Raw genomic sequence first — 57,671 nt, 5'->3', positions numbered from 1 at the left:
GGTCATGACCGACCTCGCGAAGGAAGGAAGGACGATGCTGATCGTCACGCACGAGATCGCCTTTGCACGTGACGTCTCAAGCAAGATGATTTTTCTGCGAAAAGGACTCGTCGAGGAAGAAGGCCCGCCTCGGGATCTCATCGCATCCCCGAAGTCCGAGGAACTTCAGCGGTTCCTGGCGCGCATGCGGCACTAAAGTCTAAAACCACAACAAAACGGAAGGAACAGCTCATGAAAATGCAAAAGCTATTGGCGGTGATTGGATTGGCCGGGGCCCTTGCGATGGCAACACAGGTTGCTGAAGCAAAGGATACGCTCAAAGTCGGTATGGACCCGCTTTACGAACCCTTTTCATTCCAAACCCCGGATGGAACGCTGACCGGGTTTGACTTCGAGATTTCCACCGCGCTTTGCGAGGCTATCGATGTGACATGCGATATCCAACCAATCCCTTACGATGGGTCAATCTCTGCCTTGCAGTCAGGTCAGATCGACGCGCTGATCAATACCTATGCCATGACCAAGGAGCGCTTGGAGAAGTTCACGATGGTCGGTCCGTACATCAGGCCGACTTTCCGGTTTATTGTCCCGGCAAATTCAGAGATTGATGGGACTGAAGCGACGCTCAAGGGTAAGACCATCGGGATCGAGAAAGGTTCTGGGGGCACTGTAAAGTATACGAATGACACTTTCTCGAAGTACGCAACCATCCAGCCGTATGAGCAAGTCAATGATGCCATTCTCGATCTGAGCACTGGCAGGGTCGATGCAGTATTTGGCGATGAAAATCAGCTGTACTACGCCTACGCAAGGAAGCAGCCTGATGCTCTCAAGATGGTCGGCGAAAGTGTTCGCAATCCCGACTATTTTGGCGAAGGACAGGGTTTCATGCTTCGCAAGGGCGACGACAAATGGGCCGAGAAGCTGAAGATCGCACTGGATACGATCGTGAAGAATGGAAAGTACGACCAGATCTCCCAAAAGTACTTCGGTAGAAACATCCTCGGCAATTGATCTGTCGCTCTAGCTGGAATCGAGGTCGAAATGAGTGCGCAGTTCTCGGAGAAGCGTTTCGAAAGCGTCGTTTGCATAGGCGCTGGAAATATCGGAGCCGGATGGGCTGCGCACTTTATGCGCGCCGGGCTGGACGTCGTGGTTTACGATCCGGTACTCGAGCGGAAAGAATGGCTTGACGGCTATCTGGAGCGAGCGATGCCGGCGCTGGAGGAGCTTGGGCTGTCACCAAACGCGAGCCTGGAGCGGGTAAAATTCACGACGAGCTTGCAAGATGCGCTTCGCGGAGCGAAGTTCGTTCAGGAAAGCTCCCCGGAAGTCTTGAGCCAGAAGATAGCTCTCTTCCAGGAAATCACCGCCTTTGCACCCGAAGACGCTATCATTGCATCGAGTTCAGCGGGCTTCCTGGCAAAAGACTTGCGATCGATGGCCAAGGCGCCTGAGCGAATTATCATCGGTCACCCGTTCAATCCGCCCTACCTGATCCCTTTGGTTGAGATCGCGGGAGGCGAAAACGCGACTGCCGCCGCAAAGGCTGCAGCAGGGTTTTATACATCAACCGGATGTGAAGTCGTAGAACTCAAGCGCGAGATCGAAGGTTACATCGGAAATCGCATACAGGCAGCCGTTCTGAAGGAAATATTTTATATCTATTCCCAAGGGGTGGCGGATTTGGAAACGATCGACCGCGCGATCGCGGCTGGCCCGGCGCTTCGTTGGGCCGTGATGGGGCCGTCCAGTGTCTTCTACCTGGGTACCCAAAACCCGTCTATGTATGAGGGTTTCGTCAAGGGGTTGGTAGACGAGATCAAAGGCGGTTTCGTCGCGAATGCAGAGTTCGATCCTGAGCCGTTGATCGCAGCCTATGCACAAGAAGTGCAAGAAGAAATTGGATCAGGGGGACAGAGCCCGCTTCTTGACCTCAGGAACTCGGGCGTGATCGCCCTTCGAAAAGCCTTGGAAACGCTAGTGAAAAGGCATGCTTCGGCATGAACTAGACCGCCAGGAAACATCAGCCAAAGGCAGCTCCTCGTGTTTACTACGACAGACTATCTACCTTATCTGGCCCAAGGGATTATCGCATCCGTTGCGTTGGGCGGCTCGTCGTTTGTTGCGGCAGCTGCGCTCGGCTTGGTGCTGGCACTTATCCGCGATCACTCATCGGGGTTCGTTAAGCTCCTTATTGCGATCTACATCAGCGTATTCCGCGCTCTTCCGGAATTGCTGACTATCCTCTTAACCTACTACGGCTCGATCGCGTTTACCCGCTCCGTCGGAATTCCAGACCTGAGCCCATTTGCCGCGGCGCTACTCGCCTTTGGCGTACAGATTGGTTCCTACGCCTGCCAAATTTTCTCGGACGCTTATCGAGCGGTTCCTCGCGGCTTGCTTGAAGCGGCACATGCTGTTGGTATGCCGGGATATCTCATCAATGTTCGCATCGCGATTCCGTTGATGCTTCGTCTCGCTGCTCCCAGCTTGGGAAGTTTGCTGTTGGTCGTCATCAAGTTGACGGCAATCGCCTCCGCCATCGGCGTCACGGAACTAACCCGCCGAGCGCAGATCGTTTCGGGCGCCACCCATGATCCACTTGCGGCGTTTGGATATGCAGCGGCAATCTACCTCGCCGTATCTGCGATTTTGACCATCTTCCAGCGCCGGCTCGAAACTGCAAAGCAACTGTGATGTTTGATCTTCTTTTCCATTCTGAACTCTGGCTCGCAGTTGCACGTGGGATCCCGATCACAATCGCACTCACCACGCTTGCAATGGTCTTCGGGCTGGCCCTAGGCACCGGCGTGGCGGTGCTCTCGAACAGCGACAACCCTGTCTTGAGCTGGTCCGGCGTAGCATTCACATTCTCGTTTCGGGCTATTCCACTTCTAACGCTGCTTTACTTCTTGTACTACGCCTTGCCGACAGTCGGCGTCATCCGACACGGGCCGCTGTGGGACGTATTTTTTCGGTACTCATTTGCGATTGCGGTGCTCGGGTTCAGCTTGAATAACGCGGCATATCTGGCAGAGGTTCTCCGAGGTGGGATCAAATCAGTGACACCGGGGCAAGTCGAGGCTTGCATGGCCGTCGGTATGAGCGAAGGGATGGCCCTTCGGCGCGTAGTTTTACCGATCGCATTTCGCAACTCGGTCATGACAATTGGGAACGAGTTGGTGTTCACGCTCAAAGCAACGTCGCTTGCAAGTGCGATCGCCGTTTCCGATGTGTTGAGCAACGCTCGATCCTATGGCAAGATTTTTTCTGACAACATCTCTCCTTACATCGCCGCTGCCGTCTTCTACTTGCTCATGGTCGGCCTTATCGATCTGGCGCTCGCTGCGATCAGAAAACGAACAGCTATGTAAGTCCGCAATTCGGCAAGTTGGTTCCAGCGAACTCGCGTCAAATCATCACGGCGTGTTCCGGAGCCGTTTGGTGGACGGATTACCTTTGTCACCCATCGGGCGATTTCGATGAGCGTGCCTGATTAGAAACTAGATTGGAGTGATGACGTGCAAAAGGTATTCAGCAGCCCTGCTTCAGCACTTGACGGGCTCTTGTCTGACGGAATGTTCATCGCTGCAGGCGGCTTCGGCCTTTGCGGCATACCGGAACTGTTAATCAGCGCGATTCGTGAGGCGGGCACCAAAGAGCTGACGATCGCCTCGAACAACTGCGGTGTCGATGACTTCGGCCTCGGCGTGCTGCTGAAGACCAAGCAGATCAGGAAGATGATCTCGTCTTACGTCGGCGAGAACGCCGAGTTCATGCGCCAGTATCTCAGCGGCGAACTGGAGCTCGAGTTCAATCCGCAAGGAACGCTGGCCGAGCGCATGCGCGCCGGTGGCGCCGGCATAGCCGGCTTCTATACCAAGACCGGTGTTGGCACCGTCGTTGCCGAGGGCAAGGAGACAAAGACCTTCAACGACGAGACCTACGTTCTCGAGACCGCCATCGTCGCTGACCTGTCGATCGTCAAGGCCTGGAAGGCCGACACGTCGGGCAATCTGGTCTTCCGCAAGACGGCTCGCAACTTCAATCCGCCGGCCGCCACCTGCGGCAGGATCTGCGTCGCCGAAGTCGAGGAGATCGTGCCGGTCGGCAGCCTCGATCCCGACCATATCCATGTGCCGGGGATCTATGTGCACCGCCTGATCCAGGGCCAGCACGAGAAACGCATCGAACAGCGCACGACGCGCGCGGCGGCTTGAAGGGCAGGGAGAAGAGACATGGCCTGGGACAGACACCAGATGGCGGCGCGTGCTGCCAGCGAACTTCAAGACGGAACCTACGTCAATCTCGGCATCGGCATTCCGACGCTAGTCGCGAACTACATCCCTGAAGGCGTCCATGTGACGCTGCAATCGGAGAACGGCTTGCTCGGCATCGGTCCCTTTCCGACCGAGGACCAGATCGATGCCGATCTCATCAATGCCGGCAAGCAGACGGTGACGGCACTGCCGGATTCGGCCTTCTTCGATTCAGCGCAGAGCTTCGCGATGATCCGCGGCGGCAAGATCGCCATGGCGATCCTCGGCGCCATGGAAGTGGCTGAGAACGGCGACCTCGCCAACTGGATGATCCCCGGCAAGCTCGTCAAGGGCATGGGTGGCGCAATGGATCTCGTTGCCGGCGTCAAGCGAGTGGTCGTCGTCATGGACCACACGAACAAGGCCGGCGAATCCAAGGTGCTGAAGGCCTGCACCCTGCCGCTCACCGGACAAAGCGTCGTCGATCGGATCATCACCAATCTCGGTGTGCTCGACGTCGTCGAGGGCGGACTGAAGCTGGTCGAGCTTGCCGAGGGCGTGAGCGACGGCGAGATCCGCAGCGCCACCGAAGCGACCATCGTCAACTAAGCCTGGCGGTTCTTTGCCGAGAAGTTATCGTTCGATCCACCCTCGCCCGACTGGCGAGCGGGCGATGCGTCGTCTAGACGCGTCAGGGCGGCGCCGGCGTCCGAAATCGGCCGCAGCCGACTTGAGATGGGTAATTTTAACAGATCCAAAGTTGAAACCATCGTAAATGATTTGTGAAATCAACGTTATCTTGCAGTTATAGTTTATTATACCAGGTCTCTTCGAGACCGTTTTCTCACCATCGATATTCTATAAGTAACAATCGTGACGTTTTCACAGCCTATATTTAATTTTACGTGCTGTGTCCGTCTTCGATGGCGCCTAGTGATCAAGGTCACTCTCTGTTCCTTCGAATGAATCTGATGTCAGTTCCTTTCGACTGAGCAGCCCGGCATCTTCCAGCCGCTCGATGTCGGGCAGGTCGCGCAGCGTTTCGAGACCGAACACCGACAGAAACTGTTTGGTCGTTACATAGGTGTAAGGCGCGCCGGGTGTCGGACTGCGCGGGCCAGAACTGATGAAGGCGGCGTCACGAAGGCCGGCGATCGTGTCGCGGCTGACCTCCTTGCCGAACATGGTGGAGAGCTCGCCGCGGGTGACCGGCTGCAGGTAGGCGATCGCCGCCAGCACCGCCGCCTCCTGCTCCGATAACGCAGTTGCGACCGAGGATGACCGCGTTGGCGCCTGCGAGGCGCGGATCGCGGACGCATAAGCCGAGCGGCTTCGATGCTGCCAGCCGCCGGCGACGGCAGCGATATCATACGGACGCGACCGCAATTCCTCGCGCAGATCGTCGATCAGAAGATCGATGCTGCAATCCCGGCCGACCACGCGCGCCAGCGTTTCGCGGCTGACCGGCTCGGCGGCAGCAAAGATCACCGCTTCCACCCTGAGCATCCACTCCCGCCAACGCAGTTCCGGCGGCAGGTCCTCGAGTTCGCGATCGAGGAGGACATTGTCCTCCGACTTCGTCGTGTTCCTCCTCCCTCCCCTCGTTGCGTTCGCTCCGGCCATCGTCAGAGCCCAAAAATCCGAAACGATGATCGGCCGGAGAGTTCACGCACAGCGCCAAAACCTTCCAGCCGTTCGAACAGCCGCGTTGCCGCCCAGCGCGAGAGATGGCTGCCAGGGGCCGAGGCTGGCACAGCGTCTTCGTCAAGCAGTTTTTTGATGACGACACCGGCGCCCTTGGTCCGCAGCTTCGGCGCCACCGTCAGCAATCTCTCGGCCCGCCGGCCGATGTCATTGGCCTGCCGCAGGGCTTCCGTCGTTCCTGATACGAGCGCCAGGCACACCGCCCGGGCAAAACCGGGTTCGCCAGGCCGCACCCTCCCCCGGCCGCCGGTCGTCCTGAACGCCGCGCCGTAGCGTTCACCCATGAGCAGCGGCACGCCACACGGCCAGCCGAGCTTTTCCGCCAGCAGCCGATCGGCCAGCCACCAGGCCAGGATTTCGGCATCGGGGCGGGCGGCACAGATTTTGGCGACCAGATCGGCGACGGCAAAGGGGATGGCGCGGCCCGACTGCAGCGCGGTATCGAACAGGTCGGTGAGCGCGTCCAGGCCGTCGCGGCGCAACCCCATCAAGTCCGCCAGCTCCTGCAAGACTTTGCTGCCGATCGTCCGCTTCTTCGCCGCCAGCTTTTGGAAGGCCAAAAGCATGACTCCCGCCGGGCCGGGATCGTCTCCATCAGCGGTGAGCAGCACCGCATCGCGCAAGGCCGCTTCGCCCTCGTTGCGGCCGAGCAGTTGCACGGCGGATTGCGCGCATCTCAACGCCAGCCGCTGACGCCAGCAGCCGGCCCAGGCGGGTTCGGCGCGCACCAGATCGTCCAAGGATTTCAGGGCGATGCCGGCGGCGAAGGCGGCGTCCGCCTCGCTCATATCGTGGGCGCGCGCGCTCGCCCAGGCCGGCAGGGTCAGCACGGCTGCAGGCGCGATCGGGGTCATGAGCGGTGGGCGGAGGCGCGAATCCATGACACGGAGCTTAATCAAGACGCGCAGTTTACGCCACCAGTTTCGCTATAAACCGCACCGCTTGTCGCTCTTGGTTTATGTCCGGTAAGATTGCATTATCGGACATAAAGTGATAGCGTCCCAAATCATGCAAAATCCCCCGACAAACACGCCCAAAATCGACGAAACCGACGGCGATCTCCCTGGTATGGTCGATATCGGTAGCGAAATGGGCGACTCAGTCCCCGCCACGCAGCCGATACCGCGTGTCCCGGCGCGGCTGGAAGCGCTGGTCGAGACGGCGACGGCCTATGCCAACGCCGCCAGTTCCGAAAACACCCGCGACGCCTATGCCAAGGACTGGCGGCATTTTACCGCCTGGTGCCGCCGCGAAGGTTTTGAGCCCACGCCGCCGTCAAGCCAGGTCATCGGCCTCTACATCGGCGCTTGTGCCTCAGGTAGTGTCATCGACACCACTGCTGGCGGTCCGAAACGCAGTACCCCTGCCCTCTCGGTCGCAACGATCGAGCGACGTCTCTCCGGCCTCGCCTGGAACTTTACCCAGCGCGGCGTGCCGATGGATCGCTCCGACCGGCATATTGCCACGGTGCTCGCCGGCATACGCCGCAAGCACGCAAAGCCGCCGCGGCAGAAGGAGGCCGTGCTTGGCGACGACATCAAGGCGATGGTCAACACGCTTGGCCATGATCTGAGGGGCCTGCGCGACCGGGCCATCCTGCTCCTGGGTTTTTCGGGCGGCCTGCGCCGCTCCGAGATCGTCGGTCTCGATATCGTCCGCGACGACAAGAGCGACGGCCATGGCTGGATCGAGATTTTTCCCGACCAAGGCGTCCTGGTGACGCTGCGCGGCAAAACCGGATGGCGCGAGGTCGAGGTCGGCCGCGGCGCCTCCAGCGAGACCTGCCCGGTTGCTGCCCTCGAGAGCTGGATCCGCTTCGGCCGGATTGCGCGCGGCCCCCTCTTTCGCCGCATCTTCAAGGACAACAAGACGGTCGACGTCGAGCGGCTTTCGGACAAGCATGTCGCCCGTCTGGTCAAGCAGACCGCACTCGCCGCCGGCGTTCGTTCCGATCTTCCGGAAGGCGAACGTGCGTTGCTGTTCTCAGGTCACTCGCTGCGCGCCGGCCTTGCATCCTCGGCCGATATTGAGGAGCGGTATGTTCAGAAACAGCTGGGGCACGCCTCGGCCGAGATGACGCGCAAGTATCAGCGGCGGCGCGACCGCTTCCGCACCAATCTGACAAAGGCATCGGGGCTTTAAGAGGCCCCTCCCCTCGCCCGATCAGTTGGACACAATTGCCCCAGTGCTGCCGATCGATCGGCGCGATCAGTTCCCCGAGCTGTTGACCGACCAGGACGTCGAAACCCTAAAACACCTCGTCAACGGCGGCATGGGGAAAAACACGCTCCGCGCGTTTGCCTCCGACCTCGCCTACATCGAGGCATGGGCGCTTTCGGCGACGGGCGCTACCCTGCCCTGGCCGGCGCCCGAGGCGTTGCTCCTGAAATTCGTCGCCCATCACCTTTGGGATCCGGCCAAGCGCGAGGTCGACAGTGATCACGGCATGCCGGCCGACGTCGATCAGACTTTGCGCGCCGCCGGCTTGCTCAAGGCGACTGGGCCGCACGCGTCGGGTGCACGGTGCGCCGGCGGCTGCCCAATTGGTCGACGCTGACAAAGTGGCGGGGGCTCGACGGCGACTTCGCCTCCCCTGCCCTCAAGTCGGCGATCCGCCCGGCCGTCCACGACGAGAAAAAGCGCCAAGGCCGTGACTGGCGCCGTCCTCGCCAGACTGCTCGCCACCTGTAGGACCGCCTTCGCGATCGGCGCGACCGGGCGCTGCTGATGGTTGCCCTTGCCTCCGGTGGCCGCCGCCGCAGCGAAGTCGCCGGCCTACACAAGGAGCAGTTGAAGGCCAAGATCCGGTTGTCGACGAGTGCGGCACGCCCCTTCCGTCTTGATCCATTCACCTCGGCCGCACCAAAACCAGCGGCGCCGATCACGAGGAAATCGTCTACCTCACCGGCCGGCCGGTCGGGGCGCTGAACGCCTGGCTCTAGGCGGCGAACATCGATAGCGGCAGTATGTGCCTGGCCATTCATCGCTGGGGGAATGTATCGCGGCGGGCGCTCGATCCGCAGGCGGTGAATGCCATCCTGAAGCAACGGGCGACGGAGGCCGGGCTGGAGGCGCGGGAGTTTTCGGCGCACGGCCTTCGCTCCGGCTATCTGACCGAGGCCGCCAATCGCGGCATTCCCCTACCCGAAGCGATGGAGCGGTCGCGGCATCGATCCGTGCAGCACGCGTCAAGCTACTATAACAGTGCGGCACGGCGAAGTGGCAAGGCCGCCCGGATGCTCTGAAGACCGCGCTAGACGATATTGAAGAGGATTACGGACAGGGTATTCATCGGAGGGCTTGATTCCGAGCCGCCGCTGAGTAGCGTAGCTGTCCTCTACGCTCGAAATATGCCAACCAGGACTTCAAATGGCCCCCTCAAACTTGCAACGGCTTGGACTGGTGGACCATGGGCCCGTCGCCGAGAAGTTGGCCATCCTTGTGGGACCCAACGGTTCTGGAAAGAGCCGCTTCCTCCGCGAACTCGCGGTCCAGATCCGCGGTGATCGGGATCTAGCGATCATTTCGAACACCGCGCATGATCGCTTTTCGGGCTTGCGTGGGTTGAAGCGTATCTCGGCCGGGAGAGGCAGCAGGTCTCCAAAGAGCATCGTTAAGCGCGCGATTGGAAGGACTATCAACCAACATGACTCGCGATTTTATCAGATTGGAGCGATCCTTGAATACTGCGGTTACCGGCCACGTTTCGGGTTCCTCGTCGATTCAGACCCGTACACGGCATATTTAGACCCAGCAGATTTCCTGTTCGATCCAAACGACTACGACGCTGTCGTCGCATTCTTGCGTCGGCATAACCCGGAGGAAATTCTTTGGATTGACCAAGGGGAATCAGCATTGTCGTTTTCATTGGGACGAGAATTCGGAGCTATCCTCCGCAGCGAGGATAGCCTTCGACGGCTTGGACGCATCCGCGGAATTCAGGTCTTCCTGGAGCGGCACGACGGCGAAGTCATTGAGCTTCTCAACGCCAGTTCGGGGGAACTGGCACTGATTTCCTCCCTCGTATTCTTGATCAGTTCCATCGGCCAGGACCCGGTCATTCTTATTGACGAGCCAGAGAACAGCCTTCATCCCCGATGGCAGCGGGAGTACCTCGAGAAGATCGTCGCTGCAGTCTCTTACCGTAACGCGACTATTGTCGTCGCGACCCACGCTCCATTGATCGTCGTTGGTGCTCTTGGAGCGTTGCCCGATATTGTCTCTGTGTTTCAAATTCAGAATGGCGAGCCGTCCGCAGTTGACCTGAAGGAGGCCAAGGCCTCCGCAGCCAACGTGGAAGGAGTTCTTTGGCGGGCTTTTGATGTGATCACGCCAGCAAGCCATTTCGTAAGTGAGGAGATGGTAGGTGTCGTTACGCGGGTGGAACGCGGTGAAATTACCCGCGATAGCGCTATTGCGCTTGTCAACGATATGGCGATCAAGAGCTTCGATGAAAAACAACGGAAGTTTTTCAAAGCGGTTGAAGACCTGATCGGGCAGGTCGATCAACAGCGGCGCGGAGTCGACAAGAGCGATGGTTGACCGCTATTTGCCGGCCCTTGACGATTTTCAGCTGAGTACGGAAGAAGCTGCAGCGGTCGAGAAGGCCTTGCAAACAGAAAAGCCCTGGGACTGGAAGTCCGAGGACGAGAACGAACTGCAGGCGCTCAAAAACGCGAAGGACAAGATCCTCGCCTATCACCTCGCGCGCCATGGCGGAAATTGCTGTTATTGCCGCCTGAACCTCAATGGGGCAGGCCCGTATATGACCGATCGCGAGCACATCCTTCCCAAGGGAAAGCCGGTCTACAAGCCATTCAGCTATGCGATGTGGAATCTCGCAGGTGCATGCAAGCGCTGCAACATGCAGTTCAAGCGCAGTGGGGACGGCTTTGTCGTCGATGCGGATGATTCAACCAAATTTCAAGATAGCGAGAACTATCGGTTTGTGCACCCGAACTTCGATGCCTACGGTGAGCACCTGATACGGCTCGAGGCACAGGTTGACACCAAGAACATCGTTGTATTCGTCAAAAAGGTTGGGAGTGAAAAGGCGATCTACACCGATGATTTCTTCGCCTTGCATGAACTGCAGGTCGACAGTTTCGACAAAGCGCAGGGCCTTGAAGGGGAAAGCCTTGAAACGGAACTGGCGGCCAAGGTCCGTACGCTTGCCAAGCAATTCGATCAGTAGCTGGGATTTGAATTGCCCTGAGACAGCTTCACGGGGCTGGCATCCCGCTGAAGTGAGTTCCCGTCTACCCGGAGATAAGAACTCGCTCAACAGAATACCGTACAGAAACCCCATATTTTTCAGTTGTTTAGGACGGTGGTCAGCTGACCACCAGAAAAGCGCGCCTTCGGTGCCCCTGCACTGACGGGTATGACTGTGAGGTTGACTCGTTCAGCAAGGATCATCAGCCTCCCCCAGGTCCCTATCATGGCTGAAGGCGGAGAGGGTGGGCCCCGGCGCTTGACGGCGGGCAGTCGGATCGGTAACACCCTTCAATTGCATCTCCGTACTGGAGCGGCCCACCATCCCTAAGCCCGTCCAAGAGGTCATGGACAGCCTCATGCGTTCCGCCGCCGATCTCCGCCAGTTCGCACCGGCCGGTGCTGCTGGTGCCAGCGCAGGCGCTTGCCGATCGGGCGCGGCGAAACCCGTGTTCTCAATCACACCACACGCGGCTCACCAGCCTGCGACCAGAAGAGCTAGAACGACTTGGCCCGCATAATCCGTGGGTTTTCAGGTTCTTAGAACTGTGGTCAGCTGACCACCATGAAAATTGCCTTCGCCGCTTCCACGCGCCGCTCCACCCGAATCGGATCTCGAGGCCAAGCTCGGAGCCTATCCAGCCTGCAAACTCCCCTGCCCGTTTGCTCTCAACAACGCCATTATCATGGGGCCTAGGGAAAACTCTCCTCGTTCCGTGCGCCTCGTAAGATCCCGCAGATAGCCGCCAGCCGAGTTGATGAAGTTCGCACGCTCCAAGATGCAAGCGACCGCCGCGGCCGCATTTTCCGGCCCCATAGCGTCGGAGGCCTCCTGATAGGCGGAGGGGCTTACCTTCAGCATCGATCGAACGACCACCGCGGCCGACATCAAATCGCGCCAGTTCCCGATTGCGCCGCCCGGTCCATAGTCCGATATCGTCGGGCATGCCTTCAACACCACACCCAGCGGGAACGCCTTTATCGGCTCACTCTTCGACCGGCGCATTTCGCTCGGCCTCGCTCCCAGCTCTTTTCCGGAGCTCGGTTCAAGTTCATAGATGGATTCGGGATTTGAATTCTGTATGTGCTGCTCACTATGAGCGTCATTGGTGCTACTATTTTTGGATTCTTCCTGAATTTCCAATCGAGTGACTATCTCCTCGCGAAGCATCCCCATTTCCTCAAGGATCGTCGCAACGTCGGCAAGCGTCGGAACGCGCGGAATTCGGCTCACAAGCCCCACATAGATGTCCTCGATCGCTTGCCAATCGCCTTCGGCGCCCTCCTCCATAGCGGCCGTGATCAGCTTCCGGACGTCGCGACGGCAGATCGTCAGGCTTTCTTTCGCCTTCCTAAACGCCGCTCTGTTGGCCATTACTTGCTGCGCCATCATCGCCAGTTCCTCGGACCGTGCCAGGAGCGGCGACAAGTCGAAGCCGAAGGCGCTCTCGATCAGGCCGTCGCCGTCCTTACGGGCGTAGCGCTTTCCATTGGCGCTATCCTTCCGGACGATTAGGCCGGCTTCCACCAGGATGGCGATGTGTCTACGCAAAGTCGCGCCCGCCATCGCATGGGCTCGAAGTGCAAGCTGAGCATTCGAGGGGAAGACGATCAGTTGTGCGTCCTGCCGCAACTCATTCTCGGGATAGAAACTCAAGAGCGCATCAAGAACCGCGAGGCTGTTGGACTGAATCCCGAGCAGTTCCATGGCCGCGGAAGCATCCCTGAATACCTTCCACTTGTCCGCAGTCTTGCCTTGTTTGATATCGGCCAAGGCCGCCTGGCGCCGCACGAGCGCAAGCGTCATCGGCCGCCGCCCGAATGGCGTCGTCACACTTCCCGTCTGCATCGTCTTTCACCTTTCAGCAGGCAAAAGAAATCCGCTCACCAAAACGGCGCCAAAGACTCTTGACGAAGATTCGAGGAAATGCGATTCTGTTCGTGCTAAAGAGACAGAAGGGCTTCCGCGACGGCAACGTTGAGGGGGCTCTTTTCTTTTGCGGGTTAGTCTCCTTGATTGCGTTGAATCTTGGCGCGGTACTCTTGGTAAAGCCCCGGCAGATGTTCGAGTACGAAGGCCGCAAAGTCGGGCGTCGCCTTCCTGTCGATAGTGATCTCCAGCTTGCTCTTGCTCTGTGTCACCTGCGCAAGTCTGTCGCCATCCGGGGTCGACATAACGTCCGGAAGCCCACGCGCGATCCGACGCGGCTTCAGGTGGCCGATCACCGCCTTGAATCGGTCTGCCGATGGCAGCGTCTGTACCTCTGCCGAGGTCGCAAATTTGATCGCATCCGATGCGGAAGCTGCCTTCTCGACGAGTTCTGCCAGTTGTTGCCAGCTTGGGCGTCCAACTCCTGGAGCGGCGCCAATAGCATCGATCAGTTCGGCGGGGAGGGCGTCGACAAGCAGGAGCATCTTCGACAGATTGCTCTTGTCGATCGACATGGCAGCGATGACGATCTCTCGTGAAAACTGCTTGTTCAGTCGATGCGCGAACCGCGCCTTTTCGATGAAAGTAAGATCTTCCCGCTCATTGTTTTCCTGACCCTGGGCTACGACAAGTTGCTCGTCCGTCAGTTCGCGAACGACTGCCTTTACAGGAAGGCCAAGATCCGAAACGGCGCGCAGCCGACGGTGGCCAAAGGCAACCTGATATCGGCCGGGCTGGTCGGGATGAGGCCTTACGAGGATCGGGACCTGCTGCCCTTGCTCGCGAATCGAAACAGCGAGGCCGTCGATGTCCCCTTGCATGCGATCCTGCACGAAGGATGGCTCGATGGACGAGGCGTCCAGTTCCACCACAGCCTGGCCTTCGGCAAGACGCCGCTCAATCTCCTCCGCACGGCCAAGACGGTCGTTCTGCTCGCGCAGTGCGTTGCCGATATTCGCGGTCAGCTTCGTTGATGGGTCGCGCTCTTTCCTTACTACGCCGAGAAGCGGCATGGAGCGGTTCTTTGCCGTCCGGTTCTCTGCTGATGACGTATCGGGTGCGTCTGTAGAGACTCCGAGGATGTGCTTGCGGCTCATGTCGGTCTACCCCATGCTTTTTTGATCAGGCTTTCGATCTCGTCGTTGACGGCATTCATGGCCTCCAATGCTCGATCGTAGGTCGACCGCGTAAACTGGCTGCGTTCGACTTCGAAAAGGGTCTGGTTGGTCAGGCCGGCGTCCGAAACCGCTGTTGTTTTGAGCATCGGGAAATTCAGGACATTCTCACCAAAGATCGACCGCAGATAGCCGACCATCTGGTTTTGCGGTCCATCGCTTGGTTCGAAACGGGTTATCAGGTAGCGCATCCAATTGAACTTGAACTGCGCGCCGGCGTTTTCGATTTCCCGCAGGAGGTTCGATGTCATGGCCAGGAACTGGTTCATCGACATCACGTCTAGCATTTGCGGATGCACGGTGACCAGGATGGACGTTGCCGCCGTCAGAGCCGACAGCGTGAGGTAGCCTAGCTGGGGAGGGCAATCGATGACGACGACGTCATAGTTATCAGCGATGTCTTCGATGACTTGACTGATCCGACCGTAAAAGAGCGTGTCGCCTTCCTTCCGCTTCATCAGCGCACGCGGCGTGTCGTGCTCGAATTCCATCAATTCGAGGTTACCGGGGATCAGGTGGAGATCGGGAATGTAGGTCCCTCTGACGACTTGCTCGATCGGTACCTGCTCCTCGTCATACCTGATGGCACCGTAAAGCGTTTCGTTCGGGCCCACGTCCGTTTCCGGTTGACTGCCGAAGAGGGCGGAAAGGCTTGCCTGAGGATCGAGATCGATTGCCAGGATTCGGTAGCCGCGCATTGCCAGGTACTGTGCGAGATGCGCGGCGGTGGTCGTCTTTCCCGACCCACCCTTGAAATTCATCACCGAGATAACCTGCAGCTGCTCACCGTCTCGCCGATGCGGCAAGTAGCGTCGGCTGCCACGGCCAACCTGGTCCATGTGCTTGCGGATTGCGTGAATGTCTTCAATCGAGAAAGTCCGCCGCCCCCCCGGGCTGATGCTGACATTCAGCTCCGGCATTTCCGAAGCGGTCTGCCTTAGATAAGACTCACCGACGCCCAGCAGCTTGGACGCCTCCGATGGCGCAAATGTTCGAATGCCTTTCTCGGAGGTCGGAGGGAAGACCTTGAGATGATGTGCTTGAAGTTGACTGGAGAGGGCGTCGGCATGACGCTCCATCAATGCGGTCAACCCTTCAAATACGGGTGCTGCTTTCGCGGCGGTCTTCGCCATCTCAAAACCCATTTCTTGCCAGTGGCGATATTTTTCGCGAAACCGAGAAAGTTCCGCCAGTGACAATAAGCTTCGATTCTGGTCGGTGAGCAAGATCTTTTTGGTTAACAAGAAGTTAACGCGATCGCTGCAAATTCTCCGCGAATTCAGATTCATTCATACACTTCCGCAACTTAGATCGACCTTCTGTTCTCCCGGCCTCGATCCGGAAAATCAGATCTGCATTCCTCATCCACACCTTTGATGACCGTTTTGGCGGCACTAAACCCCGATTCGGTGGAATCGCCGAGGTGCAAAATTGCACGTAGCCACGGCCGAGTCGTGATGATTGATAGATGCGCAATTCGATTCACAACGGAGTGGAACATGCGCATTCTCGTCGTTTCGCCAGACCTTTATGAGCGCCATTACGGGCTGCTGACGCAGATGCACCGCCTGCGGGCCCAGGTCTTCGGCTCCCGCCTGGGTTGGGACGTTGAGATCGCGGCCGACGAGGAACGCGACGAATATGACGGCCTCGGGCCAACCTACATCCTGGCGCTCGATGCGACTGATCGGGTCGCGGGCTGCGCCCGTCTTCTGCCCGCGTCCGGTCCGACCATGGTCGAACAGACCTTCCCGAAGCTGCTGGCAGATGGCTCGCTCTTCGGACATGCGGATATGGTGGAGAGCTCGCGCTTTTGCGTCGACACCGCGCTCGAAGCGGGCAGGGGAGAGGGCCAACTGCATCTCGCAACGCTCACCATGTTTGCCGGCATCATCGAGTGGTCGATGGCGAGCGGCTACCGCGAAATCGTCACGGCGACCGATCTTCGTTTCGAGCGTATCCTGAAACGTGCCGGATGGCCGATGAAGCGCCTTGGCGAACCTGCCGCGATCGGCAACACAATGGCTGTCGCCGGCTGCCTGCCAGCCGACCGCTTGAGCTTCGAGCGCGTCCGCCCGGCGGGATATCGTTCCACTTTCGCACGGAACAACGGTGTCAGGAGCGCAGCGTGACCCAGCTGCGTTCCCATTCCCGTCTGGTCCGCAAGCTTCAGGACGCGCTCGGTGACGAGCTTTGCGTCGCGCTCGACGACGCGACCGTTGTCGAGATCATGCTGAACCCGGATGGAAGGTTGTTCATCGAGCGGCTTGGCCATGGCATCGCGCCGGCCGGCGAAATGACGTCGGCCGCCGCAGAGGTCGTGATCGGCAGCGTCGCCCATGCACTTCAATCCGAGGCGGACCACGAGCAGCCGATCATCTCCGGCGAGCTGCCGATCAGCGGTCACCGTTTCGAAGGCTTGCTCCCCCCAGTAGTGTCGGCGCCCACCTTCACGATCCGGCGCCGCGCCTCGCGGCTGATCCCACTCGATGACTACGTGAAGGCGAAGGTTATGACCGAAGCGCAGGCCTCGGTGCTCAGGACTGCGATCTCATCGCGCATGAACATCGTCATCTCGGGCGGCACGGGCTCCGGCAAGACGACGCTTGCGAATGCGGTCATCGCGGAGATCGTCGAGACGGCGCCCGAGGATCGGATGGTGATCCTCGAGGACACGGCCGAGATCCAGTGCAAAGCCGAGAACGCGGTCGCACTCCATACCAGTGACAGCGTCGACATGGCGCGGCTCCTCAAAAGCACGATGCGTCTGCGTCCCGACAGGATCATCGTCGGCGAAGTCCGCGACGGCGCCGCTCTCACGCTGCTCAAGGCCTGGAACACCGGTCATCCGGGCGGCGTCACCACCGTTCACTCCAATACGGCGATGTCCGCGCTTCGCCGCCTCGAGCAGCTCACGGCCGAAGCCAGCCCGCAGCCCATGCGCGAGGTGATCGGCGAAGCCGTCGACCTAGTCGTCTCGATCGAGCGGACCGGGCGCGGCCGGCGTGTCCGCGACGTCATCCACGTCGAGGGCTTCACGGGCTCGACCTATCAAACCGAACACTATGCCCAGATCGATGAGGACAGTCATGCAGCGTAAACGTCATCACCTACTGCTCGGCAGCGCGGTTGCTCTCGCGGCGGCGATTGTACTGACCTCACCGGCACTGGCGTCAACCGGCGGCGGCGGCCTGCCGTGGGAGTCACCGCTACAGCAGATCCAGCAATCGATCACCGGTCCAGTGGCTGGCTTCATTGCGCTGGCCGCGGTGGCGATCGCCGGCGGGATGCTGATCTTTGGCGGCGAGCTCAACGACTTTGCCAGACGGCTTTGCTACATCGCCCTGGTCGGGGGTGTCCTGCTCGGCGCAACCCAGATCGTCGGTCTGTTCGGCGCCACCGGCGCCACGGTCGGCAGCATCGCGCCACAGACCAGGCATCACACCATCGAGCTGGCGCAATTCTCGCCGCGGAAAGGGGAGGGGGCTCATGGCTGAGTCCGGCTCCAACCTTGTGCGCTCACGGATCCACCGTGCACTATCGCGGCCCAATCTTTTGATGGGCGCCGATCGCGAGCTGGTGCTCTTGAGCGGACTTGCGGCGATCATCCTGATCTTCGTCGTGCTCACCTGGTATGCGGCAATCTTCGGGCTGGCGCTCTGGCTCGTGGCAATCGCAGCCCTTCGCATGATGGCGAAATCCGACCCGCTCATGCGCCGGGTCTATCTCCGGCACGTCTCCTACAGATCCGCATACAGGGCAACCTCGACGCCCTGGCGACGCTACTGAGGGTCGCGCCATGGTTGCTCTCAAACGCTTCCGGCAGTCCGGCCCCTCGTTTGCCGATCTCGTTCCCTATGCCGGTCTGGTCGACAATGGCATCATGCTGCTCAAGGACGGCAGCCTGATGGCCGGCTGGTATTTCGCGGGGCCGGATAGCGAGAGTTCCACCCACACCGAGCGCAACGAAGTCAGCCGGCAAATCAACGCGATCCTGTCGCGCCTCGGTTCGGGCTGGATGATCCAGGTCGAAGCAGCGCGGGTGCCGACAACAGACTACCCGGATGAAGCCGACTGCCATTTCCCCGATCCAGCCACGCGCGCCATCGACGCGGAGCGGCGGGCGCATTTCGGGCGGGAGCGGGGACATTTCGAGAGCCGGCACGCACTGATCCTGACCTGGCGGCCGCCGGAACCGCGACGCTCGGGTTTGACGCGCTACGTCTATGCCGATGCCGGCTCCCGCTCGGCGACCTATGCCGATAGCGCGCTCGATTCCTTCCGCAGCTCAATCCGTGAAGTCGAGCAATATCTCGCCAACGTCGTGACGATCCGCCGGATGCGGACTGAGGAGGCGCAAGAGCGCGGCGGTTTTCGGGTGGCGCGCTACGACGAACTCTTCCAGTTCATCCGCTTCTGCGTCACCGGCGAGAACCACCCGGTGCGCCTGCCCGAAATCCCCATGTATCTCGACTGGCTGGTGACGGCAGAGCTTCAGCACGGCCTGACGCCGACGGTCGAGAACCGTTTTCTCGGCGTCGTGGCGATCGACGGCCTGCCGGCCGAGAGCTGGCCGGGCATTCTCAACGCCCTTGATCTCATGCCGCTCACCTATCGTTGGTCGAGCCGCTTCGTCTTCCTCGACGAACAGGAAGCGCGGGCGCGGCTCGAGCGCACACGCAAGAAATGGCAGCAGAAGGTCAGGCCGTTCTTCGACCAGCTGTTCCAGACGCAAAGCCGCTCGCTCGATCAGGACGCCATGATGATGGTGGCGGAATCCGAGGACGCGATCGCGGAAGCGGCCTCGCAACTTGTGTCCTATGGCTACTATACGCCCGTCATCGTCCTCTTTGACGATGAGCAGCCGCGCCTTCAGGAAAAGTGCGAGGCGATCCGCCGGCTGATCCAGGCTGAAGGCTTTGGCGCCCGGATCGAGACGCTCAATGCAACAGATGCCTTCCTCGGCAGCCTGCCCGGTGTTTCCTACGCCAATATCCGCGAGCCGCTGATCAACACCCGCAATCTCGCCGACCTCGTACCGCTGAACTCGGTCTGGTCCGGCAGCCCGGTGGCGCCATGCCCGTTCTATCCATCCGGTTCGCCGCCACTGATGCAGGTCGCCAGCGGCTCGACACCGTTCCGATTGAACCTGCATGTCGACGACGTCGGACATACGCTGATCTTCGGCCCCACGGGCTCGGGCAAGTCGACGCTGCTGGCGCTGATCGCTGCGCAGTTTCGACGTTACCGAGACGCGCAGCTTTTTGCCTTTGACAAGGGGCGATCCATGCTGCCGCTGACATCAGCCGTCGGCGGCGACCACTACGAGATCGGCGGCGATGCGAGCGGGGAAGGGGAGGGGAGGCGGCTCGCCTTCTGCCCGCTCGCGGGACTGGCGACCGATGGCGATCGCGCCTGGGCGACAGAATGGCTGGAGACGCTGGTCGCGCTGCAGGGGGTCACGGTGACGCCCGACCACCGCAATGCGATCTCGAAGCAGATCGCTTTGATGGCGCAGTCACGCGGCCGGTCGCTGTCGGATTTCGTCAGCGGCGTGCAGATGCGCGAGATCAAGGATGCGCTCCATCATTACACTGTCGACGGGCCGATGGGCCAGCTTCTCGATGCCGAGGAAGACGGCCTGACGCTTGGCGCATTCCAGTGCTTCGAGGTCGAAGAGCTCATGAACATGGGCGAGCGCAATCTGGTGCCGGTTCTGACCTACCTGTTTCGCCGGGTTGAGAAGCGCCTCACCGGCGCGCCCAGCCTGATCATCCTCGACGAAGCCTGGCTGATGCTCGGTCATCCCTTGTTCCGCGACAAGATCCGCGAATGGCTGAAGGTGCTGCGCAAGGCCAATTGCGCGGTGGTGCTCGCCACGCAGTCGATCTCTGATGCGGAGCGTTCCGGCATTATCGACGTGCTAAAGGAAAGCTGCCCGACGAAGATCTGCCTGCCGAACGGGGCGGCACGCGAGCCCGGCACGCGGGAGTTCTACGAACGGATCGGTTTCAACGAGCGGCAGATCGAGATCGTCGCGACCGCACTGCCGAAGCGCGAATATTACGTCGCCTCACCCGATGGACGCCGGCTCTTCGACATGGCGCTCGGGCCCGTGGCGCTCTCTTTCGTCGGAGCCTCCGGCAAGGAAGACCTGAAGCGCATCCGGGCGCTCCACGCCGAACACGGCGACAACTGGCCGCTTTTCTGGCTGCAACAAAGAGGGATTGCTCATGCGGAAACATATCTCGGAAAGGTCTGACCGGCGGCGCACTGTCACGGTACTTGCCATCGTGGCATCGATGGCGGTGCCTGCATCGGGCTCGGCCGGCGGCGTCACCGGCGAGGCGACGGAGTTCACCCAGCTCGCCAACAATGCCGAGCTCATCTCGCTGGTCGGCAAGTCTGCCGAGCAGGTGAACAATCAGATCACCCAGATCAACCAGCTGGCGGAGCAGATCCAGAACCAGCTGAAGATCTACGACAACATGTTGCAGAACACCGCGCAGCTGCCGGACCACATCTGGGGCCAGGTCGAAAGCGATCTTAACCGCCTGCAGAGCATCGTCGGGCAGGGGCAGGGCATCGCGTTCTCGATGGGCAATATCGACGACCAGCTCAAGCAGCGGTTCCAAAGCTACGCCGAGATGCAAAACAACCTGCCGACCCAGGCAAGCTTTTCCACCACCTACCAGTCCTGGTCCGACACTAACAGGGACACGATCGCGGGTACCCTGAAGGCAGCGAACCTGACGGCCGAGCAGTTTTCGAGCGAGGAATCGACCATGTCTTCGTTGCGTACGATGTCGGAAAGCGCTGACGGCCAGATGAAGGCTTTGCAGGTTGGCCATGAGATCGCCACCCAGGAAGTGGCGCAGATTCAGAAGCTGCGTGGTCTCGTCTCGCAGCAAATGACCATGATGGGCACCTGGTATCAGTCGGAACAGGCACAAAAGGATCTCGCCCAGGCACGGCGCGAGAAGTTCTTCAACGCGCCCCAGCACGATATCCGTGGCGGCCAGACGATGGAGCCACGCTGGTGAGCGCGCGTCTGATCATTGCCCTCGCACTGGCGGCGATCGTCGGCTTCGGCGCTGGCGTCGGCTGGACCCACTGGCAGATGTCCCCGGCTCAAGCGACTGGAGGCAATACCGTGCAGCCATCATCGGCCGATGCACGGCGCGAGCGCCGGGAAAAGTTCTTCGGCGGCGATACGGAGCGCAACATCCGCGGCGGGCAGGAGCTGAAACCGAGATGGTGATTGTCCGTCCGTCCCGCAAACTGGAGCTTGCCTTTGTCACTATCGGCATTCTGTTGCTGGCAAGCGCGCCGGCACTTGCCCAGCAGGGTCAGGTGCTGACCACGCTGGAAAACTCTGTCTCCACGGCCGTGAAAGGCTGGGAAACGACGATCACCAATGCGGCGCGATCGTTGTTCTGGATCCTGGCCGGGATAGAAGTCGGCATTGCGGCCGTATGGCTGGCGATCAATGCCGCCTCGCTTGATGCCTGGTTCGCCGAACTCGTGCGCCGCATCATGTTCATCGGCTTCTTCGCCTTCATCCTCGATCAGGGCCCGACAGTCGGCAAGGCAGTCGTGGACAGCCTCTATCAGATCGGCGCCGGCGGTGGGTCGGCGTCGCCAGCCAATATCTTCGACGCCGGTATTCGCGTGGCGTCAAAGATGTCCGAGCAGGCGAAGTTCGGACTGTGGGAAGACAATGCGCTGGCGATCGCTGCCGTCTTCGCCATGGTCGTGGTGGTCGTCGCCTTCAGCCTCGTCGCCGCGATCTTCGTCGCTGTCATGGTGGAAATGTATATCGGTCTGCTTGCCGGCATGATCATGCTCGGGCTCGGCGGCTCGTCCTATACCAAGGACTTTGCCATCCGCTATCTGGTCTATGCCTTCTCTGTCGGTATGAAGCTGATGGCGCTGGTGATGATCTCGAAGATCGGCTCGGACATCCTGCTGGGTCTTGCCGAGACGCCTTCCACCGACACCGACCAGTTCATTTCGACGCTGGCGATCGCCGGTATCTCCGTCGTCGTTTTTGTCATTGCTATGTATGTGCCGCCGATCATCCAGGGCGTGGTGCAGGGCGCCTCCGTCTCCGGCGGCATGGAGGCGATCCGTCACGGCGGACAGGCGGCGTCATTTGCGGCGGGCGGAGCGTTTCTTACCGGCGGCGCTGCCGGGGCGGGATTTGCGGCAGGGCAGTCAGCGCGGTCCGCGGGATCGTCGTTCGCGGGTGCTGCCCTGCGTGGGATGGGCGCCGGCATCTGGTCGGCGGGACAGGCCGCCGGCTCTGCGGCCAAGGAAAAGGCAATCGGGTCGCCAGGCGCCTATGCCGGCTCGCTGCTCGGTCTGGCGAACGCCAAGCTCGACGGACACCGTAGCGGCTCCAGCGGACGCACGCCCCCTCCCGAACGCCACGATCAATCGTAATCAGAGGACGGGAAGATGGCAGCCAATCGCGCCCCCGATAACCCCTATCTTGCCGCCCGCCAGGAATGGAATGAGCGCTACGGGTCCTATGTGAAGTCGGCCTCTGCCTGGCGCGTCGTCGGTATCACCGGCATGCTCATGGCGGTCGTCGGCTTTTCCTATGCGCTTTATCAGAGCACGCAAGTGAAGCTCGTCCCATACATCGTCGAGGTCGACAAGCTCGGAACGGCCGCGACAGCCGGCTTCCCGCAACAGATCGAATATGCCGACCCGCGCGTCGTGCGCGCCACCCTCGGCGGCTTCGTGTCGAACTTCCGCTCCGTGACGCCGGATGCGGTGGTCCAGAAACAATATATCGACCGGACCTATGCGCTGCTCAGGACTTCTGATCCCGCGACCGAGAAGGTCAATGCATGGTTTCGGTCGAGTTCGCCATTCGAGAAGGCGAAGAACGCGACCGTGGCCATCGAGGTCAACAATATCGTGGCGCTCTCCAATCAATCCTACCAGATCGACTGGACGGAGTTCGAGCGCGACCGGAAAGGCAAGGAGACCGCTCTTCGCCGCTTCCGCGGCATCGCCACGGTGACACTCACTCCGCCCCAGGACGAGGGCGTCATCCGCCTCAACCCGATCGGTCTTTATCTTAGGGATTTCGACTGGACTGCACAGCTTTGAAAGGCATGGCCACCTCATGAACACGACAATAAGGAACGGCCGCGCCGGACTGGCCCTGACATTGATATCTAGCTTGATCTTTGGAACCGCGTTCACTGCGAATGCGCTGGCTCAAGATGTCTCAGCCAACGAACGAAAGGGCATCGATATCTCCGGCAAGTGGCGTGGCACCCGCGGCCTCGTAACAAAAGGCGACGATGGAAAGATCATTTTCCTTTATGGCGAGGTGCAGCCTTCCGTCGTCTGCTCGCCGTTACAGGTCTGCGATATCGAGCTGCAGCCAGGTGAGGTGGTGCGGGATGTTCTGGTTGGCGATACCGTGCGCTGGAAGGTGGAGCCCGCGACATCGGGTGCAGCCGGCGGACAGGCGATCCATCTGATCGTCAAACCGTCCGAGCCGGGGCTTGTCACTTCGATGGTGGTCACCACTTCGCGGCGGACTTACCACATCCAGCTCAAATCCCATCCGACGCAATATATGGCGCGCGTCGGCTTTGAATACCCTGAGGACGTGTCGGCCAAGCTTGCCGACATCAATGCCAGGCTGGAGGCCAGCACCATTCCCGGCGCCAATGTGCCGGCCGAGCAGCTGAGCTTTTCCTATTCCGTTTCCGGCCGAGCCGGCTGGCGGCCGACGCGCGTCTATAGCGACGGGCAGAAGACCTACATCCAGTTCCCGCGCAGGATTTCCGGTCAGGACGCACCGGTGCTGTTCGTCGTTTCCGGCGGCCAGAACCGGATCGTCAATTACCGCATGAAGGACGACATGATGATCGTCGACTACAACGTCGACAAAGCCGTCCTGGTCTCCGGTGTCGGCTGGAAACAGGAGAAGGTGACGATCAGGCGGGGAGGGCGGTGATGAGAGCTGTTCCTGTTCGGTCGATCCGCCGGCTAGCCGCCGCCGGCCTCCTCGTCCTCCTCCTCTCCGGATGCCAGACCGTCGGCACCGAGGGCCTTGTCGCCAGCGATGCGCCGCCGGAGATTTCCGGGCCGGCGGCCAGCGCGATTGCCGGCGATATGGTCAGCCGCCTAGCCGAGCAGATCGGACCGGGCAAGGCGACGGTCCTCATCAAGCCCGATACCTCTCCGTTCGGGCAGGCATTAGAAGCGGCGCTCAAAGGCTGGGGTTATGCGGTCGTTACAGACCAGAAGCCCGATGCCAAAAAGGCTGTCGTCGCGCTCGCCTATGTGGTCGTGCCCTTCGAGGGACAGGTGCTGGCACGGTTGTCGACTCCCAATGTCGAGCTCGGACGTGCCTATACCGTCACTGCGAGTGGGGCGACCCCGGCAAGCGCGCTCTCGCTTCTCAAGCGCGGGTGAGGGAGAAAACGATGATACAATCGCTCAAGCTCGGTGGCGCCACGAACGATGAGGCGCAATCCGGCATGCGCCGGATCAACCGCCTGCCGATCATCATCGTCATCGTACTGGTGGTCACGTTCCTCGGAGTGATCTTCTATGGGCTCACCTCGCGCGGACTGTTCGTCAATAAAGACAGCGGCCTGGAGACGAGCCCAGGAACGCCCGCCTCGACCTTTGCCGACCAGATCAAGCGCGGTGTTACCGATGGCATCATCGGCGACACCGAGAGCCAAGTGACTTTTCAGCCAACGCCGGTCGAGAAGAAGGACGACAAAGCGGCCAATCCTTTCGCGACACAGCCGATCAAGGCGGAGGAGCAAAAGCAGGAGTTGGAACCGGAAGCTGCCTGGCGGGCGCGGCTGCAGCGTGAGCAACAGGAGCAGTATCTGCGCGAGCGGCAGCGCCAGAGAATGGCCCGCTTGCAGGCCAACGATGCCGCCCATGATGCACCACTTGCCATCGACCGCAGCAAGCTGGAGGCAAGCGCGAAAGCAAACGACCAAAGGACGGCTGAAACGAGCACGGCGTCATCGACGAATACGACGACGCCGGACCTTTATGCCGCCGCTTTGAAAAACGGCCTCCTCGGTCAAAATACCGATCAGAACGGACAGACCTCGAAGGAGGACTTCTTCAACAGCGATCTAAAGGACCTCGGCTACTTGCCGAACCGTGTCGTGCCGCAGCAATCGCTTTTTGAGCTGAAACGGGCCTCGGTGATCCCGGCAACCCTGATCACCGGCATCAATTCCGACCTTCCCGGCCGCATCACGGCGCAGGTGAGCCAGAACGTTTATGACAGCGCGACAGGTCACCGGCTGCTGATCCCGCAGGGTGCCAAACTGTTCGGCCGCTATGATAGCAAGGTGTCGTTCGGGCAAAGCCGCGTTCTGGTCGTCTGGACCGACCTGATTTTTCCGAATGGATCAACGCTGCAGATCGGCGGCATGGCTGGGACCGATGCCCAAGGCTATGGTGGCTTCAATGACAAGGTGAACAATCATTATTGGCGGACCTTCGGTTCCGCAGCATTGATTGCGCTGATCGGGACGGGCATCGATGCGTCGATGCCGCAAAGCTCGACCCTCGCCACGCAGGAGACCGCGTCCGATGCGGCGCGGCGGAATTTCGCGGAGAGTTTTGGTCGCGTCGCCGAGCAGACGATCAGCAAAAACCTGAACGTTCAGCCCACCCTGGAGATTAGACCGGGTTATCGGTTCAACGTGCTAGTCGATCAGGATATTGTGTTTCCAAGTGAATACGGCAGGCTACCCTAAATCAGGTGGTATCATTTACATTTCCAAGGAGAAAGCACAGCGACCAGCCACGTGGTTGAACTCCACGCGGATTACACCGGTTCTGAACCGAGATCAACATTGGCGAGAGCATGCCCTTCATCCACTCCGGCGCCACGAGAAAGAAAAATGTACACGTTAAGGATGCCAATAGGCCCATTTCCTGACAACTTCCTCGTAGCACATCGGTGGAGAGGACGGTAAGAAGGGATTGAGCGAACTCTCGCAAAAAATCTTCCGAATGTCTTTCTCATATTGTTTCCAGTCAGATCCGGCCGAACGAATATGTTCAGGCTTGCGAGCCCCTGTAGCTCGATTTTAATGGCGCTACTTCTTCTTCATCGCCGTAATCAACAAAGCGTAGCAAGCTTGTGTAGATAATGTGACGTTGAAGGATGCCGCTCCCTCTGTCGTCATTTGTCTTGAACATCTCAGCCATTAAACGAACTTGGTTGATGAAGTTCGTAATTTCATTATCCCAATCAACGTGGGGAATTTTTTCGACCCACAACCTTGACGTACGGAAATACATCCGATCGATTAAAGTACGGAGCGAAGGATTCCGGACCCGTCCAAGAATCACATTGTGGAATCTAAGATTGATTTGCGCATATCCGAGGGAGGTTGGATTTTTCCTAAACTTCGTGAGCTCTTCGCAAATGTCCTCCAAATCCGAGATGTGGTTCTGCGTAGCAGGAAGAAGGCCCATCGAGCCTGCTAATTCTGCCAAATTCATGCGCAATTCGTACTCATCTCTAAGGGTTTGAATTTCAATGTAGGTGACGCGCGTTGCCGCGCCGTGATGCGTCTCAATGAGACCCTCCGCCTCAAGCTGCGCTAAAACGCTTCGGATTGGAGTGCGACTTACACCGAACTCCGATGCAAGAGCTGTCTCGCTCAGCGGACTCCCAGGAGGATAGATCAGAAAGCAGATGCGGCGCCTGATTTCGTCATGAATGATTTCAAATCGTTCAGCGGCGCTTAGCGCGCCCAAATTCAAAGAAAGTAAGTTTTCTTCCGGCATTTTCAGCACCCTAGGAAATGCAGACTCACTGGCATCGATCGTACGGCATCGCTTAGACGCTGGCCAGAACACACTCTACAACTTGGCGTTCTTGTGTACAACGCGATATCTGGATTTGGTAAGAGTGACACGTCAGCTCAAGACAACGCCAAGAAATTGCGACGAATTTGTAAACTCTGTGTTCGCATTCAACAAGCGTTTACCGATCTCAAAGGCCCGATGTGCACATGTGCAGCCACGCGCATTTCCGGCCCTTTTTGGCGCGCTGAGCCAAGGGGTCACGGCAGCGATGTTGAGCTGTCCGGGCGAGATAAGACCTGGCGATCGCGATGGCAATGTCGAGCTCGGTTGCCGTATTTGCATCAATCAGCGGAGCCTTTTGGGCCAGTAGCGCCTCAGCATTGAGCAGAATTGTCGTGCCGCGTAGGCGCCGATGGTTTCTACCCCTTCGTTCGTACTTCACCTATCCATTTTCAAGAGCGCGAAAGTTCGCCTCTGGCATCTGTACCGAACTCCCAAGGCCAACCATCTCAGACGACAACTTTCCCAAAGTGGCTGGTTGTGCACAAGCTAGCAGGAGTCAACTTTCTGACTTCGAAAAACAGCTTACATGGAGAGTCCACAAATGCCTGAAATATAACGATAAAGCTCCACCTCTCCCGAATGAAGGTGACGACCATTAGAAAAATGAGGATTACACTAGCGCCGACATGTGCACAGGAATTGACAAATGCGTTACGCCGTCCTAGCGTGAATTAATAATAAGGGAACGAGGTTTTATATGATGAACGCGAGTATCCAGCGCGATATCGCAGTTGCTTGCGCGGGCGTCTGGAAAGTTTTCGGAAATGAGGCGAGTGCGGCTTTAGACGCAATTCAACGTCACGACCTTAATAAAGATGAGGTCTTGGCAAAATTTGGCTGCGTGGTTGCTGTCCGCGACGTAAGTTTCGAAATAAAGCGGGGCGAGATCCTTTGCATCATGGGGCTATCCGGCAGCGGAAAATCGACGCTAGTCCGGCATATCAATCGGCTGATTGATCCAACCTCTGGTAAGATACTTATAGATGGCGAAGATATCGGAGCGCTCGACAGCCGCAAGCTAAGGCATTTGCGCGGAACGACTTTTGGAATGGTATTCCAAAACTTCGCTCTCCTTCCTCATCACACAGTACGGGATAATGTTGCGTTCGGACTTGAGCTTCTCGGCGTCGACAAGTTGCCGCGATGGGAACGCGCTCAGTCGATCATAGACCAAATAGGTTTGAAGGGTTGGGAAGACCGATATCCCTCAGAACTATCTGGGGGTATGTGTCAGCGCGTAGGGATCGCTCGGGCTATGGCCGTCGACCCCTCAATTCTATTGATGGATGAGCCCTTCAGTGCTCTGGACCCTCTCATTAGACGCGATCTCCAGACTTTGTTCGCTGACATGTCGCGTAGTCTCAACAAGACAACGCTCTTTATTACACACGATCTCGAAGAAGCCTTTCGATTAGGCGATCGCATCGCGATCATGAAAGACGGGCAGATTGTGCAAATAGGAACGGCGGCGCAGATCGTTTCAAACCCAGCCGATGACTATGTTGCGGATTTCGTAAGTGGGATCTCGCGGCTGCAGTTTCTCAAAGCGGCGCATGTGATGGAGCCTCTAGATGAGGGAACGACCCCCACCACGATCAACCGCGAGCGCGCCCTGGTATTCAATTACAACTCAACGCTAGACGAACTGGTGAATGTGGCAGCACGCGGGCAAGACACCATCTTCATCGAAGACGAAGCAGGCATGATCGTTGGCAGGGTGACGAAACAAAATTTGCTGTCGGCTATCAAGGAGCACCGATAACATGCGCGAAGTCTTGAAGCAGGATGAGTCTTTCGACGCAGCTATTGCGAGGTTCGTTGGGGAGAATGTCACTTACTATCAAACGAGGTTCAAACAAATCTTTTCGGGCCAAAAGCGGCCGAGACCTAATTTCGCAGCTCTGCTGTTAGGTCCTATCTGGGCTGCTGCGCGCGGAATGTTCGGCCTTTTCGTTGTGCTGGCACTCATCGAAGTATCATTAGGTCTGGCAATCACTGGTGTGGCCTCCGGCGGGCTGGGAAAAGCCGAGCTTGTGCAATCGCAACAGCTCCAGGCTCGGAGCGACTCGCGCAGGGATCAAGCCCTCAAAGCTCAAGCAGCCGGGGACGCCAATGCGCCTGATTTGTTACGATCAGCCGACTCCTTGGCGAAGGCTGCTCAACAGGCGAAGACTTCTGCCGATCAACAACAACGGCTAGCCTCACTGGTCATTTCACTGTGTGGCGCAGCGCTCGTAATTTTCCGAGTCCTTTTTAGCTTGTCGGCGGATTCTTTCTACGCAAAGCGATTCGAAAAATGGCGCTCGAACAGGCAGATCTCATCTGGTTCTAATATTATAAGGGCCGTGTTGGCGTTGCTAGTGGTGACGGCAGTGTTTTTCTTGTCGTTGGGTAAAGTTAACCCCGAACTTCCGCCAGACTGGCTGGCAGCGATTTCGAAACAGGCCGAGCAATTCTCAGCGACGAAAGATTTTGCCGTCCTAGTGACAAAATCACTTGACGAGCTTTTTAGTGCGATAACTCGAGCTGGTGGACCGTTTTTTGACGCCATTACATTATCAATCACTTCTATTGTGAATGCCGTCGAGTATGCTCTCAACCTGATGCCATGGCCGGCAGTCGTCGTTGTCATCGTGGGGATTGCGCTACTACTTTCGGGACATGTTGTAGCCACCTTCACTGCGCTCGGGCTTATTTATCTCGTCGCTTTTGGATTTTGGACACAGAGTTTGGCAACGATTGCGTTGCTCGGAACAGCGACCTTCCTAGCGCTGTGCATTGGATTGCCTCTTGGCATCGCGTGCGGCAAGAACCAGTCCATTTACCGCGCAATCCGCCCTGTTCTCGATCTCATGCAGACCATGCCCGCATTTGTCTACCTCATTCCAATTATCGCGTTTTTCGGCACCGGTAAGACTCCGGGCATTCTCGCGACCATCGTTTTTGGGATGCCCCCGGTTGCGCGGTTGACTGCCCTCGGGCTGCAACAAGTGCCCGAAAACGTTAAGGAGGCAAGTGCGGCATTTGGGGCAACGCCTTGGCAGCTCCTTTTCAAGGTGGAGGTCCCGCTGGCCATGCCATCCATCATGGCGGGAGTAAACCAAACGATCCTGATGTGCCTATCGATGGTAGTCATCGCATCCCTTATCGGGGCGGGTGGGCTCGGAGAGGATGTCCTCCAGGCTTTGCAGTATGCATCCGTCGGCCAAGGGATTCTCGCCGGAACGGCAATCCTCTTTTGCGCAATTATCCTAGATCGGATCGTTCAGGGGCGACGAACCAGCTAACACGCATCCAAAGCCTCAGCCTAAAGCTCAAGAAACAAAAGGGAACTTACGTCATGAAGCGCAAGCTAGCTTTACTTTTAATGTCCGCCGGAATGGTTTGGCAGTCCGTAGCCGGCGCCAATGCTCAGGAAACCGTCCGCATCGGCGACTCTAACTGGCCAAGTATCCAGGCAATGGCGGCGGTTATTCGTGAAATCGCGGACAAAGAACTCGGCCTGAAAGCCGAGCTAGTAGACGCGACAACACCCGTCATTCTGGCTTCAATGGAGCGCGGAAAGGGTGACATCGATGTGCACCCGGAGATTTGGATGCCAAATCACGAAAGCCTGGTGAAGGACAAGATCGCAAATGGGACGATCAAGCTAGGGCCCGTAGCCTACGAAGTACGGCAGGGGATCTGCATTTCTAAGTGGATGCAGGAAAAATACGATATCAAGTCGGTCTATGATCTAACAACGCCAGAAATTGTTAAGCTGTTCGCACCGAATGGCGGCAAGCCGAAGTTCTGGATCGGGCCTCCGGGCTGGAGTTCCACAAAAACTGAAACTGTGCGTGCGCGCGACTACGGTTATGATCAGTTCTTCGAGCTTTCGACGGTCGAAGAAAATATCATGCTCGTTGATCTCGATAAGGCTTTGAAAGAGGAAAAGCCTTGGATCAGTTTCTGCTACCGGCCGCATTACCTGTTCTCAAGCGATAAGCTGGTGATGCTCAACGAGCCAGCCTACGACCCCGCAAAATTCAAGATGGTTCAGCCTGACGAGAACCCAAATTGGCTGGCGCTATCCAAGATCGAGAGCGCGTGGCCACCGGTGGCTATTCACATTGCATATTCTACCGCGCTGGAAAAGCGTACACCAGAGTTTGTGAAACTTATCACAAACCTGAAGGTTTCGACCGACGAAGTTGGCCGATGGACCTACGCACTTGCGGCAGAAAAGCAAGATCCAGGTGCGTTCGCGACCAAGTGGGTCGCCGATCATAAGCAAGAAGTGGACGGTTGGCTTTTCAATTAAGCGTCTTGTTCGGGATGTCGGTTACCGACCGGCATCCCAAATAACTTTACTCGAGCAAGCTAGGTGCGCAATGAACGTTAATTTTACTGCCACTCCAAATACGTTCGACTCTGTTAACACACCGGTCACATTTGACGACGGCCCTGGCCAGTATCGGATAGGTCTTATCGCGACCTCAAACGATTACACTACTGAACGTGATTTTATGAACATGCGGCCAACCGACGATGTCGCCGTGTTCACGACGCGACTACATCTCGCTTCGGACTGCTCGCTCGAATCGTTGTCTAGGATGGGACCGCAACTTACTGACGCTGCAGCCGTGATCGTCCCGGAGGGAAGGTTAGACGTTGTAGCTTACTCCTGCACCTCTGGGACCGCTGTATTAGGATTCGAGAAAGTGCAGGCAATGATCCAGGCGGCCCGTCCGGGAGTGTCCTGTACAACACCGCTTACCGCCGCGATTGCCGCCCTAGATCAGTTCGAGGCGCGCCGGATCGCAGTTTTGACTCCCTACACTGACCAGGTCAATCAGTTCATTGCTTCAAGCTTGGAGGCCGGCGGGACAAAAGTAACATCGTTTGCGAGTTTCAAAATCCTCGAGAATGAGTTGATGGCGAAGCTCACTCCGAAAGCAATTATGGAGGCGGCCCTTGCGATGGACCTTCACGGGGCAGATGCACTCTTTATCTCTTGTACCGCGTTGCGCGCAGTCGATGTTGTGGAGGAGATCGAACGAAAATTAGGAAAGCCGGTCGTTACAGCGGTGCAGGCACTTTACTGGCATTCTCTTCGGCTCGCAGGGTACTCGCGTCCAATCAGTGGGTTTGGGAAGCTGCTGGCGCGTTGATCGAGGTTCGTCAAGGATTTTGATATGAAAGTACTTTGCATGTGGCATGCGAGCGCGGCCGAAATCGAACTTGTTAGAGAAACGCTTCCTGGGGCAGATGTTGTCGCGCCCTCCGGTCAGTGGCAGTCACGGTTTGAATGCACGTTGGCCGATGTTGAATCGTTTCTGCCGGACGCGGACGTAATCATCGCTTGGGCCATTCCAAAAGGATCATTGGAAAAAGCCACGCAGCTCAAAATTTTAAGTTGGATGCACAGCGGCGTTGATGACCTTGAGGAGATTGGCGTTTTAGATCTGGCGAAACGACGAGGCTTCCGGATCGCAAACATCCGCGGTGCGAACGCCGTTGCGGTAGCTGAACAGGGCATGATGTTCATGCTGGCGCTGGCGAAGAGAGTGTTGGTCAAACATCGGTTCGTCCAGGAAGGCCGTCAGCAGTTCCCGCTTTGGGACAATGACCGTTCCGGAATGTTGAAGGGCTGCACCGTTGGCATCGTTGGAATGGGGCACATCGGCTCGCACGTCGCGAAACGCGCGAAAGCGTTCGACATGCGCGTACTGGGGATTCGCAGAAACAAGAACATCTCCATTGAGAACGTAGATACGATGTACGGTCCGTCAGAGCTAACCTCGGTTTTGCCAGTTTGCGACTACGTGGTGCTGGCGGCGCCGCAGACTGATGAAACCCATCATCTTATCGCCGAGGCAGAAATAGCGTCGATGAAGAACAGTGCCTTCCTCATCAACATCGCTCGCGGAGACCTCATCAAAGAGAAGCCGCTCTACGATGCCCTTGTTGGCGGGGAACTTGCAGGTTTCGCAACTGATGTTTGGTGGCGATATGAATATGGAAGGACCTTTCCTAACGGCTGGGGACCGCGTTCGAACCTGCAGCAACTTCCCAACGTTATCTGCTCACTTCATGAAGCACATAACGCCGACGGTGTTTTGGAAAAAAATCTCCGGTGGGGAATAGAAAACGTAGCAGAGTACTTTAGGGGCGAGCCGATTTCTCGCGAGATCAATTTGGAACTTGGCTACTGAATGTAGAGCCCCCACAAAAACGACTGGCCGGTCACCGCTTTTGAACCTGTACACAACCTTGGCGGTACGGGGAAGTCGCGTCCCGAACAGACGATTTTCAAGGTTAGATGGTCTGGAATCTGTTGAACTTGTATACGTGTTAGGAGAGACACTACGAAAATGACGACCACGAGCAAAGTATCGACGGATTGTGACTACGGGAAAATTGGAAAGCAGTTTTCTTACCTAGACATCCCTCATTCCGGCAACGAGTCCGCCTGGGGTCTCGTACGCTTTCCCATCTGCGTCATAAAAAATGGCCAAGGCCCGACCTTGCTCATCACCGGCGGCAGCCATGGCGATGAGTATGAAGGCCCAATAGCTCTGCAAAAGCTAGCACGCGAGATCGATGCAAATGATATACAGGGCCAGATTATAATTCTTCCGGCCCTTAATAGTCCCGCCGTCCGCGCTGCAACCCGTGTCTCCCCCATAGATGGAGTTAACATGAACCGCGCGTTTCCTGGAAGGGAAGATGGGTCGGTTTCGCAAATACTGGCTCACTATGTTACGAATGTTATTCTCCCGAGCGTCGATGTCGTTATCGACATTCATTCGGGCGGTAAGACACTGAAGTTTGTTCCTTTCGCATGCATTCATAAACTTGCAGACCCGATACTCCAAGCCAAGTCACGCGCCCTTCTGCGCGCCTTCGACGCGCCATATTGCTTGGAGCTCGAGGAGATTGATAATCGGGGGATGCTCGACACGACCGTCGAAGAGGCTGGCAAAATTTTCTTGGCGACTGAACTTGGAGGAGGAGGCTCGTCGACACTTGAAACCATCTCCATCGCAGAGCGGGGCATAAGAAGAGCGCTTTGCCATCTCGGTCTCGTGAAAGACAAACAAGAGTCAGCTTCACTGAATGCTTCGGCATACTCGCTTTGGGAGACTTCATCCCCCGGCAGCTACATCCATTCAAACACTGATGGGCTATTCGAGATGCTGGTCGAGCTCGGCCAGGAAGTGCGCTTGGGAGAGGCGATAGCTCAGGTGCACTCTATTTCGAAAATCGACACAGATCCGGTTGTCTATCGAGCAAAGCGCGACGGCATCGTGATTGGACGGCACCATCCTGGCCTCATTAGACAAGGCGATTTTCTTGCACTGATCGCCGGACGAGAGACGGACGAAAATTAGTCTGGATCTCCAAAACCTCATCAACTCACATACAATGGAGTTTAAAGTGTCAAAGTACGACTTTTCCGAGCGAGAGTTCGCAACGCGCCACGCGGCGGTACGCAAAAAGATGGCCCGAGGCGGCCTTGATTATCTGATTGTAATCGCCCCTGCTAATCTTCAATATCTCCTGGGAACGAGGACGAAATCATATCAGGAATTTCAGTGTTTATTGTTCCCAGCCGACGCCAGTCGTCCGAAAGTTATTTTAACACGACTCGCGGAGGTCGCTGAATTTAGCGATCTCTCTCTTGCGGATGAAGTATACGGATGGGGAGGACGCGAGCCGGAGGATCCGGTAACTGTCCTCGGTGAAATTTTGAAGCGACACGGCTTCGACGACCAAAATATAGGTCTCGAAGTTCCCTATTACTATCTGTCGGTGCAAGATCACGCCAAGCTACGGAGTTTGCTCGCTGATAAGAATATCACGGACGCTTCAGCGCTGATCGAGGACATCAAGATTACGAAATCCCCTGCTGAAATCGCAATGGTTCGCAAGGCTTCGAAAATAGCTTTCGATACGATGGAAGAAACAGCAAACGCAATTCGTGTCGGCGCGACGGAACGCGAGGTCGCCGCTGTAATTTATCGAAACCTTCTCGCGCGAGGCGGCGATCTGCCTGCGAGTCCTGTCAATTTCACGAGCGGCGAACGGACTTGTTACGGCCACGGTGCACCAACTGATCGGCAACTCCAAGCCGGCGATTATATCAATCTTGAGTTCGGAGCTGCTTATAACCGATACTGCACAACGATCGGTCGGCAATTTGTTCTTGGCGAGCCGACCCCCAGGATGATTGAACTCTACGATACAGTGAAACAGGCGACAGACGCTTGTATTGAGCTCATGAAGCCTGGCACGCCCGCGGTCGTGCCGCACGAGGCTGCAAAACGGGTTATATCCGAACGCGGCCTCGACAAATATCGGGTGCATACAACCGGCTACGGAATTGCGCCTGGATACCCGCCGTCCTGGGGGGAGGCCATCCACATGTTTGGAGACTCGACCTATACGCTAGCGACTGGCATGGTTTTGTCGGTTGAGCCCCCAGTTTTGATCCATGAGGAACGTCTAGGCGCTCGTTTGATTGACAATGTGCTCATCACGGACTCTGGACCAGAGCTACTCACGACTTTTAACAGGGATTTGATTGCCATCGGCTGCTAATCGAATTCGTTTGGATGAATAGCCGCGTATAACATCTTAGCGGTGCTTGATTTAACTTTATGCTGAATCAGCACCGCCATTTACCAGTTCATGTCCATGGAGGGAAATGTTGAAAAAAGCCGAAAGCCCACCTGCTGCTCAAAGTCAGAAGCCGCATAAAAGTAAGTGGATTCCTATTTTTATTCCTGTTCAAAATCCCCTGCCTCCGTCGCCAAAGCCTTGCGACCAAGAAGGGCAGCGAAAGGCTATTCGATTTCCGCTTGGATGGCTTGGCCGTCTGAGAAAACGCTAGGTTAAGTCGCTTCACTATCGACAAGGATCCAACCCGAGTTGATATCAATGAGAGAATGAAGCGCTTTTCTGACGAAGAGTGCACATAGCCACTCAATATCTTGCCTGTTCAATACCATTAGCCCCAACAATCTATATTGTCATTTTCGTGTGGTATGTTTTCGGTCCGCAAGCGCAATCAATGACGATGTCTTCCCCATTCCGGGAATATTCGCAAGTTCGTCGTAGTTGAAATTTTGGTAGTCCTTTATGTCTGCCACCGCTACTTTCAAAATGAAATCGTATTCTCCAGCGACGTGATAGATTTCCTTGATCATTGATAGCCTGGAGACTGCGGCTTCAAACGCACGAACACCGTCCTTGCTGTGCCGTTCAAGCGAAACTAATACAAAAACAATCAAGCTTTCACCCAAGACGGTTGGGTCTATGACTGCTTTATATCCGGCAATCACGCCGGATTGTTCCAAAAGCTTTATCCGCCGCTGACACGCTGAGAGCGAGATGCCCACTCGTTCCGAGATCTCGAGCTGGGTAAGCTTTGAATTGTTGGCTAAGAGATGAATAATTTGTTCGTCTGTGTTGTCCATGCCAAACATATTACAGCGCATTTGGCCTACTTGAAAGGGATTTTGGGGATTATTCCCATGATCGGCAGCGTATTATTCCCTCAGTGCGGCGTCGAACAAAACCGCAAGCTTTCTAACATCCGACACTGAGGTCGACGAATGATCACCAACGCTCCTATCCGTCCGAAAGAGGCCGCCTTCCAGTCAAACGAGATAGTCATCATCGGAGGTGGAATTGCAGGGGCAAGCCTTGCATATCACCTTACCAAATTGGGCAAGAAAGACGTCGTCGTGTTGGAGCGGCACTCACTGACGTCCGGGACGACATGGCACGCCGCGGGGCTGATAATGCAGACTCGCGGCACGCATGCACTTACTGAAATTGCAAAGTACAATGCAGAGCTCTATGCCGCTCTAGAGGCCGAGACGGGCCAAGCGACGGGGTTCAAACAGAACGGTACCCTGGGTGTCGCTCGAACGAAGGATCGGCTTTACGAGACTGCCCGAAATGCATCTGTTGCAAAAAGCTTTGGGCTTGAAGCACATATGATTTCACCTCGTGAGGCGAAGGATCTCTATCCGGCGCTTGATGAAAAGATTATCGTGGGCGCAGTATTTATCCCTAATGACGGTCAAACAAATCCGATCGATACTTGCGTTTCTCTTGCAGCCGGTGCCAAGCAGCGTGGTGCCAAGATACTCGAGAGAACTGAAGTCACAGACCTATGGAAGACACCGTCCGGAGAATACCAGTTGCGGACGAACCATGGAGTTATCGAGGCTCAAATTCTTGTTCTCGCTTGTGGCCTTTGGACCAGGGATCTTGCCTCAAAATTAGGCGTTCGCGTTCCCCTTTACGCCGCCGAGCACTTCTATGTGGTTACCGAACCCATGGACATTGTTAAGCCCACACTTCCTGTTCTGCGTGATACTGACGGGCATGTTTATATCAAAGAGGATGCCGGCAAACTCCTCATCGGCGCGTTCGAGCCGTGGGGCAAGGCGCTTCCGATGGAAAACCTTCCGAAAGACACGGCCTTTATCGAGTTGTGGGAAGACTGGGATCACTTCGAGCTGCCGATGACTAAAGCTATGGAAATGATCCCCGCACTGCAAAACGCCGGTATCGCCAAGTTCTTCAATGGGCCCGAGAGCTTCACACCAGACCTTCTCTTCATGATTGGTGAAGTGCCCGGAATGAAAAATCTATACGTTTCGTCCGGATACAACTCGGAAGGCATCGAATTCGGCGCCGGCGCAGGGCGCGCGCTGGCGGAATGGATTGTTGCCGGATCTGCCCAAATGGACGTGAGCTTTATCGATGTCGCGCGCTATCATCCATTTCAGATCAACAAGAGATACCTCAAAGACCGCATCCCGGAGGTCTTGGGCCTCCACTATAAGATGCACTGGCCGAGCCATCAGCCTGAGACGTCGCGAGGTGTCCGAAAGAGCGCCCTTCACGATCGTTGGGCAAAGCTGGGAGCAAGCTTCGGTGAAGGAATGGGGTGGGAACGCCCGATGTGGTTCGCCGGCGAAGGAGAATCCACAGAAAACGTCTATTCCTACAGCGAACCAAACTGGTTCAAGCATACGGCAGAGGAGTGCCGCGCCGCGCGATCGGACGCAATTCTATTGGACCAAAGCTCATTCGGAAAGCATCTCATCCAAGGGCGCGACGCTTGCAAGTTCTTGCAACGGCTTTGCGCCGGCAACGTTGATGTATCCGTCGGTAAGCTCGTTTACACCCACATGTTGAATGAGAAGGGTGGGATTGAGACAGATATCACGCTTAACAGGCTGTCGGATAACCAGTTTTTGATCATCTCCTCTGCAACCGTGCATCCACGTGATAGGGCCTGGATCACAAAACACATTACCGACGATTGGAACGTCACGCTGACCGACGTCACTTCCGCTTATGCTGTCCTGTCTCTGCAAGGGCCGAAGTCTCGAGACATCCTTTCTAAATTGACGGACGCAGACCTCTCAAACGAAGCTTTTCCGTTCGCGACCAGTCAGGAGATCGATGTCGGCTACGCTCGTGTGATTGCAAACCGACTGACGTATATCGGCGAACTCGGCTGGGAATTGCACATTCCTACCGAAATGGCTCAGCACGTGTTTGACGTTCTGTGGGAGGTGGGCAAAGAGTTCGGACTGAAACCCGCTGGTTATCACGCCCTCGAACATATGCGTTCGGAGCGCGCGTACCGCGAATACGAGCTTGACCTTACTCCGGTCGACACGGTGCTAGAGGCAGGGCTAGGATTCACCGTCGATTGGAACAAAGAAGGTGGTTTCATCGGCTTGGAGGCAACGGCAAAGCAAAAGGCGTCGACGCCTCTCAAGAAGCGTCTGGTATCATTCAAGCTAGCTGATCCGGTGCCGGTTCTGTTCCGTGAAGAGCTTATCAGACGCGATGGGGAAATCGTCGGCTACATCTCATCGGGCGTAAAGAGCTTCACCCTTGGAACGTCAATTGGGCTTGGCTATGTCAATTCGGAAGAAGGGGTGACCAAAGACTTCATCGAGAATGGCCGATGGCAGATTGAAATAGCTGGCGAGTTGTTCGAGGCGACAGCTTCGTTGCAAGCGTTTTTCGATCCCAAAGGCGAGCGTCTCGGTCGCTAGACATTCGCGTCTTTCCAATCTGGGCAAACTTCCATAGGGGCAAGCACCAAGCAAAAAAGCGCCTGGTGCTTTGCCCGGAACGCCAAATTTAGCTCTACAGGTCACAAATGAAAACTCTCGTCCCAGTAAAGCGGGTGGTTGATTACAACGTTAAGATCCGCGTCAAGCCGGATGGCACGGGTGTTGAGCTCGCCAACGTCAAGATGTCGATGAACCCGTTCGATGAGATTTCCGTCGAAGAGGCGCTGCGGCTGAAGGAAGCCGGCAAGGCTGAGGAAGTGGTCGTCGTCTCGATCGGTCCGGCCAAGGCCGAGGAAACGCTGCGCACCGCGCTCGCCATGGGCGCCGACCGCGCCGTTCTCGTCGAGACCGACGATGCCGTCGAGCCGCTCGCCGTTGCCAAGATCCTGAAGGGCGTTGCCGAGGCTGAAAAGCCCGGCCTGATCATCGTCGGCAAGCAGGCGATCGATGACGACTCGAACCAGACCGGCCAGATGCTCGCTGCCCTCCTCGGCACCGCCCAGGCGACCTTCGCCTCGAAAATCGAGATCGGCGACGGCAAGGCAACCGTGACACGCGAAGTCGATGGCGGCCTGCAGACGATCGAGATCAAGCTCCCGGCTGTCGTCACTACCGACCTTCGCCTCAACGAGCCGCGCTATGCCTCGCTGCCGAACATCATGAAGGCGAAGAAGAAGCCGCTCGACAAGAAGAGCCCGGCTGATTTCGGCGTCTCCACCGAGCCGCGCCTCAAGGTGCTGAAGACCGAAGAGCCGTCTGGCCGCAAGGCTGGCGTCAAGGTCAAGTCGGTCGCCGAGCTTGTCGAAAAGCTCAAGACTGAAGCTGGCGTCCTCTAAGGTTCGAGAAAGGATTTACGACCATGGCCATTCTTCTTCTGGCTGACCACGACAACGCAACCCTTTCTGACCAGTCCGGCAAAGCACTGACGGCCGCCTCCCAGATCGGCGGCGACGTCCATGTGCTGGTCGCCGGCAAGGGCGCCAAGGCTGCTGCCGATGCGGCTGCGAAGCTCGCAGGCGTCTCCAAGGTTCTGCTCGCCGAAAGCGACGAGCTCGCCAATAATCTGGCCGAGCCGCTCTCCGACCTGATCGTTTCGCTGGCCGGCAGCTACGACACGATCATCGCGGCTGCGACCTCGACCGGCAAGAACGTGCTGCCGCGCGTTGCCGCTCTGCTCGATGTCGCGCAGATCTCCGAGATCATTGAAGTCGTCTCCGCCGACATCTTCAAGCGCCCGATCTATGCCGGCAACGCCATCCAGACCGTTCAGGCAACCGACGCCAAGAAGGTCATCACGGTGCGCACCGCTTCATTTTCCCCGGCCTCCCAAGGCCCATCTGCTGTCGTCGAAGATATTTCGACGACAGCTTTTTCCTCTTTGCTCGCGACATTTGTCGCTGACGCAATCTCGTCATCGGATCGGCCGGAGCTGAGCTCCGCCAAGATCATCATCTCCGGTGGCCGTGCGCTCGGCTCTTCCGAGAAGTTCAAGGAAGTCATGCTGCCGGTTGCCGACAAGCTCGGTGCCGCCGTTGGCGCGTCGCGTGCTGCAGTTGACGCAGGCTACGCCCCGAACGATTGGCAGATCGGACAGACCGGCAAAGTAGTCGCTCCGCAGCTCTACATCGCCTGTGGCATTTCGGGCGCGATCCAGCATCTCGCCGGCATGAAGGATTCAAAGATCATCGTCGCCATCAACAAGGATGAGGAAGCGCCCATCTTCCAGGTCGCCGATTACGGCCTCGTCGGCGATCTCTTCGAGGTGCTACCGGAGCTGCAGAAAGCACTCTGATTGTCTCGCGGTGGTGCGACTCAGTTCTCAGCGATTTGTGTTCGAACAGGACGTATTATGAAAAGTCACGTACTTACCGTTTCCTGCCAATCTGCCCGCGGGATTGTCGCCGCAATCACCGGCTACCTCGCCGAAAAAGGTTGCTACATCTCCGACTCATCTCAGTTCGATGATCTCGAGACGGACCTGTTCTTCATGCGCCTAACCTTCCTGTCGCAGGAAGGCGCGACGGAAGAGGACATCAAGGCCGGCTTCGCCCCCGTCGGTAAGAAGTTCGCGATGAGTTACCGCTTCAACGACAGCGACGAGCGCATGAAGGTGCTGCTCATGGTGTCGCGCTTCGGCCATTGCCTCAACGACCTGCTCTATCGCTGGAAGATCGGCGCACTGCCGATCGACATCGTCGGCGTCGTCTCCAACCACTTCGATTACCAGAAGGTCATCGTCAACCACGACATCCCCTTCCACCACATCAAGGTGACGAAGGAGAACAAGCCGCAGGCCGAAGCCCGCCTGATGGAAGTGGTCGAGCAGTCCGGCGCCGAACTCATCGTTCTCGCCCGTTACATGCAGGTTCTGTCGGATGCCGTCTGCAAGAAGATGTCGGGCCGCATCATCAACATCCACCACTCGTTCCTGCCGTCCTTCAAGGGTGCGAACCCCTACAAGCAAGCGTTCGAGCGCGGCGTGAAGCTGATTGGTGCTACGGCGCATTACGTCACCAAGGATCTGGACGAAGGTCCGATCATCGAGCAGGACGTTGCGCGCATCACGCATGCGCAGTCGGCGGAAGACTATGTGTCGATCGGGCGCGATGTGGAGAGTCAGGTCCTAGCACGCGCGGTGCACGCGCATATCCATCACCGCGTCTTCATGAATGGAAACAAAACTATTGTCTTCCCGGCGAGCCCGGGCTCGTACAAATCCGAACGGATGGGCTGATCCGATGACCGCGTATCATATTGACGGAAGGGAGGTGGCGGCTAAAGTCATCGAAACCGTGAAGGCAGCGACGGCATCGCTCGAAAAGCAGAGCGGCGTGAAGACGGGTCTTGCAGTTGTGATCGTTGGCGATGATCCGGCAAGCCATGCCTATGTCAATTCCAAGAGCAAGATGGCCAAGGAATGCGGCTTCAAGTCGGTGCAGTACACGCTGCCGGCTGAGGCGAAGCAGGAAGAGCTTGCCGCTCTCGTCGCATCGCTGAATGACGACGCTTCGATCCACGGCATTCTCGTGCAGCTGCCGCTGCCGAAGCCGCTGAACAGCGAGCCGATCATTCAGTCGATTCTGCCGGAAAAGGATGTCGACGGCCTGCATGTCGTCAATGCCGGCAAGCTCGCCACCGGCGATCTCGAAACCGGTCTCGTGTCCTGCACGCCGGCTGGCGCCATGGTCTTCGTTCGCCACACGCATGGCAAAGACCTCTCCGGTCTGAACGCCGTCGTCATCGGCCGCTCGAACCTCTTCGGAAAGCCGGTGGCGCAGCTGCTGCTGAACGCCAACGCGACCGTTACCATCGCTCACTCGCGCACCAAGGATCTGCCGGCCGTTTGCCGCAATGCCGATATTCTGGTCGCAGCCGTCGGCCGTCCCGAAATGGTCAAGGCCGATTGGGTAAAGCCCGGCGCAACCGTCATCGATGTCGGCATCAACCGTGTTCCGGCACCGGAAAAGGGTGAGGGCAAGACCCGCCTCGTTGGCGACGTCGCCTTTGCGGAAGCCGAAAAGGTCGCCTCGGTCATCACCCCGGTTCCGGGTGGCGTCGGTCCGATGACGATCGCCATGCTGATGGCCAATACCGTGATCGCCGCTCACCGCGCATCGGGACACCGTGCGCCAATATTTTGACGAGGCAAGACATGACTGAGCTTCCCGAACGCGAAAGCTTGGAAATCGACGTCGTGATCGTCGGCGCCGGACCTGCGGGCCTATCGGCTGCGATCCGACTGAAGCAGGTCAATCCGGATCTTTCGGTCGTCGTGCTGGAGAAGGGCGCGGAAGTCGGCGCGCATATCCTCTCGGGCGCCGTCGTCGATCCCATCGGTATCGACCGTCTGCTGCCGGACTGGCGCGAGGAGGAGGGGCATCCCTTCAAGACCAAGGTTACGGCCGATCACTTCCTGTTCCTGGGGCCTGCGGGTTCTGTTCGCCTGCCGAACTTCCTGATGCCGCCGCTGATGAACAATCACGGCAATTATATCGTCTCGCTCGGCAATGTCTGTCGCTGGCTGGCCGAAAAGGCCGAAGCGCTCGGCGTTGAAATCTATCCCGGTTTTGCCGCGACCGAAGTGCTTTATAATGACGAGGGTGCGGTTATCGGTGTCGCGACCGGCGACATGGGCATCGAGAAGAGCGGCGAGCTCGGCCCGAACTATACGCGCGGCATGGCGCTGCTCGGCAAATATGTGCTGATCGGCGAAGGCGTGCGCGGCTCGATCGCCAAGCAGCTCATCGCCAAGTTCGATCTGTCGCGCGACAGCGACGTGCCGAAGTTCGGCATCGGCATCAAGGAACTGTGGGAAGTCAAGCGCGAGAACCACAAGAAGGGCCTCGTGCAGCACTCCTTCGGCTGGCCGCTCGGCATGAAGACGGGTGGCGGCTCGTTCCTCTATCATCTGGAGGACAATCTCGTCGCTGTCGGCTTCGTCGTGCATCTCAATTACAAGAACCCCTATCTTTATCCGTTCGAGGAGTTCCAGCGCTTCAAGACGCATCCGGCGATCCGCGGCACCTTCGAGGGCGGCAAGCGCCTCTCCTATGGCGCCCGCGCGATTACCGAGGGCGGCTACCAGTCGGTACCGAAGCTTACCTTCCCGGGCGGCGCGCTGATCGGCTGCTCGGCCGGTTTCGTGAACGTTCCCCGCATCAAGGGCAGTCACAACGCCGTGCTGTCCGGCATGCTCGCCGCCGAGAAAATCGCCGCTGCGATCGAAGCGGGACGTGCCAATGACGAAATCATTGAGATCGAGAACGAATGGCGCAAGACTGATATCGGCAAGGACCTCAAGAAGGTTCGCAACGTCAAGCCGCTCTGGTCGAAGTTCGGCACGCTCGTCGGCATCGGTCTGGGCGGTCTCGACATGTGGACCAATACGCTGTTCGGCTTCTCCTTCTTCGGCACGCTGGGCCACAGCAAGACCGACGCCGCCTCGCTGGAACCGGCCTCACAGCACAAGATGATCGACTATCCCCGGCCCGACGGCGTCCTCACCTTCGACCGTCTCTCCTCGGTGTTCCTGTCGAACACCAACCACGAAGAAGACCAGCCGGTGCATCTGCAGGTCGAGGACATGGCGCTGCAGAAGTTGTCCGAGCACGACATCTACGCCGGCCCCTCGACCCGCTACTGTCCTGCCGGCGTCTACGAATGGGTGGAGAAGGACGGCAAGGACACCTACGTCATCAACGCCCAGAACTGCGTCCACTGCAAGACCTGCGACATCAAGGACCCGAACCAGAACATCAACTGGGTCCCGCCGCAGGGCGGCGAGGGACCGGTCTATCCGAATATGTGATAAGTAAGCGTTCTAATTTTCATCGATAGGAAATGCGAAGCTTCTTTTTACGCCGTCCATGACGACCATTGTTTTGAAACCTTTGATGTCATTGTTCTCATAGAAGAAACGGCGCGTGAACTGCTCGTAATTTTCCATGTCCCTGGCGGTTACAACAAGAAGGAAATCCGCATCGCCTGTGACATAATATCCGATCATCACCTCCGGAGTGTTTCTGATTGCGGATTTGAAACGGTCAATGATGTCGGCTCGCTCGCGCTCAAGTGAAACCAACACAACCACCGTAACCTGCCTGCCCACAGCCTTAGGCGATACTATCGAAACGTCTGCTTCGATGACACCTTCAGCGCGCAGACGTTTGAGGCGGCGCTGACAGGCGGTCGGCGAAAGGTTCGTTCGAGCGGCAAGTTCTTCTGATGTCAGTCGATTATTCTTCTGGACTGCATTCAAGAGGGTAATATCTGCGCGGTCTAGTTCCATAGGGACGAATTCCTGCAATAGGCATCGAATATTGACGAATTTCTGCGTGAAACTAGAGGATTTTGCCGCCAATGTCTTTAGTTTCTGTCACATGATGTCGTCATCACACAGTGGAGCGGGTGGCGTCGGCTTTAGAGCACCAAATCGATCTTGAAGCCGCTACCGAAAGGGCAAAAACATGACCATCAACATCAAGGACATTTCCGAGAAGGATCGCAACACCGTACTTCATCCGTTCACGCAGCTGAAAGACTTCGCAAGTGGGAAACTGGGCGAACCGACAATTGTTGAAACCGGAAAAGGAATTCGCATACAGGATGCGCACGGCAACCAGTTGATCGACGGTTTTGCCGGTCTTTACTGCGTCAACGTCGGCTATGGCCGCACGGAAGTTGCCGAGGCGATCTCACGTCAGGCCTATCGTCTCGCTTATTATCACTCGTATGCGGCGCACACGACGGACGAATTGGCCATCCTGTCGGACCGCTTGGTAACAATGGCGCCCGGCAAGATGAGCAAGGTGTTCTATGGCACGTCTGGCTCGGACGCCAACGAGACCCAGGCTAAGCTTGTCTGGTACTATAATAACCTGCGCGGCAAGCCGACCAAGAAGAAAATCATCTCGCGCGAGCGCGGTTACCATGGTTGCAGTGTCGTGTCGGGCTCGATGACCGGCATGAGCTTCTATCACGATCACATGGATTTGCCGCTGCCGCAGATCGACCACACCGGTGTGCCACATCACTATTGGGGCGCGAACCCGGGCGAGACGGAACGGGAATTCTCCGCCCGCCGCGCAGCCGAGCTTGACGAGATGATCGAGACGCTCGGCCCCGAGAACGTCGGCGCCTTCATCGCAGAACCGGTTCTAGGAACCGGAGGCATCACGCCGCCGCCGGAAGGCTACTGGGAAGCGATCCAAAACGTTCTAAAAAAACATGACGTGTTGTTGATTGCCGATGAAGTCATTACTGGCTTCGGCCGCACGGGCTCGATGTTTGGCTCGCAGCATTATGGTATCGAACCCGACCTTATTACCGTCGCCAAGGGGCTGACCTCAGCCTACTTCCCCCTGTCGGCGTCGATTGTCGGCGAAAAGGTCTACAAGGTGTTGGAAGACGGCGCAGATCGCGTCGGTGCCTTCTCTCATGGCTACACATATTCCGGCCACCCGATTGGTGCGGCTGCGGCGAACGCCGTACTCGACATCATCGAAAAGGAGAACCTACCAGGCAATGCGCGCGAGGTCGGCGCCTACTTCCAGGCGCAGCTCAAAGAAAAATTCGCCCAACTTCCGATTGTCGGTGAAGTGCGCGGGGTCGGCCTCATGGGCGCCATTGAGTTTGTCGGCGACCGCGAGAACAAGAAGCGCTTCGATCCGTCGCTGAAGGTCGGCGCCCGCGTCTCGAAGGCCGCCCGAGACCGTGGCCTCATCGCCCGCGCGATGCCGCATGGCGACATCCTGGGCTTTGCACCGCCGCTTGTCACCACCAAGGTGGAAGTCGACGAGATTGTCTCCATTGCCGAAAAGGCCGTGCGCTCGGTGATGGACGACCTCGTTCGCGACGGTCAGAAGATCTGACGGAAGGCGGTCGGCAGGTTCCGACCGCAACTAATCGCATCCATCGAATTGAGAACAGGGCAGGGGTCTCACTCACCTTGCCCTGACCGAAAAACTCAGCCGTCGCGCAGATGGCGCATCATCACGCAAGGAGGAAGCCGGCCTATGACCGCTGCCAAACTTCATATCACGACCAGCTTGGCGCCGATCACCGTCCATAGCCCCTATGATGGGTCTGTCCTGGGAACGGTTGACGCCACGGATGCAAGCGAAATTGGCGAACTCCTCGCCCGTGCCCGTCGCGGCGCCGAGCTCTCCAGCAAGCTGCCAAGGCATAAGCGCGCGAGTATCCTCGAAGGGGCTGCCCAGATCATCGAGCGCCGCCGCGCAGCGTTTGCCGAAACCATCGTGCGTGAAGCCGGAAAGACGATCGTTCAGGCGCGCAAGGAAGTGCTTCGCTGCGTCAATACCTTGAAGCTGTCCGCCGAAGAGGCAAAGCGCAACGCCGGCGAGATCGTGCCGTTTGACGCTTACGTTGGATCAGAACAGCGCCAGGGCTGGTTCACGCGAGAGCCGCTCGGCATCATCACGGCCATTACCCCCTACAACGATCCGCTAAACCTGGTTGCCCATAAGCTTGGTCCTGCAATCGCCGGCGGCAACGCGGTGCTGCTGAAGCCATCGAACCTGACGCCGTTTTCCTCGATCAATCTTGTCGATGTGCTGAACGAAGCTGGCTTGCCGCCGGAGATCATTACCGTGGTTCACGGCGATCGCGAAATCGTCACAGCTCTGATCTCTGCGCGGGACGTGCGCATGGTGTCGTTTACCGGTGGCTTCGCTACCGGGGAAGCGATCAGCCGTAAAGCTGGCCTCAAGAAACTCGCGATGGAGCTCGGCGGCAATGCGCCGGTCATCGTCATGAACGACTGCGAATTCGACAAGGCAGTTGAAGGATGCGTGTCCGGCGCCTTCTGGGCGGCCGGCCAAAACTGCATCGGCGCGCAACGCGTTCTGGTGCAGGCCGAGCTTTATGAGCGCTTTCGCGACGCGTTCGTGGCCGTGACGAAGAAGCTCAGGGCGGGCGATCCACTGCGAGAAGACACAGATGTCGGCCCGATGATCTCGAAGGAGGTCGCCGAACGCACCGAGGCTGCGGTCAACGACGCCATTACCGCCGGCGCCAAATTGCTCTGCGGGCACAAACGCGAGGGGTCGCTCTATCACCCGACGGTGCTGGAAGGCACGCCGGTCACCTGCCGCCTGTGGCACGAGGAAGTGTTCGCGCCTGTGGTCATGCTTGCACCGTTTGAGACGCTCGATGAAGCGGTCGAGCTGGCCAATGAACCCGAATACAGCCTGCACGCCGGCATCTTCACCAGCAACCTCAATTTCGCACTTGAAGCCGCAAGCAGGATCGAGGCCGGCGGGGTGATGATCAACGACTCTTCGGACTATCGCTTCGACGCCATGCCGTTCGGCGGCTCCAAATATGGCAGCATGGGCAGGGAGGGCGTGCACTTCGCCTATGAAGAGATGACCCAGCCGAAGGTCGTCTGCATCAATCGAGCGTGAAAGCGGCCCGACCAAGGAGAACCTCCAGTGAATGCTACCCCAACGCGAGTTACACCCCGGCCAGACGAGCTCCGCGGGCTTCCTGGATAGCGTTGACCAAAACTTCCGCCACGCCATGACGTTCCTCGATCTGCCGGAAGGGCTGTCTGAGCGGATCATGCTGTGCAACTCGACCTACACCGTACGGTTCGGCGTTCGCCTGCGCGGCCGCATGTACAGTTTCATCGGCTGGCGGTCGGTGCACAGCGAGCATTGCGAGCCGGTAAAGGGCGGCATTCGCTATGCGTCGAATGCCGACGCCGAAGAGGTGGAGGCGCTGGCAGCGCTGATGACGCTCAGTGATGACGCTCAAATGTTCGCTGGTCGATGTGCGTTCGGCAGCTCGAAAGGCGCGCTCAAGATCGACACGCGCGAATGGACGCCGCAGGAGCTTGAACGGATCACCCGCCGCTTCACCCAGGAGCTCAATAAACGTGGCCTGATCGGCCCCGCCTTTAACGTTCCCGCTCCCGACATCGGTACGGGGGAACGGGAAATGGCCTGGATGATGGACGAGTTTCGCCGCGCCACGCTGTCAAAGGGCGGCATTGCCGGTCGTACCGAAGCAACAGGCAGGGGTGTCCAATTCGCAGTCCAAAGCTATCTTCGCGATCCGCGAACCTCGCGGTTGAACGGCAAGCGTGATCTGAAGGGCGCTGCGGTGATTGTCCAGGGTTTCGGCAACGTCGGCTACCATGCGGCAAAGTTCCTCGCCGAAGAGGACGGCGCCCGGGTGACCATCGTCGCTGAACGGGACGGCTATGTCGCCAATGCCGACGGTCTGGCAACTGAAGCGCTGAAGCAGCATCAGATATGAACGGGCAGCATCCTTAAATTTGAAGGTGCCACGTCGTTTTCTGGTGATATGACGGGCATCGAAGAGCCGTGCGACGTACTCATTCCAGCGGGCGTTGGAAAATGCCATCCATGCGGAGAATGCAGACCGTATCAAGGCCCGTCTTGTCGTCGAAGCTCCCAATGGCCCGGTGAGCTTCGAGGCGGACAAAATCCTCCGCGCCCGTGGGGTCACCGTCCTTCCCGACCTCTACGTCAATGCCGGCGGCGTGGTCGTCAGCTACTTCGAGTGGGTGAAGAACCTGACGCACATTCCCTTCGGCCTGATGGAGCGGCGCCGGCGCGAGCGGCGCAATCAGGCGATTGCCGCTGCGCTGGAGCGCATGACCGGCAAGGAGTTCCCCGCAGATATCCGCGATGAGTTCCTCGAAGGCGGCGCTGAAATCGATCTGGTCCGTTCCGGTCTGGAAGACGTCATGCGCAGCACCTGGGGTCGCATCGCTGACCTCATCGACCAGCAACCGGAACTCGGCGACTACCGAACCGCCGCCTATGTTGCGTCGATTCGACAGATCGCCGATGCCTATGAAGCCATTGGGATATGACCTCCCTCACCCGGAGGGCCTATTTCTCCGCCCAATCTCTGTGGGTGATTTTTGCTACCAGCGAAAACGGTCCGGCGGGAGCTTTTTTTCCGAGGAGTGTGGCTTCGGGAATTACTCAGGATCCCGCACGTCGCGCCGGAACGGTCACGTTATTGAAAGGGGGCTTCCGGCTTCGCAAATAAGGGCATATTTCATTGTGGGCCGGCGAAAGAACGGAGCTTTACTCGGATCGTTCCCGCACAGGAGCTACAGACCGAGCCCACTCAAGATCGCGCGAGCCACCGGATTTCGATATGCCCCTGATTTCTCCACATGGGGTTTGGGTAGTGTGTGAGAAGCAGAGGTTCAATCTCGGGGGCGATACGACTCCAGACCCCAGCCTCAAAGTGACCTGCCAGCGAACTTCATCCGACGGCGATTGGAGCCGAGGTGGCAAGGCGTACCTCTCGAGTTCGGACCGTTCGCGGACCAGAGGTCGCGCCCCGGTGCCCAGCCGACCTTGCCGCCGGTGCGGCGCACGACCAGCACCTTGTTGACCATGACGTGATGCTTGGCGGCAATATCGATCGCCTTGTCGGTGTTTTCCTTGAGCGGCACCGACTTGCCGCCGCGCACCCCTTCATCGCAAGTGATCACGAAGGTGGATTCGCAGTCGATGATGCGACCGGCAAGCGCATCGGGCGAGAAGCCGAAAACGACCGAGGGGATGGCACCGATGCGGGGCGCAGGCCAGCATCGCATAGGCGGCCTCGGCGATCATCGGCATGTAAATGGTGACCGGATCACCCTTCTGGACGCCATGCTTCTTCAGAACATTGGCAAAACAGCAAACCCTGTCATAGAGTTCGTTATAGGTGATCTTCTTATCGAGATAAGGATTGTCGCCTTCCCAGATGATCGCTGTCTTGTCGCCATGCGTCTTCAAGTGACGGTCGATGCAATTGTTAGGAGACGTTGGTCAGCCCGTCCTCGAACCATTTGATCGAAACATCGCCCTCGAAAGAGGTATTCTTGACCTTAGAGTAGGGCTCGAACCATTCGATCCGCTTGCCATGCTCGCCCCAGAACTTTTCCGGATCGGCGACACTCTCCTCATACCATTTCTCGTATTTTCCCTTGTCGATAGAGCCGTTCTCGCGAGCAGATCTTGCGACCGGATATACTTTATCGGCATGGTTCTTCATCGGCTGGAGACCGGATAGGAGGTATGCATTGTTCGCCTTCGCAAGAAGATTGCGCACTTGACCCAGGAAGTAGCGGGCGAGCTTTGTTATTCGGCGCAGGATTGGGTTAGTGAGCGCTGAGCGTCTGTTGCGACGTTAAGTTCTAGACCGCTCGCTAACTAAACCGAGATTGCGACTTACGCGGGCTCAATTGTCGCTACAACGCTGACGCAATCCCCTGGCTTGACAAGACCTGGGAAATGACGAGCCGTGAGTATGCCGTCCATCTTCGCCTTTACCTCCAGCGGCTCCGCGCCTGTGCGGCCCACGGGGTAAATGTGGGCGACGACATCGTTCTTCTTCACCGTGTTGCCCAGGTCATAAATTGGCTCGATAAGCCCACCATCCTCAGCGAAAGAAAAGCAATTGCCGTCCGGCATGTCGAGCCAGGTAGTCTCAACGCCTTTCACCATGCCCTTCAGAATGCCCGCGGCCTTAAGCACATTCGCAACGCCCGCCTTGGCAATTCCCGCGCTTTTCGCTGTCGCCGTGCCGCCGCCACCGAGTTCGGTGGTGATGAAGATTTTGCCCATTTCTTCGGCCGCGGTATCGTACATGCCAACGGCATCGATCTCGAGCATCTTCATTGAGTATGGGGCACCAAAGGCTCTGACAAGCTCAAAGGAGCGTGCTTCCTGTTCCTTGTTAGGCAAAATATGCGCTGCGCAAAAAGGGAGGAAATCCAAGGTCTTCCCGCCTGAGTGGAAGTCGAGTACGATGTCAGCGAGCGGTAACAGCGTGCGTTGGAAATAGTCCGCGATCTTTTGGGTGACCGTGCCGTCTGGCGCGCCCGGAAAACTACGATTCATGTTCCCCTTATCAATCGGGGAGGTGCGTGTACCGGCCAAGAATGCTGGATAGTTCATGGCCGGGATGATGATAACGGCGCCACCAACCTCTTCAAGCTTAAGCGAGCGCGCGAGATCGAAAAGTGCGATCGGCCCTTCATACTCGTCGCCATGGTTCCCTCCGGTGAGAAGGGCTGTCGGCCCTTCGCCGCAGCGGACAACCGTGATTGGGACCATGACTGAGCCCCAAGCTGAATCGTCACGGCTATACGGAAGACGTAGGAACCCGTGTTGAATACCTTCCGCGGCGAAATCAACCGTGGACGCTATCGGTGACTGCGCTAAAGTGCGATCCGGCATAGTTTAATCCTTCACCAAGAGCTTTCGCGGCACGTTCGCGAGGCATTCAACGCTGGTATCAGTAATCAAGATGCTCTCTGTGATCTCGAATCCCATGTCCTCAAGCCAGAGACCCGTCATGAAGTGAAAGGTCATGCCGGGACACAACTCGGTACGATCTCCCGGTCGCAAGCTCATTGTGCGCTCACCCCAATCCGGCGGGTAGCTCACACCGATGCCGTATCCGGTGCGGCTATCCTTGACGATGCCGTGACGCGCCAACACCGCGAAATAGGCTTTGGCAATATCTTCGCAAGCGTTCCCGGGCTTTGCCGCGTCCAAACCAGCTTCCAACCCTTCCAGCGTGGCGCTTTCCGCATCGAGGAAGGCCTGAGTTGGCTTGCCCAGAAAAACAGTTCGCGATAGGGGCACGTGGTAGCGGTTGTGGCACCCCGCGATCTCAAAGAAGGTTCCTTCACCCGACCGCATTGGTCGGTCATCCCAAGTCAAGTGCGGAGCACTGGCCTCAGCGCCGGAGGGCAGCATCGGCACGATGGCGGGATAATCTCCGCCGGCGCCGTCCACGCCTCGCGTGGCGGCGTCGTAGATTTCAGCCACAAGATCGCACTTCCGCATTCCAACCTCGATCTTATCGGCGATACGCGCGTGCATTGCCTCAACAATACGGGCAGCGCTACGCATGTACTTAATTTCGGTTGGGCTTTTGATGGCCCGTTGCCAATTAACGAGGGCCGTGCAATCGACGAACTTTGCATTTGGGAGGTGCTTCACCAAAGATGCGAACGCCGCTGCTGAAAACCAATAATTGTCCATTTCAACGCCAATACGCAGCGAGCCAAAGCCTCTGTCAGCAAGAATACTGGCGAGATAATCCATCGGATGCCGTTCCGTCGACTGAACGTAGTTGTCGGCGTAGGGAACAATGTTCTCATGACGCAGGTATGCAGTGTGCTTAGCACCGTTAGCGTCCATACCGCGCCCAAACCAAATTGGCTCTCCATTAGGCGGGACAATGACGGCCTGATGAACATAGAACGACCATCCGTCGTAACCGGTCAGCCAGTTCATATTTGACGGATCGCTTACGATCAGAAGGTCGACTTCTTTGTGTTCCATCTCTCGTCGGGTCTTTTCCAAGCGCTGGGCATATTCTTCCCGACTGAATTTCAACTGCAATTCTGACATCTCTCTCTTCCCATTCAGTAATTTGCCACGAACTGCTCACAGCAAAAACGACCGTCGCCTCTATGTCAAAGGGTCCGTCTCAGTGCATGCATCCGCGCTCCAGTTCGCGTAACGGACTTCGAGCCGCGCGCCGAAGTATCAGTTCTTCACAAGCTGAAGCGATACTTGTAGATCACAATTGTGCAACTCACAGACTTCGGAACGAAGTTGATCAGGGGATACCTCGCGCGGGAGCGTGCAATCCCACCATGTCTAGCAATCTTTCGATCCAAAACGTAGATCTGCATGCGCGCCCAGAACCAACACGTCTCTCCATTTCGTCTGAGCTCGCGCCGCCGACCGATCGGAACGTGTCTGGTATCCCCCGATCGCAGGGTGACCAGACTCGCGAGTATCCATAGGATCTCCGACTAACGATTACGCTTCTGCCTAAGTAATGTTTGGTTTTTCGGATTTTCGGATAGACTCATTAGCCCCTGCCAGACGAACTGTTGGACAATCCCGTTCCGCAGCCGATTGCGCCTGCAGGCCTGATGCTGGGGCGCGCACATGGCAGGCCACGACGCGGCCGTCTGTCATCGGCACCAAGGGTGGAACTTCGATTCGACAACGCTCGACCGCGAGTGGGCAACGGGGATGAAATGCGCACCCGTCCGGCGGGTTGATCGGGCTTGGCACCTCGCCAGCGACGGGCGCCTCCAGCCGAACGCGCGTGGGATCCGGTACAGGTGCCGACGCGATCAGCGCTTCGGTGTAGGGGTGGACCGGCTGGGCGAAGAGGGCCTCGCATGTGGCTAGTTCCACGATCCGCCCCAAATACATGACCGCGACACGATGGCCCAGATGCTCCACAACACCGAGGTCATGCGAAATGAAGACGAAGGCAATGCCCAATTGCTGCTGAAGATCCATAAGCAGATTGAGAATCTGTGCCTGCACGGAGACATCCAGGGCAGAAACGGCCTCGTCGGCGATGATGATCGACGGCTTAAGCGCTAGCGCCCGCGCAATCCCGAGCCGCTGGCGTTGGCCACCCGATAACTCCGACGGCAGCCTGTGCATCATCTCGGGCGACATTCCAACCTTGTGGAGGAGGTCCGCGGCAAGGGCCTCACGTTGCTTGCGGCTGAGACGCTCATAGTTCTCGACGGGTTCGGTGATGATCTGTCCTGCGGTAAGACGCGGGTTCAGCGACGAGTAGGGATCTTGAAACACCATCTGCATTCGACGGCGATACGCGCGCAACTCATGTTTCTTGAGGCCAGCTATATCGGTGCCATCGATCAGGACGCGACCGCCCGTCGGATCCACGAGCCGCATCAACAGCCGCGCGACCGTGGATTTGCCGCAGCCGGATTCGCCGACGATGCACAAAGTCTCGCCCGCTTCGACAGAGAAGGATACATCCTCGACCGCTCTGACGGCAGAAAAAGGCTTCCTCAAAAATCCCGCACCAATGGGATAATGCTTGGTCAGATCTTCTACTTTTAGCAATGGACCGCTCATGCGCATACAATCTCCTCTGAGCGCCAGCATGCCGCGGCATGACCTGATTCAATGTCACGCAGGACGGGCGTCTTCTCGCGGCAAATGTCAATTGCGAACGGGCAGCGAGGCGCAAAGCTGCACCCGATAATCGGGTCACGGAGGTTAGGTACAATTCCAGGAATTTCGGGCAGACGGCTCTGTCGGCCTCGCCGTCGATCAGGTACGGAGTGCATGAGAGCCTGAGTGTACGGGTGCATGGGTCGCGCGAACAGATCCATCACGGAAGCTTGCTCGACGATCCGGCCGGCATACATAACGATAACGCGCTGGCATGTCTCGGCCACGACGCCAAGGTCATGGGTAATGAACATCACGGCTGTCCCCGTGCGCTCCTTCAGATCGACGATCAGACGCAAGATCTGGGCCTGGATCGTGACGTCGAGTGCGGTTGTCGGCTCGTCGGCGATCAACAGTTCCGGCGAGCAGGCAAGGGCCATGGCGATCATGACGCGTTGGCGCATGCCGCCTGACATTTCATAGGGGTAGTTGCTGACACGACGCTCGGGGTCAGCGATGCGGACAAAACGGAGCATCTCCTCGGCCTCGGTCAACGCACTTGAACGGCTAACTCCCGTATGAATCTGTATCGCTTCGGCAATTTGGTGGCCAACCGTATAAACCGGGTTTAGGCTCGTCATCGGATCCTGGAAGATCATGGCGATCTTACCGCCGCGGATCTTTCGCATCTCCTGCTCGGACAACTTCAAAAGGTCTTGTCCGTGGAATCGGACCTCGCCGCCTACAGTTCTCGCTGTCAGCTTCGGCAGTAGGCGAAGAATGGAAAGAGCGGTGACGCTCTTGCCGCACCCGGACTCGCCGACGACACCGACGGTTTCGCCCTTCATTATCTGGAAGCTGATGCCGCCCAGCGCATGAGTGACGCTCTCTTCGCCGTAAAAATGTGTTTCAAGGCTTCTAACGTCTAGAAGTACTTCATCCCTTATCGTGTTATGCATTTGCATGTCAGCGCCTCCGCTTCGCGCGGGGATCGAACATATCGCGCAGACCATCCCCCAAAAGGTTCACCGCAAGCACCGTGACAGCGAGACATATCCCGGGGCCAAAGATCGTCAGTGGAGCAATGGCAAGATAGAGCCGCGAACTGGCGATCATGTTGCCCCAGCTGGGGATCTCAGGTGGAACACCTGCGCCGAGGAAACTGAGCGCCGCCTCCGTCATAATCGCGCTCGCACAGACTATGGCACCCTGCACCATGAGCGCCGGAATAGTGCTCGGGAGGATATGCCGCCACAGCACTTTGTGAAGCCTCGCACCGCCGCAGAGGGCGGCCTCCACGTACGGACGTTCTCGCACGCTGAGGACCACTGAACGAACCAGGCGCGCGACCGCGGGCGTTTCAGGGATCGCTATGGCAACGATAAGAATACCGATCCCGGGGCCGGTCAAAGAGATAAGGGCTATGGCCAACAGGATCGTCGGGATCGACATCAAACCGTCCATCACCCGCATGACGATATTGTCGAACATGCGGTTGTAACCGGCGAGAATGCCGATCAGGAGCCCGACAAGAGCGGCGCAAGCCGCCGATGCCAGCCCGACCATCAGGGATATCCGCGCGCCGAAAATTGTTCGGGCAAACACATCGCGGCCTAGATGGTCACTCCCGAACCACATTTCGGCCGAAGGTGGCTGTAGTCGTTTGAACGGATCCATGTTCCCTGGATCGCCGGCGTAAAGTGACGCCGAGAGCGCCAGTACGATCAGAAGCGCCAGCAGGCCACCGCCGATCAGAACCAGCGGATGCCGCCTCGCGATACGGGCAAGGCCGGAAAATCCCAGCGGGGCCGTCGGCGTGATTTCAAGTGTTGCGGCGGGGAGCGTCATATCAGTACCGGATGCGCGGGTCGATCAGCATATAGGTTAGATCGACCGTGAGGTTGATGAGGACGTACAGTCCCGAAGTCAGGATGAGCACGCTTTGGATGATGGGATAGTCACGGTTGTTGATTGCGTCGACGACCAAACGACCAATACCCGGTAAGTTGAACACGGTTTCCGTGATGACGACGCCGCCAATTAGATAAGCGAAGCTTATGCCAACTACGGTGAGGATCGGTACACCGGCATTCTTCAAAGCATGGTGGAAAAGCATTGCATAGGACGATGCGCCCTTAGCAACTGCCGTTCGCATATAATCTTCCGACAGAACTTCCAGCATGCTGGCTCTCGTGACCCGGGCGATAAATGCAATGAAGCCGAGGCCCAAGGTGACGGTAGGCAGGATCAGGTGCATAAACCAGAGTGCGATGCCATTGCTCATCGGCACATATCCCTGGACCGGCAGCCAATGTGTCCGCACGGCAAAAAAGTAGATCAGGAAGAAGCCGATGACGAAGACCGGAACGGAATATCCGAGCGCTGAAAATCCAGTGAGAATGCGATCGACGAAACCCCCAGCTCGCCATGCTGCGAGTACCCCGAAGGAGACGCCAATCGTTACCGCAAGGATCATTGTCAGGATTGCCAGCGACAGGGTTGGTTCAAGCCGTTGCGACAAGAGTTCGAGAACCGGCCGTCCGGCAAGTATGGAAGTGCCAAAATCTCCGGCGAGCATGTCGCCTACCCAATGCATAAACTGAACCGGCATAGGATCGTTCAAGCCAAGTTGCTCACGGATGCCGGCGATCATCTCCTCCGTGGCTGACCTGCCGGCGATCATGGCAGCCGGGTCGCCAGGCGCCAGCCTGAGAAGCAGGAAGACGAAAATCCCGACCATCACCATGACGGCGATGGTCGAAACCAATCTGCGAAGAATGTAACCGGCCATTACGCCTCAGCCTTCTGCATATTCCACATCGGAGCCGACCCATCAGTGCTTATGACGCCGGTGAGAGTCTTCCGTCGCGCGGAGGGCGAGACCGCTTGACCCAAGAAAACCGCTCCGACAAAGTCCCACCAAAGATGTTGCA

52 protein-coding genes and 3 pseudogenes (2 of these 55 running past the window's edge) are annotated in these 57,671 nt (G+C 57.8%); 39 read left to right on the top strand and 16 right to left on the bottom strand.

Features of this window, described 5'->3' with window-relative positions:
- The 7 genes from A3AY_RS0110780 to A3AY_RS0110750 form a co-directional block, all read left to right on the top strand.
- Positions 1–196, top strand: the 3' portion of a protein-coding gene (locus tag A3AY_RS0110780; RefSeq protein WP_018325690.1) for an amino acid ABC transporter ATP-binding protein. The gene continues 599 nt to the left of window position 1, outside the view; 196 of the gene's 795 nt are visible here — the last part of the coding sequence; the start codon falls outside the window, past its left edge; the stop codon is at positions 194–196.
- 35 nt (positions 197–231) lie between these two features.
- Positions 232–1,014, top strand: coding sequence for a transporter substrate-binding domain-containing protein (locus A3AY_RS0110775; protein WP_018325689.1), 783 nt, complete (start codon positions 232–234; stop codon positions 1,012–1,014).
- Between the two features lie 30 nt (positions 1,015–1,044).
- Positions 1,045–2,007 (top strand): 3-hydroxyacyl-CoA dehydrogenase NAD-binding domain-containing protein, encoded by a 963-nt coding sequence (locus tag A3AY_RS35020; protein ID WP_018325688.1) that lies wholly within the window; start codon positions 1,045–1,047, stop codon positions 2,005–2,007.
- A gap of 39 nt (positions 2,008–2,046) precedes the next feature.
- On the top strand, positions 2,047–2,700 hold the full coding sequence (locus A3AY_RS0110765) for an ABC transporter permease subunit (protein ID WP_162709215.1): 654 nt from the start codon (positions 2,047–2,049) through the stop codon (positions 2,698–2,700).
- Positions 2,700–3,377 carry an amino acid ABC transporter permease gene (locus A3AY_RS35015; protein WP_018325686.1) on the top strand — a complete coding sequence of 226 codons (678 nt, stop codon included), beginning with the start codon at positions 2,700–2,702 and terminating at the stop codon, positions 3,375–3,377. The genes A3AY_RS0110765 and A3AY_RS35015 overlap by 1 nt, the downstream gene beginning before the upstream one ends.
- A gap of 147 nt (positions 3,378–3,524) precedes the next feature.
- Positions 3,525–4,223 (top strand): CoA transferase subunit A, encoded by a 699-nt coding sequence (locus A3AY_RS0110755; protein ID WP_026203315.1) that lies wholly within the window; start codon positions 3,525–3,527, stop codon positions 4,221–4,223.
- Positions 4,224–4,241: 18 nt separating this feature from the next.
- A complete protein-coding gene (locus tag A3AY_RS0110750; protein ID WP_018325684.1) occupies positions 4,242–4,871 on the top strand; it encodes a 3-oxoacid CoA-transferase subunit B in 630 nt (209 codons plus the stop codon).
- 321 nt (positions 4,872–5,192) lie between these two features.
- On the opposite strand, the gene scpB is transcribed toward A3AY_RS0110750, so the two are convergent.
- Together scpB and A3AY_RS0110740 are read right to left on the bottom strand one after the other, a co-directional pair.
- On the bottom strand, positions 5,193–5,885 hold the full coding sequence (scpB, locus tag A3AY_RS0110745; RefSeq protein ID WP_018325683.1) for an SMC-Scp complex subunit ScpB: 693 nt from the start codon (positions 5,883–5,885) through the stop codon (positions 5,193–5,195).
- Positions 5,886–5,887: 2 nt separating this feature from the next.
- Positions 5,888–6,847: a DUF1403 family protein gene (locus tag A3AY_RS0110740; RefSeq protein ID WP_018325682.1), complete on the bottom strand. Its 960-nt coding sequence runs from the start codon at positions 6,845–6,847 to the stop codon at positions 5,888–5,890.
- Positions 6,848–6,974: 127 nt separating this feature from the next.
- Between A3AY_RS0110740 and A3AY_RS0110735 the strand changes: the two genes are divergently transcribed.
- From A3AY_RS0110735 to A3AY_RS0110715, 4 genes and pseudogenes are all read left to right on the top strand, one after another.
- Positions 6,975–8,108: a site-specific integrase gene (locus A3AY_RS0110735; RefSeq protein WP_018325681.1), complete on the top strand. Its 1,134-nt coding sequence runs from the start codon at positions 6,975–6,977 to the stop codon at positions 8,106–8,108.
- 25 nt (positions 8,109–8,133) lie between these two features.
- A pseudogene (locus A3AY_RS35010) lies at positions 8,134–9,211 on the top strand (tyrosine-type recombinase/integrase).
- 124 nt (positions 9,212–9,335) lie between these two features.
- Positions 9,336–10,508, top strand: coding sequence for an ATP-binding protein (locus A3AY_RS0110720; RefSeq protein WP_018325680.1), 1,173 nt, complete (start codon positions 9,336–9,338; stop codon positions 10,506–10,508).
- Positions 10,501–11,160 carry an HNH endonuclease gene (locus A3AY_RS0110715; RefSeq protein ID WP_018325679.1) on the top strand — a complete coding sequence of 220 codons (660 nt, stop codon included), beginning with the start codon at positions 10,501–10,503 and terminating at the stop codon, positions 11,158–11,160. The genes A3AY_RS0110720 and A3AY_RS0110715 overlap by 8 nt, the downstream gene beginning before the upstream one ends.
- A 654-nt stretch (positions 11,161–11,814) precedes the next feature.
- Here A3AY_RS0110715 and repC read toward each other — a convergent pair.
- From repC to repA, 3 genes are all read right to left on the bottom strand, one after another.
- Entirely contained in the window at positions 11,815–13,029 is a 1,215-nt protein-coding gene (gene repC / locus A3AY_RS0110705; protein ID WP_026203311.1) for a plasmid replication protein RepC, read from the bottom strand.
- A 155-nt stretch (positions 13,030–13,184) separates the two neighbouring features.
- A complete protein-coding gene (repB, locus tag A3AY_RS0110700; protein ID WP_026203310.1) occupies positions 13,185–14,207 on the bottom strand; it encodes a plasmid partitioning protein RepB in 1,023 nt (340 codons plus the stop codon).
- Positions 14,204–15,418 carry a plasmid partitioning protein RepA gene (gene repA / locus A3AY_RS0110695; protein WP_026203309.1) on the bottom strand — a complete coding sequence of 405 codons (1,215 nt, stop codon included), beginning with the start codon at positions 15,416–15,418 and terminating at the stop codon, positions 14,204–14,206. Before repA ends, repB begins: the two co-directional genes overlap by 4 nt.
- Before the next feature lie 366 nt (positions 15,419–15,784).
- Here repA and traI point away from each other — a divergent pair, with 366 nt between their 5' ends.
- The 12 genes from traI to trbI all read left to right on the top strand — a co-directional run bounded on the left by traI (position 15,785) and on the right by trbI (position 26,050).
- A complete protein-coding gene (gene traI / locus A3AY_RS0110690) occupies positions 15,785–16,417 on the top strand; it encodes an acyl-homoserine-lactone synthase (protein ID WP_018325673.1) in 633 nt (210 codons plus the stop codon).
- A complete protein-coding gene (gene trbB / locus A3AY_RS0110685) occupies positions 16,414–17,385 on the top strand; it encodes a P-type conjugative transfer ATPase TrbB (RefSeq protein WP_018325672.1) in 972 nt (323 codons plus the stop codon). The genes traI and trbB overlap by 4 nt, the downstream gene beginning before the upstream one ends.
- Positions 17,375–17,782, top strand: coding sequence for a conjugal transfer pilin TrbC (trbC, locus tag A3AY_RS0110680; protein ID WP_018325671.1), 408 nt, complete (start codon positions 17,375–17,377; stop codon positions 17,780–17,782). The genes trbB and trbC overlap by 11 nt, the downstream gene beginning before the upstream one ends.
- Complete coding sequence (locus A3AY_RS0110675) at positions 17,775–18,074, top strand: conjugal transfer protein TrbD (protein WP_018325670.1); 300 nt, start codon at positions 17,775–17,777, stop codon at positions 18,072–18,074. Before trbC ends, A3AY_RS0110675 begins: the two co-directional genes overlap by 8 nt.
- 10 nt (positions 18,075–18,084) lie before the next feature.
- Entirely contained in the window at positions 18,085–20,547 is a 2,463-nt protein-coding gene (locus tag A3AY_RS0110670; RefSeq protein WP_018325669.1) for a conjugal transfer protein TrbE, read from the top strand.
- Positions 20,519–21,328, top strand: coding sequence for a P-type conjugative transfer protein TrbJ (gene trbJ / locus A3AY_RS0110665; RefSeq protein ID WP_085995023.1), 810 nt, complete (start codon positions 20,519–20,521; stop codon positions 21,326–21,328). The genes A3AY_RS0110670 and trbJ overlap by 29 nt, the downstream gene beginning before the upstream one ends.
- On the top strand, positions 21,325–21,546 hold the full coding sequence (gene trbK, locus A3AY_RS0110660; protein ID WP_018325667.1) for an entry exclusion protein TrbK: 222 nt from the start codon (positions 21,325–21,327) through the stop codon (positions 21,544–21,546). Before trbJ ends, trbK begins: the two co-directional genes overlap by 4 nt.
- The gene (gene trbL / locus A3AY_RS0110655; protein WP_018325666.1) at positions 21,540–22,730 is read left to right on the top strand and encodes a P-type conjugative transfer protein TrbL; all 1,191 of its coding nucleotides are present in this window, start codon (positions 21,540–21,542) and stop codon (positions 22,728–22,730) included. The genes trbK and trbL overlap by 7 nt, the downstream gene beginning before the upstream one ends.
- Positions 22,731–22,745: 15 nt before the next feature.
- A complete protein-coding gene (locus A3AY_RS0110650) occupies positions 22,746–23,408 on the top strand; it encodes a conjugal transfer protein TrbF (RefSeq protein WP_018325665.1) in 663 nt (220 codons plus the stop codon).
- A 73-nt stretch (positions 23,409–23,481) separates the two neighbouring features.
- A complete protein-coding gene (trbG, locus tag A3AY_RS0110645; protein ID WP_018325664.1) occupies positions 23,482–24,270 on the top strand; it encodes a P-type conjugative transfer protein TrbG in 789 nt (262 codons plus the stop codon).
- The gene (trbH, locus tag A3AY_RS0110640; protein ID WP_018325663.1) at positions 24,270–24,731 is read left to right on the top strand and encodes a conjugal transfer protein TrbH; all 462 of its coding nucleotides are present in this window, start codon (positions 24,270–24,272) and stop codon (positions 24,729–24,731) included. The genes trbG and trbH overlap by 1 nt, the downstream gene beginning before the upstream one ends.
- A gap of 11 nt (positions 24,732–24,742) precedes the next feature.
- Positions 24,743–26,050 (top strand): IncP-type conjugal transfer protein TrbI, encoded by a 1,308-nt coding sequence (trbI, locus tag A3AY_RS0110635; RefSeq protein ID WP_018325662.1) that lies wholly within the window; start codon positions 24,743–24,745, stop codon positions 26,048–26,050.
- A gap of 307 nt (positions 26,051–26,357) precedes the next feature.
- Here the strand turns inward: trbI and A3AY_RS37035 are convergent, their stop codons facing one another.
- The gene (locus A3AY_RS37035; RefSeq protein WP_083925944.1) at positions 26,358–27,092 is read right to left on the bottom strand and encodes a GntR family transcriptional regulator; all 735 of its coding nucleotides are present in this window, start codon (positions 27,090–27,092) and stop codon (positions 26,358–26,360) included.
- Between the two features lie 781 nt (positions 27,093–27,873).
- Here A3AY_RS37035 and A3AY_RS0110625 point away from each other — a divergent pair.
- The 7 genes from A3AY_RS0110625 to A3AY_RS0110595 all read left to right on the top strand — a co-directional run bounded on the left by A3AY_RS0110625 (position 27,874) and on the right by A3AY_RS0110595 (position 35,762).
- Positions 27,874–28,938: a quaternary amine ABC transporter ATP-binding protein gene (locus A3AY_RS0110625; protein ID WP_018325660.1), complete on the top strand. Its 1,065-nt coding sequence runs from the start codon at positions 27,874–27,876 to the stop codon at positions 28,936–28,938.
- Position 28,939: 1 nt separating this feature from the next.
- Entirely contained in the window at positions 28,940–30,463 is a 1,524-nt protein-coding gene (locus A3AY_RS0110620; protein WP_018325659.1) for an ABC transporter permease, read from the top strand.
- Positions 30,464–30,516: 53 nt separating this feature from the next.
- Entirely contained in the window at positions 30,517–31,479 is a 963-nt protein-coding gene (locus A3AY_RS0110615) for an ABC transporter substrate-binding protein (RefSeq protein ID WP_026203305.1), read from the top strand.
- A gap of 409 nt (positions 31,480–31,888) precedes the next feature.
- Positions 31,889–32,329 carry a maleate cis-trans isomerase family protein gene (locus A3AY_RS40100; protein WP_234913191.1) on the top strand — a complete coding sequence of 147 codons (441 nt, stop codon included), beginning with the start codon at positions 31,889–31,891 and terminating at the stop codon, positions 32,327–32,329.
- A gap of 24 nt (positions 32,330–32,353) precedes the next feature.
- Positions 32,354–33,373 carry an NAD(P)-dependent oxidoreductase gene (locus tag A3AY_RS0110605; RefSeq protein WP_026203304.1) on the top strand — a complete coding sequence of 340 codons (1,020 nt, stop codon included), beginning with the start codon at positions 32,354–32,356 and terminating at the stop codon, positions 33,371–33,373.
- A gap of 159 nt (positions 33,374–33,532) precedes the next feature.
- Entirely contained in the window at positions 33,533–34,552 is a 1,020-nt protein-coding gene (locus A3AY_RS0110600; protein WP_018325655.1) for a succinylglutamate desuccinylase/aspartoacylase domain-containing protein, read from the top strand.
- Between the two features lie 46 nt (positions 34,553–34,598).
- Entirely contained in the window at positions 34,599–35,762 is a 1,164-nt protein-coding gene (locus tag A3AY_RS0110595) for a M24 family metallopeptidase (protein ID WP_026203303.1), read from the top strand.
- A 431-nt stretch (positions 35,763–36,193) separates the two neighbouring features.
- On the opposite strand, the gene A3AY_RS0110590 is transcribed toward A3AY_RS0110595, so the two are convergent.
- Entirely contained in the window at positions 36,194–36,640 is a 447-nt protein-coding gene (locus A3AY_RS0110590; RefSeq protein ID WP_040668495.1) for an Lrp/AsnC family transcriptional regulator, read from the bottom strand.
- Positions 36,641–36,778: 138 nt separating this feature from the next.
- Between A3AY_RS0110590 and A3AY_RS0110585 the strand changes: the two genes are divergently transcribed.
- From A3AY_RS0110585 to A3AY_RS0110560, 6 genes are all read left to right on the top strand, one after another.
- Positions 36,779–39,253, top strand: coding sequence for a GcvT family protein (locus tag A3AY_RS0110585; RefSeq protein WP_018325652.1), 2,475 nt, complete (start codon positions 36,779–36,781; stop codon positions 39,251–39,253).
- 107 nt (positions 39,254–39,360) lie between these two features.
- Positions 39,361–40,110, top strand: coding sequence for an electron transfer flavoprotein subunit beta/FixA family protein (locus A3AY_RS0110580; protein WP_026203302.1), 750 nt, complete (start codon positions 39,361–39,363; stop codon positions 40,108–40,110).
- A gap of 23 nt (positions 40,111–40,133) precedes the next feature.
- Complete coding sequence (locus A3AY_RS0110575; RefSeq protein ID WP_018325650.1) at positions 40,134–41,066, top strand: electron transfer flavoprotein subunit alpha/FixB family protein; 933 nt, start codon at positions 40,134–40,136, stop codon at positions 41,064–41,066.
- A 57-nt stretch (positions 41,067–41,123) separates the two neighbouring features.
- Positions 41,124–42,008 carry a formyltetrahydrofolate deformylase gene (gene purU / locus A3AY_RS0110570; RefSeq protein WP_018325649.1) on the top strand — a complete coding sequence of 295 codons (885 nt, stop codon included), beginning with the start codon at positions 41,124–41,126 and terminating at the stop codon, positions 42,006–42,008.
- Between the two features lie 4 nt (positions 42,009–42,012).
- On the top strand, positions 42,013–42,915 hold the full coding sequence (gene folD / locus A3AY_RS0110565; protein ID WP_018325648.1) for a bifunctional methylenetetrahydrofolate dehydrogenase/methenyltetrahydrofolate cyclohydrolase FolD: 903 nt from the start codon (positions 42,013–42,015) through the stop codon (positions 42,913–42,915).
- Positions 42,916–42,926: 11 nt separating this feature from the next.
- On the top strand, positions 42,927–44,582 hold the full coding sequence (locus tag A3AY_RS0110560) for an electron transfer flavoprotein-ubiquinone oxidoreductase (protein ID WP_018325647.1): 1,656 nt from the start codon (positions 42,927–42,929) through the stop codon (positions 44,580–44,582).
- Positions 44,583–44,594: 12 nt separating this feature from the next.
- Here the strand turns inward: A3AY_RS0110560 and A3AY_RS0110555 are convergent, their stop codons facing one another.
- Positions 44,595–45,062 (bottom strand): Lrp/AsnC family transcriptional regulator, encoded by a 468-nt coding sequence (locus A3AY_RS0110555; RefSeq protein ID WP_018325646.1) that lies wholly within the window; start codon positions 45,060–45,062, stop codon positions 44,595–44,597.
- A gap of 178 nt (positions 45,063–45,240) precedes the next feature.
- On the opposite strand from A3AY_RS0110555, the gene A3AY_RS0110550 reads away from it, so the two are divergent.
- The 3 genes and pseudogenes from A3AY_RS0110550 to A3AY_RS35000 all read left to right on the top strand — a co-directional run bounded on the left by A3AY_RS0110550 (position 45,241) and on the right by A3AY_RS35000 (position 49,637).
- The gene (locus A3AY_RS0110550; RefSeq protein WP_018325645.1) at positions 45,241–46,644 is read left to right on the top strand and encodes an aspartate aminotransferase family protein; all 1,404 of its coding nucleotides are present in this window, start codon (positions 45,241–45,243) and stop codon (positions 46,642–46,644) included.
- Positions 46,645–46,788: 144 nt separating this feature from the next.
- Positions 46,789–48,198, top strand: a complete 1,410-nt coding sequence (locus tag A3AY_RS0110545; protein ID WP_018325644.1) for an aldehyde dehydrogenase family protein — start codon at positions 46,789–46,791, stop codon at positions 48,196–48,198.
- Between the two features lie 115 nt (positions 48,199–48,313).
- Positions 48,314–49,637 (top strand): annotated as a pseudogene (locus A3AY_RS35000) (Glu/Leu/Phe/Val family dehydrogenase).
- 468 nt (positions 49,638–50,105) lie between these two features.
- On the opposite strand, the pseudogene A3AY_RS34995 reads toward A3AY_RS35000, so the two are convergent.
- The 8 genes and pseudogenes from A3AY_RS34995 to A3AY_RS0110495 form a co-directional block, all read right to left on the bottom strand.
- A pseudogene (locus A3AY_RS34995) lies at positions 50,106–50,821 on the bottom strand (AMP-binding protein); the annotation flags it as partial.
- A gap of 176 nt (positions 50,822–50,997) precedes the next feature.
- Positions 50,998–52,008, bottom strand: a complete 1,011-nt coding sequence (gene doeB, locus A3AY_RS0110525; RefSeq protein ID WP_018325643.1) for a N(2)-acetyl-L-2,4-diaminobutanoate deacetylase DoeB — start codon at positions 52,006–52,008, stop codon at positions 50,998–51,000.
- Between the two features lie 3 nt (positions 52,009–52,011).
- Positions 52,012–53,193, bottom strand: coding sequence for an ectoine hydrolase DoeA (doeA, locus tag A3AY_RS0110520; protein ID WP_018325642.1), 1,182 nt, complete (start codon positions 53,191–53,193; stop codon positions 52,012–52,014).
- Positions 53,194–53,622: 429 nt separating this feature from the next.
- Positions 53,623–54,699 carry an ABC transporter ATP-binding protein gene (locus tag A3AY_RS0110515; RefSeq protein WP_083925949.1) on the bottom strand — a complete coding sequence of 359 codons (1,077 nt, stop codon included), beginning with the start codon at positions 54,697–54,699 and terminating at the stop codon, positions 53,623–53,625.
- The gene (locus A3AY_RS0110510) at positions 54,696–55,703 is read right to left on the bottom strand and encodes an ABC transporter ATP-binding protein (RefSeq protein ID WP_018325640.1); all 1,008 of its coding nucleotides are present in this window, start codon (positions 55,701–55,703) and stop codon (positions 54,696–54,698) included. Before A3AY_RS0110510 ends, A3AY_RS0110515 begins: the two co-directional genes overlap by 4 nt.
- Before the next feature lies 1 nt (position 55,704).
- The gene (locus A3AY_RS0110505; RefSeq protein WP_018325639.1) at positions 55,705–56,586 is read right to left on the bottom strand and encodes an ABC transporter permease; all 882 of its coding nucleotides are present in this window, start codon (positions 56,584–56,586) and stop codon (positions 55,705–55,707) included.
- A gap of 1 nt (position 56,587) precedes the next feature.
- A complete protein-coding gene (locus A3AY_RS0110500; protein ID WP_018325638.1) occupies positions 56,588–57,529 on the bottom strand; it encodes an ABC transporter permease in 942 nt (313 codons plus the stop codon).
- A protein-coding gene (locus A3AY_RS0110495) for an ABC transporter substrate-binding protein (protein WP_018325637.1) crosses the window boundary here: on the bottom strand, positions 57,529–57,671 show its 3' portion. 1,465 nt of this gene lie beyond the right edge of the window; the window shows 143 of its 1,608 coding nt (coding positions 1,466–1,608); the start codon falls outside the window, past its right edge; the stop codon is at positions 57,529–57,531. Before A3AY_RS0110495 ends, A3AY_RS0110500 begins: the two co-directional genes overlap by 1 nt.

Origin of the sequence: Rhizobium giardinii bv. giardinii H152 (assembly GCF_000379605.1) — a bacterium.
In the GTDB taxonomy this organism is placed as follows: Bacteria; Pseudomonadota; Alphaproteobacteria; order Rhizobiales; family Rhizobiaceae; genus Pararhizobium; species Pararhizobium giardinii.
This window is presented reverse-complemented; position numbering and strand designations above follow the sequence as displayed.

Bases quoted from the DNA above. Each gene is read 5' to 3' on its own strand.
- A3AY_RS0110775 (WP_018325689.1), top strand. From the start codon at position 232: ATGAAAATGCAAAAGCTATTGGCGGTGATTGGATTGGCCGGGGCCCTT.
- A3AY_RS35020 (WP_018325688.1), top strand. From the start codon at position 1,045: ATGAGTGCGCAGTTCTCGGAGAAGCGTTTCGAAAGCGTCGTTTGCATA.
- A3AY_RS35015 (WP_018325686.1), top strand. From the start codon at position 2,700: ATGTTTGATCTTCTTTTCCATTCTGAACTCTGGCTCGCAGTTGCACGT.
- A3AY_RS0110750 (WP_018325684.1), top strand. From the start codon at position 4,242: ATGGCCTGGGACAGACACCAGATGGCGGCGCGTGCTGCCAGCGAACTT.
- scpB (WP_018325683.1), bottom strand. From the start codon at position 5,885: ATGGCCGGAGCGAACGCAACGAGGGGAGGGAGGAGGAACACGACGAAG.
- A3AY_RS0110740 (WP_018325682.1), bottom strand. From the start codon at position 6,847: ATGGATTCGCGCCTCCGCCCACCGCTCATGACCCCGATCGCGCCTGCA.
- A3AY_RS0110735 (WP_018325681.1), top strand. From the start codon at position 6,975: ATGCAAAATCCCCCGACAAACACGCCCAAAATCGACGAAACCGACGGC.
- A3AY_RS0110720 (WP_018325680.1), top strand. From the start codon at position 9,336: ATGGCCCCCTCAAACTTGCAACGGCTTGGACTGGTGGACCATGGGCCC.
- A3AY_RS0110715 (WP_018325679.1), top strand. From the start codon at position 10,501: ATGGTTGACCGCTATTTGCCGGCCCTTGACGATTTTCAGCTGAGTACG.
- repC (WP_026203311.1), bottom strand. From the start codon at position 13,029: ATGCAGACGGGAAGTGTGACGACGCCATTCGGGCGGCGGCCGATGACG.
- repB (WP_026203310.1), bottom strand. From the start codon at position 14,207: ATGAGCCGCAAGCACATCCTCGGAGTCTCTACAGACGCACCCGATACG.
- repA (WP_026203309.1), bottom strand. From the start codon at position 15,418: ATGGCGAAGACCGCCGCGAAAGCAGCACCCGTATTTGAAGGGTTGACC.
- traI (WP_018325673.1), top strand. From the start codon at position 15,785: ATGCGCATTCTCGTCGTTTCGCCAGACCTTTATGAGCGCCATTACGGG.
- trbC (WP_018325671.1), top strand. From the start codon at position 17,375: ATGCAGCGTAAACGTCATCACCTACTGCTCGGCAGCGCGGTTGCTCTC.
- A3AY_RS0110675 (WP_018325670.1), top strand. From the start codon at position 17,775: ATGGCTGAGTCCGGCTCCAACCTTGTGCGCTCACGGATCCACCGTGCA.
- A3AY_RS0110670 (WP_018325669.1), top strand. From the start codon at position 18,085: ATGGTTGCTCTCAAACGCTTCCGGCAGTCCGGCCCCTCGTTTGCCGAT.
- trbJ (WP_085995023.1), top strand. From the start codon at position 20,519: ATGCGGAAACATATCTCGGAAAGGTCTGACCGGCGGCGCACTGTCACG.
- trbL (WP_018325666.1), top strand. From the start codon at position 21,540: ATGGTGATTGTCCGTCCGTCCCGCAAACTGGAGCTTGCCTTTGTCACT.
- A3AY_RS0110650 (WP_018325665.1), top strand. From the start codon at position 22,746: ATGGCAGCCAATCGCGCCCCCGATAACCCCTATCTTGCCGCCCGCCAG.
- trbH (WP_018325663.1), top strand. From the start codon at position 24,270: ATGAGAGCTGTTCCTGTTCGGTCGATCCGCCGGCTAGCCGCCGCCGGC.
- trbI (WP_018325662.1), top strand. From the start codon at position 24,743: ATGATACAATCGCTCAAGCTCGGTGGCGCCACGAACGATGAGGCGCAA.
- A3AY_RS37035 (WP_083925944.1), bottom strand. From the start codon at position 27,092: ATGCCGGAAGAAAACTTACTTTCTTTGAATTTGGGCGCGCTAAGCGCC.
- A3AY_RS0110625 (WP_018325660.1), top strand. From the start codon at position 27,874: ATGATGAACGCGAGTATCCAGCGCGATATCGCAGTTGCTTGCGCGGGC.
- A3AY_RS0110620 (WP_018325659.1), top strand. From the start codon at position 28,940: ATGCGCGAAGTCTTGAAGCAGGATGAGTCTTTCGACGCAGCTATTGCG.
- A3AY_RS0110615 (WP_026203305.1), top strand. From the start codon at position 30,517: ATGAAGCGCAAGCTAGCTTTACTTTTAATGTCCGCCGGAATGGTTTGG.
- A3AY_RS40100 (WP_234913191.1), top strand. From the start codon at position 31,889: ATGATCCAGGCGGCCCGTCCGGGAGTGTCCTGTACAACACCGCTTACC.
- A3AY_RS0110605 (WP_026203304.1), top strand. From the start codon at position 32,354: ATGAAAGTACTTTGCATGTGGCATGCGAGCGCGGCCGAAATCGAACTT.
- A3AY_RS0110600 (WP_018325655.1), top strand. From the start codon at position 33,533: ATGACGACCACGAGCAAAGTATCGACGGATTGTGACTACGGGAAAATT.
- A3AY_RS0110590 (WP_040668495.1), bottom strand. From the start codon at position 36,640: ATGGACAACACAGACGAACAAATTATTCATCTCTTAGCCAACAATTCA.
- A3AY_RS0110585 (WP_018325652.1), top strand. From the start codon at position 36,779: ATGATCACCAACGCTCCTATCCGTCCGAAAGAGGCCGCCTTCCAGTCA.
- A3AY_RS0110580 (WP_026203302.1), top strand. From the start codon at position 39,361: ATGAAAACTCTCGTCCCAGTAAAGCGGGTGGTTGATTACAACGTTAAG.
- A3AY_RS0110575 (WP_018325650.1), top strand. From the start codon at position 40,134: ATGGCCATTCTTCTTCTGGCTGACCACGACAACGCAACCCTTTCTGAC.
- purU (WP_018325649.1), top strand. From the start codon at position 41,124: ATGAAAAGTCACGTACTTACCGTTTCCTGCCAATCTGCCCGCGGGATT.
- folD (WP_018325648.1), top strand. From the start codon at position 42,013: ATGACCGCGTATCATATTGACGGAAGGGAGGTGGCGGCTAAAGTCATC.
- A3AY_RS0110560 (WP_018325647.1), top strand. From the start codon at position 42,927: ATGACTGAGCTTCCCGAACGCGAAAGCTTGGAAATCGACGTCGTGATC.
- A3AY_RS0110555 (WP_018325646.1), bottom strand. From the start codon at position 45,062: ATGGAACTAGACCGCGCAGATATTACCCTCTTGAATGCAGTCCAGAAG.
- A3AY_RS0110550 (WP_018325645.1), top strand. From the start codon at position 45,241: ATGACCATCAACATCAAGGACATTTCCGAGAAGGATCGCAACACCGTA.
- A3AY_RS0110545 (WP_018325644.1), top strand. From the start codon at position 46,789: ATGACCGCTGCCAAACTTCATATCACGACCAGCTTGGCGCCGATCACC.
- doeB (WP_018325643.1), bottom strand. From the start codon at position 52,008: ATGCCGGATCGCACTTTAGCGCAGTCACCGATAGCGTCCACGGTTGAT.
- doeA (WP_018325642.1), bottom strand. From the start codon at position 53,193: ATGTCAGAATTGCAGTTGAAATTCAGTCGGGAAGAATATGCCCAGCGC.
- A3AY_RS0110515 (WP_083925949.1), bottom strand. From the start codon at position 54,699: ATGAGCGGTCCATTGCTAAAAGTAGAAGATCTGACCAAGCATTATCCC.
- A3AY_RS0110510 (WP_018325640.1), bottom strand. From the start codon at position 55,703: ATGCAAATGCATAACACGATAAGGGATGAAGTACTTCTAGACGTTAGA.
- A3AY_RS0110505 (WP_018325639.1), bottom strand. From the start codon at position 56,586: ATGACGCTCCCCGCCGCAACACTTGAAATCACGCCGACGGCCCCGCTG.
- A3AY_RS0110500 (WP_018325638.1), bottom strand. From the start codon at position 57,529: ATGGCCGGTTACATTCTTCGCAGATTGGTTTCGACCATCGCCGTCATG.